This window comes from Acidovorax sp. DMC1, from assembly GCF_056314325.1.
In genome coordinates this window covers 507,532-562,784 of record NZ_JBQUYO010000001.1, presented here as the reverse complement: position 1 = coordinate 562,784, position 55,253 = coordinate 507,532, and the positions used below count along the sequence as shown (strand labels likewise).

Genomic DNA, 55,253 nt, shown 5'->3' with positions numbered 1-55,253 from the left:
ACGCGCCGCATCAACCAGCTGCTGGGCGACAGCAACCAGCAAAAGCTCACCGAGGCGCTGTCCAACATCGGCCAGGCCGCAGGCAGCGTCAACACCCTGACCCAGCGGCTGGATGCCACCGTGTCGCAGCGCCTGGACCCGGCCCTGGCCGCGCTGCCGCCCCTGGCCAGCGATGCACGTCAGACGCTGCAGTCGCTGCAGAAGGCGGGCGCCAGCGTGTCCGCCCTGGCGGTGGACCTGGGCAAGACCAACCAGCGGCTTAACGCCGAGGGCGGCGCCATTGAGCAGATCACCGCCGGCACCCAGTCCCTGGCGCGGGCGGCGGACCAGTTCAGCACCGCGACCCTGCCGCGGGTGAACCGCGCCGCCGACGACACGGCCCGCGCCGCCCGCCAGATGGGCCGCGCGGCCGGGGGCATCAGCGATAACCCGCAGCTGTTCATCTACGGCTCGGGCCGCATCCCGCCCGGGCCGGGTGAGCCCGGTTTTGGTGGTGGCCGATGAGGGGTGTCTCCGACCGCGCCGCCTGGGCAGCGTGGGCCTTATGAGGAATGAATGTGATGACTATCAAAAAAATAGCAACCAAGGCATATACATCTAGCGCTACCGCCCTGTGGGGGTGTGGGTTGGTCGCAGCGCTGGTGCTCACGGGCTGCTCGGCCCTGCCGGCTGCCCCCACCCGCCCCGTGCTGTATGACTTTGGGCCCGGCCCGCTGGCCACCGTGCCCACCGACCGGCGCGCGCCCCTGGCGCCGCTGGCGCTCGCCGACATGGATGCGCCCGGCCTGCCCGAGGGCGGCAACGCCGTGCTGTACCGCCTGGCCTATGCCGACGCCCAGCAGCTGCGCCCCTACAGCCAGGCCCGCTGGAGCCAGCCACCCGCACAACTGCTGCAGCAGCGCCTGCGCGAACAACTGGGCCTGCGCCGCGCCGTGCTCAAGGCCGACGACGGCGCCGCCCAGGCCCGCGAACCCGCGCAGGGCAACAAGCTGCCCCTGGTGCTGCGCACCGAGCTGGAGGAGTTCAGCCACCTGTTCACCAGCCCCAGCGACAGCGCGGGCGTGGTGCGCCTGCGCGCCACGGTGGTCGAACTGACCCCGTCGGGCGAATCCCTGCGCGGCCAGCGCGTGTTCATCGCGCAGCAGCCCGCCAAGTCGGCCGATGCGGCGGGCGGGGTGGCTGCGCTGGCAGCGGCGTCAAGCCAGCTGGCCGGGGAGCTGGCGGCTTGGGTGGAGCAGGTGGGGCAGTAACGCCCCAGATCTTTGTGGACCGCCCTGCCAGCGGGCGCCGGCCTTGGCCGTGGCGCCACGCAGCGCGGGTGGCCGTCAGGTGCCGGGCGGGGAAGGGGATGGGGGCGTGGCCTCATGGCGTTCAATGCCCGTCACCACCCGCGCATAGCGCGCAAAGCTCCAATACGCCCAGGCCCAGTCCAGCAGCACCACCAGCCGGTTGCGAAAGCCGATCAGGAAGTACACGTGCGCAAACAGCCAGAACAGCCACGCAAAGTAGCCTGAGAACCGCACTGGCCCGGCGGGCGAGGTGAGGTCCACCACGGCAGAGTTGCGGCCGATGGTGGCCAGGTTGCCGTAGTCGCGGTAGCGAAACGGCTGCGTGGGCTGGCCCGCCAGTCGGCGAAGGATGTTGGCTGCGGTGGCGCGGCCCATCTGCTTGGCGCCGGGCGACACGCCGGGCACGGGCGTGGGCTCGTGACCGGGGGCGTGGCTCTTGGCGGCTGCCAGGTCGCCGATCACGCTGATCTCGGGGTGGCCCGGCAGCGTCAGGTCGGGCGCCACGACCACGCGGCCCGCGCGGTCGGTGCTGGCGCCGGTGGCGTCTGCCAGGTGGCGGCCCAGGGGTGATGCAGCCACACCAGCGGCCCACACAATGCATTTGCTATTTATTTGGTAGCTATTTGCGCTGGATGCACTAGCGCTTGCGGGTGATTCGACCTTCAATCCATCGCTGTCGATGGCGGTGACGCGCGCGCCCAGGCGCACGTCCACGCCCAGCTTTTCCAGCTGCTCCTTGGCGCGCTGGCTCAGGGCCTCGGGCATGGCCTGCAGCACGCGCGCACCGCCTTCGAGCAGGATGATCTTCGCGCTGGCGGGGTCGATGTGGCGGAACTCGCCGGGCAGCGTGTGGCGCGCAATCTCTGCCAGCGTGCCCGCCATCTCCACGCCCGTGGGGCCCGCGCCCACGACGACAAAGTTGAGCCAGTCTGCGCGGCGAGCGGGGTCGGGCTCCTTCTCGGCCGCCTCGAACGCCAGCAGCACGCGGCGGCGGATCTCGAACGCATCGTCCAGCGTCTTGAGGCCGGGCGCATAGGCTGCCCAGTCGTCGCGGCCAAAGTAGCTGTGCGTGGCACCGGCGGCCACGATGAGGTGGTCGTACGGCAGCATGGCGCCGTCTGCAAGGTGCACGGTGCGCTGGCCCACGTCGATGCGGGTGACCTCGCCCAGCAAGGTGGTCACGTTGCGCTGCTGCCGGAACAGGTGCCGGATGGGCGCCGCAATGGCCGGGGCCGACAGTCCGGCGGTGGCCACCTGGTAGAGCAGGGGCTGGAAGAGGTGGTGGTTGGTCTTGTCCACCAGGGTCACATCCACCGCCGTGCCCCGCAGGGCGCGGGCGGCTTCGAGGCCGCCGAACCCGCAACCGATGATGACCACGCGCGGGCGAAGCGGGGGAGCAGAGGGAGTCGTCATGCCGCCATTATTGGGGAGCCGCGTGGTGGCCCAGCCTCGTGACTTGGGCCTGACCTGCGGCCCCCGGGGTGCGGGGCCCAACGCGTTACAGGAACCCCAGGTCCACCGGGTAGTCCGGCCGCCCTGCCGCTGCGCCAAAGTGCGTGATGTTGGGCAGCACACCCGCCATTTCGTTGTCGGCCACGCCGAACCACTTGGCCAGGGTGGCCGCGTACTGGTCCACCGAGGTGGATGGCAGCAGGCGGCCCTGGCCCACATGCCACTGGTCTTCAGGGGCGGCCGTGTTGGTGATGCTGACCGGCGGCGCGCTACCGTAGAAGGCCTTGCCTTTCACTGCACCGCCGACCACCAGGTGGTGGCTGCCCCAGCCATGGTCCGAGCCATCGCCGTTGGAGCTGAGCGTGCGGCCAAAGTCCGACGCGGTGAACGCCGTGACCTTGTCGGCCACGCCCAGTTCCACCGTGGCGTTGTAGAACGCGGTCATGGCCTCGCTCACGCGCTGCATCAGCACCGGCTGTTGCGAAATCAGGTTGTCGTGCAGGTCAAAGCCGCCCAGCGACACCAGGAACACCTGGCGCTTGCTGCCCAGGCTGGTGCGCGCGCCAATCAGGCGGGCCACCATCTTGAGCTGGTTGGCCAGCGAGTTGTTGTTGGGGAAGGTGGTGGACAGCGTCACGCCCGCGAGCCCGTTGGTGATTTGGCTTTCTGCCGTCACGGCGCGGGTGGTCACGCGGTTGTATTCGTTCTCCAGCGTTTGCGTGCGCGGTTGCTGGATGAGCGACGTCAGCGCGCTTTGCACGGCCGATGACCCGTACACCCGGTTCTTGACCCCATTGATGGCCACGGCGCCATTGGTGCTGACCTGGTACTGCAGGGCCGAGTCGCCCGACAGGAACACCGCGTTACCGGTGACCGAAATGCAGGTGAACAGCGAGTTGCCGTTGGAGGACAGTGCCAGGTCGCCGATGTTGCCGCCCCAGCCCACGGTGGAGCCCTCGGGCGATGACGACTGCCACACCGACTGCTGGTCGTTGTGCGAGAACAGCTTGGGCGGCACCGGGTAGGTGGCGCGGTCGGCACTGTTGTATTGCGCGCGGGTCAGTGGCACCACCAGCGGGCCCACATTGAGCTGCACGGCCGCCTTGCCGCTGTTGAACAGGCCGGCCAGCCCTGTCATGGCCGGGTGCAGCGCGTACTGGCGACCACCCGGCAGCGGCGTGGTGGGCGTCAGCAGCGTGGGGGTGAGGGCTGCCTTGGCCAGCGCGATGCCGCCGGCCGTCTGGCCTGCGCCACCGCCCCGGATGGTGTTGTAGCGGTTGTAGCTGTCATCGTCGTAGGTGACCACGGTGTTGGCGTAGTCGTTGCCGCCGTACAAGAACACGCAGACCAGCGCCTTGTAGTCGGTGGCATTGAAGGCCGCCGCCTCGCCCATGGCGGCCAGGTTGAGGGCAAAGGGCAGGGCCGTGCCTGCCAGGCCCAGCTGGGTGGAGCGGCGCAGGAACGCGCGGCGGGTGTGGAGTTCGGGTTGAAGCAGGTGCATGGCAGGGCTTACTTTTGAACGAGGTATTCGGCCGAAGCCATGACCAGGAAGACGGCGGCCGCCACGCGGTCGAGCTTGACGGAGTCGGTGCTGGCGTTGGTGACGGGCGTCGCCTTGAGTGCGTCCGCAATGAGCTTGACGGTGGCGGCAGACAGCTGGCCCGCGCACATCAGCAGGTTGATACGGGCGACCAGCGCATCGGCATCGGTCACGATGGCCAGCTCGTTGGTGTAGGTGGCCTTGATGTCGTAGCCGTTGTTGGAGGTGCTGGCGTTGTTGGGCAGCTCGGGGGCGTTCACGTAGATGCCGTTGCGGATCACGCCCTGCATGTAGTTGAGGTAGCCCCCCACGCTGCTTTCGTTGACCAGCTGGAACTCGGGGGCCACGGCGCCTGCGGCGGCCAATGCGGTGGATGGCGGAATGTAGCCCGGGCGGAAGAAGTTGAATACCGAGGGCGAACGCAGCGGGCTCTGGCCCAGGCGCGAGCCGGGGTCGCTCAGGTCGCCGATCTTCCAGCTGCCCTGTGCCGAGTTGATGCCGAAGGTGCGGCCCCACTGCACAAAGCGCAGCATGGGCTCGCGCAGCTTGCCAAAGCCGGACTGGGTGAGGCCTGCGGGCGAGCGTGCCTCGTCGTCCAGCAAGATGGCCTTGACCACAGCGCGCAGGTCACCCCGCACGCCGGCGCCGTTGTTGTTGAAGGCAGCCGCCACGCGCGCCACGTAGGCGGGAGACGGGTTGCTGGTGACCAGCCGCTGGATGAGCTGCTTGCCGATGAACGGACCCACGTTGGGGTGGTTGTACAAGGTGTCCAGCGCAGTCTTGAGGGCTGCAGCGCCGGGCGTGCTGGCGGGGATCGTCGTTCCGAGGAATGTCGCCGCCAGCGTGGAGTGGCGCGAGGCATTGAGTGCCATGGGCAGCCGCGCAAAGGTGGTGTTGGAGACCACCCGCGTGGTGCCTGGCACGGTGGTGGGCACGTTCTGCGTCTGGTCGTAGTCGTAGCCTGTGAACACGCGCGCCAGATTGGTCACGTCGTTCATGGTGTAGCTGTCAATGGGCTTGCCCGAGCCGTCCTTCTTGGGAGTCCCGTCGATGTTCAGTTCGACCAGCCCGATGGACATGAGCTGCATGACCTCGCGGGCATAGTTTTCGTCGGGCTGACGGCCCGTGGCGGGGTTTTCCTTCTGGTTGCCACGGGTGTTGAGGTAGTAACCCATGGCCGCGTTCAGCGTCACGTTCTCCAGCACGGAGCGGTAGTTGCCGAAGGCGTTGTTCACCAACTGGTCCCAGTACCAGGCCATGGCGTGGCAGCGCCAGGTGATGTCCACGCCGCTGAGCGAGACCACGCAGATCTCGGACAGCGCCAGCGCCACCCGTTTGCGCAGTCCGTCCGGCGACTTCATGAGCTGGTACCAGATCATGTAGTCGGCGGGGTAGGAGTTGTCGTAGTAGGCCGTGTCGTTGCTGATGTCTGCGTAGCCGCGCTGGTTCAGCCAGTCCCAGCCGCCCTGGCTGGGGCCCGCATTGAACTGGCTTTCAAGCCAGTCTGCATAGGTAGTGGCGCGCAGGGCGGCGATTTCGGCGGTCGATGCCGAGAACTGGGCCTGCAGCAGAAAGCGGGCGGCCTCGTTGTCCGACGTGGCTGAAGGGTGTGCGTAGTTGCCCAGGGAAGGGGTGGTGGGTGCGGGTGTGCCTGGGGTGCCGGGGGCGCCTGCACCTGGGGTGCTGTCGCCCCCGCCGCCGCCACAGGCGGCCAAGGCAGTGGACGCGAACAGCGCCGTCAGCAGGGGCACATGGGCCCGGCTGCTGGCGGCTGTTGATTCGGTGGGAAGGGGTTGGCCCTCAGGTGCCTCTGCAACCGCAGTTGTCAGAGTCTCCTCGTGTGGATGTGTCATGGTGGTCGTGGTCAAAAGTCTGCCGCTGGCAGCACAGCCGTGACTAAATCACACGCCGCGCCCGCCTGGAAACACAAGTGTTACCAAGCGAAACACGCCTCTGCAATGCCTGCCGCGCCCAGGGTCTGAATGATGGGCCATTGCAACACTTTGTACCTTGCGGGGGCGGTGTTGGCCCTTCGCCAGAGGGCCAGAGCCACTGCATCGGCGATGTCCGTCACGCCCGTAGTCCTGTGCTGACGCGTGCTGCGTGGCGCGGACTACGGCGTCGGCGCCAGATCATTTTTACAGTGAACTCCATCGCATCACGCAAAGGTTCCACGCACTTCGAGTGGATGGCTGAAGCGAAATTCGCACAAGGAGTCACACCATGAATGAAGACACCATCAAGGGCAACTGGAAGCAGTTCAAGGGCAAGATGATCGAACAGTGGGGCAAGCTCACCAACGACGATTTCGATGTCATTGACGGCAAGCGCGAACAGTTCCTGGGCAAGCTGCAAGAGCGCCAGGGCATCGCCCGCGACGCGGCTGAAAAGCAGCTCAAGGAATGGCAAGACCGCCACCCCGACTTCCGTTTTAACGACTGATAGCGCAAACAGCGCCAACGCGCTGCGGGGCCTTCGCCCCGCGCCCCGCCAGGCTACCCCTGGCGCACCGCCCCCACAAGATTCACATCCATTGCATTCAATTTCATCGAGGAGAAAACCATGACATTCCAACGCACCCTGATCGCCGCCTGCGCAGCTGGTCTGATGGCTACCACCGCTTTTGCCATGACCCCTGCGGAACACAAGGCCGCCAAGGAAAGCATCTCGGCAGACTACAAGATGAACAAGGAAAAGTGCGATGCCCTCAAGGCCAACGCCAAGGACATCTGCGTGAAGGAAGCCAAGGGCGCGGAAGACGTTGCCAAGGCGGAACTTGAAGCCCAGTACAAACCCAGCGCCAAGGCCAGCCAGAAGGTGGCTGAAGCCCGCGCCGATGCCGCCTATGCCGTCGCCAAGGAAAAGTGCGACGACCTGACTGGCAACGCCAAGGACGTGTGCGTGAAGGATGCCAAGGCCGAACATGTGAAGGCCAAGGAAAACGCCAAGGTGGCCGCCGCCCAGGCAAAGCCTGCAGACACGGCCGCCGAGAAGGCCGCCAACGTGGCCGAGGCCCGCAAGGATGCCACCGCTGAGAAGAACGAAGCCAACTACAAGGCCGCCAAGGAGCGCTGCGACGCCATGAGCGGCGACCTCAAGTCCAAGTGTGTGGACGACGCCAAGCGCATGTACGGCCAGAGCTGATCGGCCGGGCGCTGAGCGCCTGACCTGATCCCTTGCCCTATCAGGCTGTATCAGGCCCTGCCCGCTGCGCGCGGTGCAGGGCCTGGCTGCGTATGGGGATGCCATGACCTGCATCAACACCCGGCCGGGCCGGGGCTTCTAAGCTCGCAGCTTCGTTTGATCTGCCGCCTGCCCAAGGAGTCCCATGGCCCACCTCGAATGGTCTGATGCACTGAACCTCGACCTGCCCCTGATGGATGACACCCACCGGGAGTTTGTCGACCTGCTGGCCGCTGTGGACCAGGCCAGCGACGCGGAGCTGCTGCCCCGCTGGCGTACGCTGGTGGAGCACACCGAGCAGCATTTTGGCCAAGAAGACGACTGGATGGCTTCTACCCGCTTTGCCTCGGGCAACTGCCACAGCATGCAGCACAAGGTGGTGCTGCAGGTGATGCGGGAAGGCACGGCCCGTGCCGAGCAGGGCGACTTGAAGGTGCTGCACGTGATGGCCAGCGAACTGGCGCTGTGGTTTCCGCAACACGCGCAGAGCATGGATGCCTCGCTGGCCCTGCACCTGCGCCGCGTGGGCTTTGACCCCGCCACGGGCGTGGTGCACGCTCCCACAGCGCTGCCCGAGGCATTGATCCACGGATGCGGTGGCGCCACTTGCTCAGACTCCGGCGCGCCCGGTTCCGACGAGCCCGCTACCCAGCGTGATGCCGCACCTGCCTTGGCAGCCTGACTCCATAGATTGACGGACTGTCCGCTGCAGCGGGCACACCGAACGCTGCACCAGAGCATCAAGGTAAGCGTTCCGCCTGACGAAGTCATGGGGCAATCGGGCTAACACCCATGCAGCTGTGCAGCTTGTATGGCATGCTGCCCCATCTCAAGGCAAATGGGGGCGGCGCGGCCGCTTCGCGTCATGGCCGACACCACCCCTTCTGACGACCCCTGCGACGACACCGACCGCCTGCAAGCCCTGCAGCGCTACGGCATTCTTGACACCCCCATGGAGCCCGCTTACGACGAGCTGGCCGACCTGGCGGGTTACATCTGCGAAGCCCCCGTGGCCCTGATCAGCCTGCTGGACAACCAGCGCCAGTGGTTCAAGGCCGCGCGCGGGTTTGCACTGCGGGAGACCCCGCTGAACGAGTCCGTGTGCCGCTACGCCATCCGGCAGTCCGGCGTCTTCATCGTGCCCGACCTGGCGCAAGACCCGCGTTTTGCGCACTACGCCATCGTCACGCAAAAGAACCCGCTGCGCTTTTACGCCGGGGCGCCGCTGGTCACGCCGGACGGGTTTGTGCTGGGCACGCTGTGCGTGCTGGACCACCGGCCGCGCGAGCTGTCTGCCAAGGTGCAGGACCTGCTCAGTGCCCTGGCGCGCCAGGTGATCCGGCTGCTGGAGCTCAAGCGCGCCAACGACCGCCAGGGCCAGATGCTGGTGGAGCTGGAGGCGGCCCGCCACCAGATGGACGTGCTGGCCCATACCGATGTGCTGACCGGCCTGGCCAACCGCCGCTCGTTCACCGACCGCCTGCGCCAGGAATGGGCGCTGCTGCAGCGGGGCCATGAGCCGGCCTGCCTGCTGATGATGGACCTGGACCACTTCAAGCGCGTGAACGACGTGTACGGCCACCATGTGGGCGACCAGGCCCTGCAGCTGTTTGCCACGCTGTGCCGCGACGTCTTCCGTGCGGCCGATGTGCTGGGACGCTGGGGGGGCGAGGAGTTTCTGGCCCTGTTGCCCGCCACCGGGCTCGACCAGGCACAGGTGGTGGCCGAGCGTGTGCATGCGGCGCTGGCTGCCCACACGCTGCCCGGCATCGAGCCAGCGCTGGTGCTGTCGGTCAGCATGGGGCTCACGCTGTTCGACCCGCTGCGGCCGCTGGACATCACCCTGCGCCTGCTCGACTCTGCGCTCTACACCGCCAAACGCGAGGGGCGCAGCCGCACCGTGGTGGTGTAAACGCTCTGTTTTTGATAGCTGCTGGCGCATATTGCACAGGCGCTACCGGCCATTTTTATTAAAAATTGTGCCCGGGGACCTGCGCAAGGCCCCCTGGCACACCTTCAGCACTCCGGGCGGCGCGGCAACAGCAAGGCCGCTGTGCGCCATGCCAGGTCGCGCAGCGCCCGGCGCAGGGCGGGCGAATCTGCAGCGCCGCTTGCAGGCCCTCCGTGGCTGTGGTCCGCCTCGGCACGGTGGGGGCAAAAGGCTGCGTCCAGCACCTGCTGCTTGGCGCAGTGCAAGGCCAGCCGGTCCTGCGACCGCAGGGCCGCCATCAACTGGTCGCGGTGGCGCTGCACGCGGGCCGATTCGGCGGCGGTCAGCGCAGGGCCCCTTGCGGGGCCGGTGCTGGCGGGCGGCGTCAGTGCCTGGGCCTGCGCCAGGTACTGGGCCCAGCGGGTGGTCTGCGCGGCGGCGTTCATGCAGCCTCCGCGCGGGGGGCTGCGGGGCGCTGCATGGGCGGCATGGTGGGGCGTGGGGGCGTGCCGCCTTGCGACAGGCCGTACCAGTTGACCTTGCGCGTCAACACCATCACTGCGGCCAGCACCAGGAAGAGCGCAATCGCACCTACCACCAGCGCCGTCTGCTCCAGCTGCAGCAGCACATACAGCAGGCCATACAGCAGCGCAATGCCCGCCCCCAGTGGCACACCGCGCGTGAGCCCGCCCAGCATGTGGCTGGCGTAATAGGCCAGCAGCAGCACACACGCGCTGGCCGCCACCGCGTACGAAATGCCAAACGGCAGGTGCTCCGACAGGCTCACCAGCAGCAGGAAGAAGCTGCACAGCGCGCTGCCCACCAGCAGGTACTGCACCGGGTGCACGCGCAGTTTTTTCGTCGCCGGGCCGCCCCAAGACGAAAAAGCTGCCCCCTCGGGGGGCAGCGACCCGCGTAGCGGCGGAGCGTGGGGGTCATTGGCCATCAGCTCGAACAAGCCCACGGCCACGAAGGTGAGGGCGATGAACAGCACACCGTACTTGGTCGCGCGGTCCGACAGGGAATAGGGATTCACCGGGTCGATGAAGGCCACGCTGAAGCTGTCGGCGCAGTCGCCCGGCGTGGCCCCGCTGTGTGCATAGTCGCTGCCCTCATCCGCGCCCAGGCAGATGCGCTTGCCGTTGGCAATGTCGGCCTGCGCCGTGGTGGCCAGCGACGACAGGCGCCACTGGGCCGAAAAGCCGGTCTTCTTGACCTCGCGTTCTGATGGCAGAAAGCGCCCGGCAAACGACGGGTGGGGCCAGCTGCTGGTCATCAGCACCTCGGTGTTGCCGCCCAGCGGCACGATGGCCAGGCGCTCGGTGCCCACCAGTTCCAGGTCCAGCGTGGCCGTGAGTCCATCGGCCTTGCCACGCACGGATTCGGGCAGCACCGCATGCAGGCCCCGGCTGTAGGTGGGGTGGAAGGTGCCGGGCTTGAGCGCCAGCGCCTGGCTGCCCATGGTGAACTGCGCGGTGCGGATGCCGCGCGCATCGCCCACAGCCATCATCACGATGGGTGCGCCGCAGTGCATGCGCGAATTCTTCATGCTGCTCTGCGGCAGCAGGCTGGCCAGCGAACCCCATTGCGCCGTCACGTGGGCCTTGAGGTTGTAGGTGTTCACCTTGTGCAGCCCGCGTGCGCGTTCCTCCATCGCGGCGCCGGTGGTGAGCTTGAGCTGCTCGGGCATGGCGGTCAGGATGAACTCGCGGCGCCTTTCGACCATGCGGCGCTCCTCGCCCTTGCCGACTTCTTCATCCCAGCTTTCCACGCAGGCGCTGTGGATCATGGGGCCCATCAGCGTCTGCGGCCCGGCCAGGCTCTCGGCCACGCTTTGTGCGGTGATGCTGCGGTAGCGCAGCCGGTCGCGCACCACGTCTTCGATCAGGCCCAGGCCAAAGAGCAGCAACACGGTGATGGCGGTCAGCGCCGCCAGCTTGGTGAACAAGGGGTGTTTGAACAAAAGATCCTCCACAAGTGACTGTTGTGGAGGCAGTGTTGTGGCGCGCTGTGAGGGCGCTATGAAGTTTGTGAAGCCAGTGTGAAGTGGCGGGGGTGACGTGCGAAGTGCGAAGTGGGGCACTGGCAGAATCGACCGCCTGTGTCATCCACCTGGGGAGTGCCATGCGAAATACAGCGTCCCGTTTCATGCCTCCGGTGGCTGTCCGCCCGCCCTTGCGCTGGCCGGCGCGGTGCTTTCTGGCCGTGATGGCGGTGGCCTTCATGGCCGTGTTCTGGACGCATCCCGTGGCGGTGAGCGGCTCGCTCCTGGCGCTCGGCAGCCTGGTGGCCGTCCTGAGCCGGCGCGAGGCCCTGCGCCTGGCCCGCATGGCGCAAGGCCGCGCCGGGGAGTCGATTTGCCAGCTTGCCCGCTCCATCGACTGCCGGCGGGTGGACACCTGGGTGGTGCGCGCGGTGTACGAGGAACTACAGCGCAGCCTGTCTGCCGTGGTTGCCGTGCCTTTGAGATTGACCGATAACCTGCAGAGCGACCTGCGTCTGGACGCTGACGACCTGGATGACCTGGTCGTTGACATGGCCCAGCGGGCCCGCCGCAGCCTGGCCGACACATCGGCCAACCCCCTGTTCGGCAAAGTGACCACGGTGGGCGATCTGGTCGAATTCCTCCAGGCCCAGCCCCGCCTCCCGGCCAGCGCAGTCTAGGCTCTGCGGAACTCCAGCTCCACCCGCAGCCCCGGTGCCGTGTTGCGCGCCACCATCTGCCCGCCGTGCAGCGCCATCACGCGCTGCACAATCGCCAGCCCCAGGCCCGATCCGCTGCGCTCGCCGCCCGGCCGTGCGGTGGTGAAAAAGCGCTCGCCCAGGCGCGGCAGCGCGTAGTCGGGCACGCCGGGGCCGCTGTCTTGCACGGCCACGGTAGCGCCGTCCAGTTCCACCCGCACCGTGCTGCCTGCGGGCGCAAAGTCGATGGCGTTGTCCAGCAGATTGGTCAGCGCCAGCGTCACTAGCTCGGCCTCCCAGGGGCCGCTAGCGCCGTGCCCTTGCAGCGCCAGGGTGATGCCGCGCTGCCCGGCGCGGGCGCGGGTTTGGGCGATGGCGGCCTCGGCGCAGTCGTGCAGCGCCACGGGCGCGCGGCCTTCGGCGTGCTGTCGTTGCTCCAGCTTGGACAGCTCCAGCAGCCGGTCGATGATGCGCTGCAGGCGCTCGCTCTGCTGCACCACCTGGGTTGCGAACTCGGCGCGGTCGGCGGCGGGCAGCTCATCGTGCAGCAGCTCGCCCGCGCCGCGGATGGCGGCCACGGGGCTTTTGAGTTCGTGCGTGAGCGCGCGCACATAGCCCTCGATGTAGTCGCGCCCCTCCAGCCGCGCGCGCATGCGGTCCATGGCGCGGGCCAGGTCGCCCAGCTCGCCGGGCACCTCGGGCACGGCCAGGGCCGTGGGAGGTGGCAGGTTCGGGTCGTGGCGCTCGCCATCGGCAGGGCCCTGCACGCTCAGGGCGTAGTCGCGCAGGCGGCGCACGTTCCACACCATCCACAGCGTCACCGCCACGCCCACAGCGGCCGATAGCGCCAGTAGCAACAGCCCGCCCATGAACACCTTGCGCTCAGCCCGGTCGATGAAGCGCTGCACCGTGCGCGTGGGCTTGGCCACAGTGAGCACGCCCGCGATCTGGCTGTTCACGTAGATGGGCGCGGCCACATGCATCACGCCGCTGGTGTCGTCGTCCTCCACATCGCGGGTGGAGCGCGCGCCGTATTCGCCGCGCAGCGTGCGCGCCACATCGCGCCAGCGCGAATAGTCGGCGCCCACGGCGCGGTTTTCCGAGTCGAACAGCACGCGACCCGTGGTGTCGGTCACGTAGATGCGGTAGTCGAGCGACTGCTTGGAAAAGCCCCAGATCGCCGCGTCGATGGGCCGCGTGGCATAGCGGCGCACATGCTGCGCAAACGGGCTGGTGCTGCTGTTGTTGGCCTCTGCCGCCAGCCGCCCGGCGGCCAGGTCTTCACTGGCCAGCTCGGCCAGGATGTTGGCCGTGTCCACCATCATGTCCTCCATCACCTCGCGCACGCTGGGTTTGATCTCGGCCATGAACACGCGCAGCACAAAGAACGCGGCGATGCCGTTGATGAGGAAGAAGGCGAACAGCAGGCGGATGCCGAGGCGCATGGTGCGTTACTTCAAAAACAATAGCTTTCAGCGCTTGATAGATATGCGCCAGCGGCCAATTGGGCTTCAGATGTCCAGGCAGTAACCCATGCCCCGGTGGGTGCTGATGTACTCGCGCGCCGGGTCCACCTCGCGCAGCTTGGCGCGCAGGGTCTTGATGTGGGTGTCTACCGTGCGGTCGGTGCTTTCGCTGTCGTCGCCCCAGGCGGCGGCCAGCAGGGCGTCGCGCGAATGGATGCGGCCTGCGCCACGCAGCAGGTGGGACAGCAGACGGTATTCGCGCCGGGTCAGCGGCAGGGCCTGGCCGCGCAGGCTGATGCGCTGGCCGGCCTCGTCGTCGTGGAAAGACGCAGCGGCCGAGGTGGCGGGTGCTGAGGCCGGGTGGCCGTTGCCATTTCCGTTCACGTGGCCCGCGCGGCGCAGCAGCGCCTTCACGCGGGCGGCCAGTTCGCGCGGGCTGAAGGGTTTGGTCAGGTAGTCGTCCGCGCCCAGCTCCAGGCCCAGCACGCGGTCGATCTCTTCACCGTGGGCGCTGAGCATCAGCACGGGCAGGGCGGCGGTGGGCGGCGCATGGCGGACATCGCGCAGCAGGTCCAGACCGCTGCCGTCGGGCAGGCCCACGTCCAGCACCAGCAGGTCAAAACGGGTGCGCTGCAGCTGCTGGCGCGCGTCATGCACCAGCAGACTGTGAGTGACGGTCAGGCCATCGCGCTCCAGCGCATAGGCCACGGTGCGGGCGATGGCGGGGTCGTCTTCGAGCAGCAGCAGGCGGGCAGACATGGGCGGTCAGCGCGCGATCAACACCGGGAAAATCTTGCCCAGCCCGTCCGCCATCACCTCCACCGCCAGCGCAGCCAGGATCAGGCCCATGAGCCGGGTCATCACGTTGATGCCGGTTTTGCCCAGCACGCGCGCAATCGGGTCGGCCAGCGCAAAACACACGGCGGTGGCCAGCGCGATGACCACGCCGTAGCCCACCAGCGCCAGCGTCTGCCAGACGCCCTGCGCGCGGTCGGCGTAGATCACCACGGTGGACATGCTGGCCGGGCCGGTGAGCAACGGGATGGTGAGCGGCACCACGGCGATGCTGCTGCCCGCAGCGGCCTTTTCGGCGCCTTCTTCAAACTCGTTGGTGCTGGGCTTGGCCTCGGCGGGCTGGGCGTTGAGCATGTTCATCGCGCTGATGAGCAGCAGCATGCCGCCGCCCACCTGAAAGCTCTGCAGCGAGATGTTGAAGAAGTCGAGGATCTGCAGGCCCAGCAGAGCGCAGGCGGCAATCACGCAAAACACGCTGAAGCTGGCCACCTGGATGGTGCGGCGCCGCTGCGGGTACGAGAAGCCCTGCGTGTAGTGGATGAAGAACGGCACGATGGCCAGCGGGTTCACGATGGCCAGCAGGGTGATCAGGGGTTTGAGGTCCATCAGGGCGCTCCCAAGGGCAAGTGGGCGGGTGGTTCTTCGGGGGGCTCAGGCCAACGGCCGATGAGGGTGGCGCAGCCCGGGCTGTGCGCGAGTATGCGGTGTTTTCTGCGCCGTTTGGCGGTCGGGCATGCTGCGCTGCAGCGTGCCTGCGACAGCGTGGCGCCGGGCCTTCTCTTCTAGCGCCCGCCCGACACATCCATCAAGGTGGCGGTGGTATAGCTTGCTGCGGGCGACATCAGCCAGACGATGGCCTCGGCCACTTCGTCGGCCGTGCCGCCTCGCAACATGGGCACCTGGTGCGAGAGGTCGCGCACGCGGTCGGGCAGGCCGCCGCTGGCGTGGATGTCGGTCTCGATCAGGCCGGGGCGCACGGCGTTCACGCGGATGCCCTCGGCCGCCACCTCGCGCGCCAGGCCGATGGTGAAGGTGTCGATGGCGCCCTTGGCCGCCGCGTAGTCCACATACTGGTGTGCCGAGCCCAGGCGCGAGGCGGCGCTGGACACGTTGACGATGGCGCCACCGCTGCCGCCATGGCGCGTGCTCATGCGCCGCACGGCTTCGCGGGCGCAGACGATGCTGCCGATCACGTTGGTGTCGAACATGCGGCGCAGGCGCTCGGTGCTCATTGCGTCCACCCGGGCGGTCACGTCCACCACCCCGGCGTTGTTGACCAGGGCGCTGATGCGGCCCAGCTCGGTGTCCACCGCCTGGAACATGGCCAGGATGTCGGCCTCGCTCGCCACGTCGCCCTGCACCGCGATGGCGGTGCCGCCGTCTGCACGGATGGTATCGACCACGCCCTGCGCGGCGGCCTCGTTGGCGAGGTAGTTGACGACCACGGCCCAGCCATGTTTTGCGGCCAGCCGTGCGGTGGCGGCGCCAATGCCCCGGCTGGCGCCGGTGATTAGTGCGATCTTCTCCATGGGGTGGGGTCTCCTGCAAGAATGGCGCATTGGAACAGGTTCTGCGCCCCGCCGCGCAGCGTCCTGGCCGACATCGCGGGCCTATTGCGGCCCATTCACGCGCCATATTTACCAAAGCAAAGGAGCATTCAGCATGGGACAGTTTGTCGATCTGACGTCGAGTGACGGTTTTGTGGCCCCCGCCTGGGTCGCCAGGCCCGAGGGCACACCCCGTGGCGCTGTGGTGGTGCTGCAAGAAATTTTTGGCGTGAACTCGCACATCCGTTCGGTGGCCGACCGCTACGCAGCCAGCGGCTACCTGGCCGTGGCGCCATCCACCTTTCACCGCGTCAAGCAAGGGGTGGAGCTGGGCTACACCGGTGACGACATGCAGGCCGGCATGGGCCTGAAGGCCGCGGTCGAGGCCCTGCCTGCCCCGGGCGTGCTGCCCGACGTCCAGGCCGCCATCGACTACGCCGCGCAGCAAAGCGGCGGCAAGGTGGGCATCGTGGGCTACTGCTGGGGCGGCCTGCTGACCTGGCGCTCGGCCTGCCTGCTGCAGGGCCTGTCGGCTGCTGTGCCGTACTACGGCGGTGGCGTGACCACGCCGGAAGAAGTGGCCCGCACCCCCAAGGTGCCGGTGCTGGCCCACTTTGGCGAGCGCGACCACTGGATTCCACTGGACAGCGTGCAGGCCTTCAGCAAGGCCCACCCAGAGGTCGAAGTGCATGTGTACGCCGCCGACCACGGCTTCAACTGCGACCAGCGTGGCAGCTATGACGAGGCCGCCGCCAACACGGCGCGCGAGCGCACCTTGGCCTTCTTTGCCAAGCACCTGGGCTGAGACCGCCCCAGTGACAGAGACGGCGACACGGTAGCGAACGACCAACGGAGGGGGACATGGCGGATTTCAGGCGTTTTTGGTCCCAAGCGATAGTCCGTCATGCGCTGGCAGCTATGGGTTTGATAGCGCTATGCACCACCACCCACGCGGCCGACTACACCGGCCCCCTGTTCGACGCCCACCTGCACTACAACGAGGAAGCCTGGGACGGCCGCTCAGGCCCGCACCCACCCGCCGATGTGCTGGCGCGCATGAAGGCCAGCGGCGTGCGTGCCATCGTGGCCAACTCGCGGCCCAATGCCGGGTCGCTCACTCTGGCTGGCCTGCCGCAGACCCGCGAGGCCGGTGTGGCGGTGGTGCCGTTTGTGCGGCTGTACCGCAACCGCGCCGACTACACCGGCTGGTTTGCCGACGACACCATCTACGACATGGTGCAGACCGAGCTGGCCCGGGGCACGCCCGCCGGCCCGTACCGGGGCCTGGGCGAGTTCCATCTGTACGACAGCGCCAACGCCAACGGCCCCGTGGCCAAAAAGCTCATGGCCCTGGCCGAACAGCGGGACCTGGTGGTGCTGGCCCATGTGGACGACACCGCCATCGACCTGCTGATGGCCAACACCCCGTCCCAAGGCCAGAAGGCCCGGCTGATCTGGGCCCACACCGGCATTGGCGGCGCGCCTGTGGAGCGGGTGGACGCCCTGATGGCCCGCTACCCGGGCCTGGTGGGCGAACTCTCGTACCGCCCCGGCCTGGTGTGCGACGACAACCAGCTGTGCCCCGCCTGGCGCGCGCTGCTGCTCAAGTACCCCACGCGCTTCGTGGTCGGCTCGGACACCTGGGTCAACCAGCGCTGGCAGCACTACGAAAGCCTGATGCAGGGCTACCGCCAGTGGCTGGGCGGCCTGCCCGCCGATGTGGCGCGCAAGGTGGCGTGGGACAACGCGGCGGGGTTGTTTGGGGTGGCCAGGCCATAACGCACTAGAGCGCGCGCTCCTTGGTCTGGCTGACGCCCCGCGATACGGGTGCTGACCCAGCCGCTCAGGGGGATGTCACCTCGTCCTCGCCAGATACCGCTTGCGCCAGAACAGCAGCACCAGCGACACCGCGATGAACACCATCGACCCCATGGCCCACCAGAAGCCATCGGCCTTGTGCACCAGTGGAATGAACTCGAAGTTCATCCCGAAAATGCCCGCAATCAGGTTCAGCGGCAAAAACACGGCCGTGAGCGCCGTGAGGGTGCGCATGATATCGTTGGTGCGGTTGCTCTGCACCGAAAAGTGCATCTGCACGGCGGTTTCGGTGCTCTGCTCCAGGCGCCGCACGTGGTGCACCACGCGCTCGATGTGCTCCAGCACGTCGCGGCTGCGCACCTTGAGCAGGTCCAGCTCGCGCAGGCCCGCCGGGGTGTCGGGCAGGGCCCAGGTTTCCAGCGCGTCGATCCAGTCCTGCACGGCGGTGCGCTGGTCTTCGCAGATCTCGTCGAGCATGTGCAGCGACAGGCGCGCTTCGAGCAGCGAGGTCCAGTTCACGTACCGCGCGCGGGGCTTGAGCAGTTCGGTCTGCCAGTGGTCCAGCTGGCGGGTGAGTTCGCGGCGCAGGTCCAGGTAGCCGTCCACCATCTGGTTGACCACGCGCAGCATCAGGTCGGCGGGACTGGTGGGCAGGCGCGAGCCCGAGATGGGGCTGCTGCGGCCCTCGCCCATGCCGGGGCTGGCGTGGGCGTTGCCGTGAGCGTGGCTGGCATTGTTGGCGCTGCTGGTTCCGTTGCCGATTCCATGGCCATTGGCCGGAGTGGCCGCCAGCAGCCGCGTCGCGTAGGCATCGCGCACCGCGCAGTCGGTGGGGTGCACGGTCAGCAGCAGCTGGTCGAACACCGCAAACCCCACGGGGCTGGTGTCGATGCGCCGCAGCACGGGCGGGCCGCTGCGCTTGACCGGGGCGTTGGGGTTGTTGTCGGGCTCGGCGGCAACGGCCGGTGTGGCGGGGGCAGCAGGCCCGGGCTGCCCGGCCTGCGCCGCATCGCCCTGCACCGTGGCCAGGCGGCGGAACACCAGCAGGTCGTACTGCGAGGTGTAGTCGTAGTGCGAGGGCAGCTGGGCGTTGAGCAGATCGGACACATGCAGGTCCACCAACTGCAGCCCGATCAGCGCCTGCAGGCGGCCCTGGATCTCGGCGAGCCGCGCCTGAAAGGCCGGACGGGCGCAGGCGATCCAGAGGAAACCCTGCGCCGGCATCTGGGCGGGCAGGGCCGTCAGCTCCTGCACGCCGCTGCTGTGGATGTGAAAGATGCGCATGGACACCGTGGTTTCAGTCAAGAGCGCCGGTAGCGCTAGTGGAATATGCGCTGATAGCTATTATTTTTGTAGCTTGCGTGCCACGTCGCGCGCAAAGTAGGTCAGCACGCCGTCGGCGCCTGCGCGCTTGAAGGCCAGCAGGCTTTCCATCATCACGGCGTCGTGGTCCAGCCAGCCGTTGGCGGCAGCGGCCTTGATCATGGCGTACTCGCCGCTCACCTGGTAGGCAAAGGTGGGCACGTGGAACTCGTCCTTCACGCGGCGCACGATGTCCAGGTAGGGCATGCCGGGTTTCACCATCACCATGTCGGCGCCTTCGGCGATGTCGATGGCCACTTCGCGCAGGGCCTCGTCGCTGTTGCCGGGGTCCATCTGGTACACGTTCTTGTCGGCCTTGCCCAGGGCGCCGCGCGTGCCCACCGCGTCGCGGAAGGGGCCGTAGAAGGCGCTGGCGTATTTGGCGCTGTAGGCCATGATGCGGGTGTGGATGTGGCCCTGCACCTCCAGCGCCTCGCGGATCGCGCCGATGCGCCCGTCCATCATGTCGCTGGGCGCGACGATGTCCACGCCCGCCTCGGCATGCGTGAGCGCCTGGCCAGTGAGGATCTCCACCGTCTCGTCATTGATGATGTAGCCGGTCTCGTCCAGCACGCCGTCCTGGCCGTGGCTGGTGTAGGGGTCCAGCGCCACGTCGGTCATCACGCCCAGGTCGGGAAACTCCTTCTTCAGCGCCCGCACCACGCGCGGGATCAGGCCGTCGGGGTTCAGGGCTTCCTTGCCATCCGGTGTCTTGAGCGACGGGTCAATCGCCGGGAACAGCGCCAGCACCGGGATGCCCAGCTTCACGCAGTCCGCGGCCACGGGCAGCAGCAGGTCCAGGCTCAGGCGGTCCACGCCGGGCATGGAGGTCACGGCCTCGCTGCGGTTCGTGCCCTCGTGCACGAACACGGGGTAGATCAGGTCGTCCGCGGTGACTACGTTCTCGCGCACCAGGCGGCGGGTGAAGGCATCGCGGCGCAGGCGGCGGGGGCGGTTCTGGGGGAATGGGGCAGGGCTTTGGAGGTGCATCATCGGATTATGAAGCCCTCCCCAAGGCGCCGGGCACCTATCCGCACCCCGGTGGCGTGGGGTGGGGCCGCGGTCGTTGGCGCTCCGGGCACGCTGTGGAAAAGCCGCTTGTAACCGCCCATGCCCAGTGCTAGATTGGTGCCGGGCGGCTTGCCGCCCCCCGCTTTTCCTCCCTGAGCGGGACCTGGGCTGCAGCGATGCGGCACAGGCTTTCCCGGCCCGGCGGATCTGCCGGGCTTTTTTTTGGGGTTGGCCCGTCAGAGTGGCGTAGGCCCGTAAACTGCCCCCATGCTCTGGGTCAAAGCCTTTCACATCGTTTTCGTGGCCAGCTGGTTTGCGGGCCTGTTCTATTTGCCGCGCATCTTCGTCAATCTGGCGATGGTGGCGCCCGGCTCGGCCGCCGAGCGCGACCGCCTGCTGCTCATGGCGCGCAAGCTGATGCGCTTTACCACTCTGCTGGCCGTGCCCGCCATTGCACTGGGGCTGTGGCTGTGGCTGGGCTACGGTATTGGCCGGGGCCCGGGCAATGGCTGGATGCACGCCAAGCTGGCCGTGGTGGTGCTGGTCATCGGTTACCACCACGCGTGCAGCGTGCTGCTGCGCAAGCTGGCCGACGGCACCAGCCGCCGCAGCCATGTGTGGTTCCGCTGGTTCAACGAAGCACCCGTGCTGCTGCTGCTGGTGGCCGTGGTGCTGGTGGTGGTCAAGCCCTTCTGACGGAGACGCAGAGGGCGCATGCACAAAACCTCTGCCTGGCCGCTCGCGCTGACGTACACGGCGCTGATCGTCTTTGCCAGCCTGTTCCCGTTTGACGGGTGGCGCGAACAGGGCATTGACCCCCTGGTCTTTTTGTTTGCGCGGATCCCCCCGCCGTACTGGACGGGGTTTGACGTGGTGACCAACCTCGTGGGCTACGCGCCCCTGGGCTTCCTGCTGGTGCTGGGCCTGTTGCGCTCGGGCTGGCGGCATGTGCTGTGGGCGGTGGCGCTGGCCACGCTGGCGGGCACGCTGCTGTCGCTGTGCATGGAGTTTCTGCAGATCTACCTGCCCCGGCGCGTGCCCTCCAACCTGGACCTGGCCCTCAACGCGCTGGGCACGCTGGCCGGTGCGCTGAGCGCCGCACTGCTGGAGCGGCTGGGCGCGCTCGACCGCTGGAGCGACTTCAGGGCGCGCTGGTTTGTGTCCGATGCGTCGGGCGGCATGGTGCTGCTGGCGCTGTGGCCGCTGGCGCTGCTGTTTCCGGCCGCGGTGCCGTTTGGCCTCGGTCAGGTGCTGGAGCGGCTGGAGGCTGCACTCATCGACCTGCTGGCCGATACGCCGTTCCTGGAGTGGCTCCCCCTGCGCGAGACCGAGCTGGACCCGCTGTCGCCCAGCGGCGAGCTGCTCTGCGTCACCCTGGGGCTGCTGATTCCCTGCCTGCTGGGGTATTGCGTGATCCGCCAGATGGGGCGGCGCGCCCTGTTTGCGCTGGCGGTGGTGGGGGTGGGCATCGTGCTGACCGCTCTGTCGGCCGCACTCAGCTGGGGCCCCGTGCACGCCTGGGAGTGGATGGACCTGCCCGTGCGCGTGGGCGTGTGGGCGGCGCTGGCGTTGGCCCTGCTGATGCTGGCCCTGCCGCGCCGTGCCTGCGCTGCCGTGCTGCTGCTGGCGCTCACCTGGCATCTGGCACTGCTGAACCAGGCGCCCACCAGTGCCTACTTTGCCCAGACGCTGCAGATCTGGGAGCAGGGCCGTTTCATCCGCTTTTATGGTCTGGGACAGTGGCTGGGCTGGCTGTGGCCCTACCTGACGCTGCTGTATGTGGTGTTTCGGGTGTCCCGGCGTGGGGGCGGGGTCTGAGTCGCAGGGCGATGGCCTCCTGCTTTCTGTGTGGCCGGGCAGGGGCTTGGGGCGTGGCCTCGCCCGCTGGGAGAGGCAGGGGTCCTTAAAATGCAGGGATGAGCGACACCCCTTCCGCACCGGCCGCAGCGCCCGGTTACTACCAGCGCCACATCTTCTTCTGCCTCAACGAGCGCACCAACGGTGAAGACAGCTGCGCCCACCACAACGCACAGGCAGGTTTTGACCGCTGCAAGGCCCAGGTCAAGGCCGCCGGGCTGGCGGGTGCCGGCAAGGTGCGTGTGAACAAGGCCGGTTGCCTGGACCGCTGCGCGGGTGGCCCCGTGGCGGTGGTCTACCCCGAGGGCACCTGGTACACCTATGTGGACGCGGCGGACATCGACGAAATCGTCGAATCGCACCTCAAGAACGGCCAGGTGGTGGAACGTCTGGTCACACCAGCGGAACTTGGCCGCTGAGTGCGGCTCCATCCCTGTCTTGGAACGATTTTGGTAGCAGGCGCTAGTGGATCATGCCCCTGTTGCTATTGATTGAGTAGCAAATCCGTGAATGCCCAGACCGAACGCCTGACCCTGTCCGGCCCCGCAGGTGCCATCGAGGCCGTGCGCGACAGCGCCGCCCTGGCCGATGGCGCGGCGCCCCGTGGCGTCGCCATCATTGCCCACCCCCATCCGCTGTTTGGCGGCACCATGGACAACAAGGTGGTGCAGACCCTGGCGCGTGCGTTTGTGCAGTGTGGCTGGACGGCGGTGCGCTTCAACTTCCGCGGCGTGGGCGCCACGGCCGGCGTGTACGACGAGGGCCGGGGCGAGTTGCAAGACCTGCTGGCCGTGGTGGAGCAGGTGGCGCCCGCCGCCGAGGGGCAATCCCTGGCGCTGGCGGGGTTTTCTTTCGGTGCGTTTGTCACCAGCCACGCCCTGGAGGCCCTCTGGCCCACGCAACGCGTGGAAAAGGCCGTGCTGGTCGGCACGGCCGCCAGCCGCTTCACGGTGGCCCCGGTGCCGCCCGACGCCCACCTGCGCACGCTGGTCGTGCACGGCGAGCAGGACGACACCGTGCCGCTGTCGGCCGTGATGGACTGGGCCCGGCCCCAGATACTGCCTGTCACAGTCGTCCCCGCGGGCGGTCATTTCTTTCACGGACAATTGCCGCTTCTGAAGAACCTGGTGGTCCGCCACCTGCAATCGGGCGCCTGAGGGGCGCCGCCCGGACCGGCTCCGGCCGTCTGCCGTCCTCCCTCTCCCGCCTTTTCTCCCACCCTTTTTTCGAGCCTCTCCAGCCCCCTCCTGTCCCATGAAACGAATCCTGTCTGCGTTGCGATCCCTGGCCGTCTTTGCTGCGGTGGCCCCGGCTGCCTTTGGCGCTTTTGCCCAGGCGCCCCAGCCCCCCGAAATCGCCGCGCGCACCTACATGCTGGTGGATGTCACCGCCAACCAGGTGCTGGCCGCCAAGGACATCGACGCGCCGGTGGAGCAGGCCTCGCTCACCAAGCTCATGACGGGCTACCTGGTGTTTGACGCGCTGCGCTCCAAGAAGATCTCGCTGGACCAGAAGCTGCCCGTGAGCGTGCGCGCCTGGAAGATGCCCGGTTCGCGCATGTTCATCGACCCCAAGATGCAGGTGCCGGTTGAAGACCTCATCAAGGGCATGATCGTGCAGTCGGGCAACGACGCCACCATGGCCCTGGCCGAAGGCGTGGGCGGCACGGCCGAGAACTTCGTCAAGCTCATGAACGACCAGGCGCAGGCGCTGGGCATGAGGGGCACGAGCTACAAAAACCCCGAAGGCCTGACCGAACCCGGCCACACCACCACGGCACGCGACCTCTCCGTGCTGGCCATGCGGCTGATGAAGGACTTCCCGGAGTACATGCACTATTACTCCACCAAGCAGTACAGCTACCCCGGCACCCCGGCATCGAACGGCAGCAACCGCAATTCGCTGCTGTTCCGCGACCCCACGGTGGACGGCCTCAAGACCGGCCACACCGCCGCTGCAGGCTACTGTCTGGTGGCCACGTCCAAGCGTGAACTCCCCGGTGTGGGCCAGCGCCGCCTGCTGTCCATCGTGCTGGGTGCCGCGAGCGAAAACGCGCGTGCGAACGAAAGCCAGAAGCTGCTGAACTGGGGCTACACCGCGTTCGAGGCGGTCAAGCTGTTTGATGCGGGCAAGCCCGTGGCGACGCCTGCCGTCTGGAAGGGCACTGCAAGTACCCTCAAGATCGGTCGCGAAGAAGCCATCGTGGTGGCGGTGCCGTCCGGCAGCGCCGGCAAGATCACCACCCAGATCGCCCGCCCCGATCCGCTCGTGGCGCCCTACACCAAGGGCCAGGCCATCGGTACCCTCAAGGTCATGCTGGGCGACCAGTCCATCGGCGAAGTGCCCCTGGTGGCGCTGGAGGCCGTGGAGCAGGCCGGCATCCTGGGCCGTGCATGGGACGCCATCCGCCTCTGGATCAAGTAAGGCTGGATTGCCGAAATTAAGAGGGCACTTCTGAAACCATAGCTGGCTGCGCAGGTCCGGCAAGCGCCGGGCCTGGTTTTGGCCTCCATTTTTGCAGCCAACACCTGCCAGTTAACGGAATCGCAGCAGGCGCCCTGGGGCCCCGCAAGCCGCAGCAGGCTTGCCTTCGAGGGGGCATCCTGCTACATTAGAAGGCTTTTCGGAATTTCCGAAGGGATTCACGTTTTCGCTTTCACGAAGCAAATTCACGTTTAGGGACGTATTTCATGCCAACCATTAATCAACTGGTCCGTCAGGGGCGCGAGGTCGAAAAGACCAAGTCCAAGAGCCCTGCGATGGAAAACTCTCCACAGCGCCGTGGCGTGTGCACCCGTGTGTACACCACGACGCCTAAGAAGCCTAACTCCGCTCTGCGTAAGGTCGCCAAGGTGCGCCTGACCAACGGTTTTGAGGTGATCTCCTACATCGGCGGTGAAGGCCACAACCTGCAAGAACACAGCGTGGTGCTGGTTCGCGGCGGTCGTGTCAAGGACTTGCCCGGTGTGCGTTACCACATCGTGCGTGGTTCGCTGGACTTGCAAGGCGTGAAAGACCGCAAGCAAGCCCGCTCCAAGTACGGCGCGAAGAAGCCAAAGGCCAAGTAAGCCCTGGCCCTTTCGGTCTGAAGAATTTTCGGTGCTGTTTTTCCGCGTGGCGCGGAGTTGCAGCGTAGTGACCCCAAACGCAGGTGTTCTGCGCGGGTCGAGTAAGTGGGAGTCCAGAGATTGGCTCTCGCGGTGTCTGAAAAGATGCCAACTGAAGCAAAGATAGAGGTAAAAAATGCCACGTCGTCGCGAAGTCCCCAAACGTGAAATCCTGCCGGATCCCAAGTTCGGCAATGTAGAGCTGTCCAAATTCATGAACGTGATCATGGAAGGCGGCAAGAAGGCAGTTGCAGAGCGCATCATTTACGGCGCCCTGGAACTGATCGAGAAGAAGCACCCCGATAAGGACCCTCTGGAAGCCTTCACCGTTGCCATCAACAACGTGAAGCCCATGGTGGAAGTGAAGTCCCGCCGCGTCGGCGGTGCCAACTACCAAGTGCCTGTGGAAGTGCGTCCCGTCCGTCGTCTGGCCCTGTCCATGCGCTGGATCAAGGAAGCCGCCCGCAAGCGCGGTGAAAAGTCGATGGCCCAACGCTTGGCCAACGAACTGCTGGAAGCCACCGAAGGCCGTGGCGGCGCCATGAAGAAGCGTGACGAAGTGCACCGCATGGCCGAAGCCAACAAGGCATTCAGCCACTTCCGCTTCTAAAACGCGGATTTGCCCTGATATAGGCCCAAGGCTGCTGGCGTTTTGCCTGCAGCCTTGTGTTGATTTCAGGCAGTCACAAAATCGACGGGTTGCAGCGCCAGAATGCTGGGCCCGCCCCCGAAAACACGAACCATCCAAGGATCCACCATGGCTCGCAAGACCCCCCTCGAGCGTTACCGCAATATCGGTATCTCGGCCCACATTGACGCTGGCAAGACCACCACAACCGAGCGTATTCTTTTCTACACCGGCGTGAACCACAAGATTGGTGAAGTGCACGACGGCGCGGCCACCATGGACTGGATGGAGCAAGAGCAAGAGCGTGGCATCACGATCACCTCGGCGGCTACCACCTGCTTCTGGAAGGGCATGGACATGTCCTTCCCCGAGCACCGCATCAACATCATCGACACTCCCGGCCACGTGGACTTCACGATCGAAGTGGAGCGTTCCATGCGCGTGCTGGACGGCGCCTGCATGGTGTACTGCGCCGTGGGCGGCGTGCAGCCCCAGTCGGAAACCGTCTGGCGCCAGGCCAACAAGTACAAGGTGCCTCGTCTGGCCTTTGTGAACAAGATGGACCGTACCGGTGCCAACTTCTTCAAGGTCGTGGACCAGATGAAGCTCCGCCTGAAGGCCAACCCTGTGCCTATCGTGATCCCGATCGGTGCCGAAGACAACTTCAAGGGCGTGGTTGACCTGCGCAAGATGAAGGCAATCATCTGGGACGAAGCCTCCCAGGGCATGAAGTTCACCTTCGAAGACATTCCGGCTGATCTGGTCGAAGTGGCCAAGGAGTGGCGCGAGAAGATGGTCGAAGCGGCTGCTGAAGCCTCCGAAGACCTGATGAACAAGTACCTGGAAGAGGGCGATCTGTCGGAAGAAGAGATCACCCAAGGCCTGCGCACGCGCACCATCAACGGCGAAATCCAGCCCATGCTGTGCGGCACGGCGTTCAAGAACAAGGGTGTGCAGCGCATGCTGGACGCCGTGATCGAACTCATGCCTTCGCCCCTGGATGTGCCTCCCGTGCCCGGCTTCGACGAAGACGACAAGGAAGTCACCCGCAAGGCGGACGACAACGAGAAGTTCTCGGCCCTGGCATTCAAGCTGATGACCGACCCGTTCGTGGGTCAGCTGACGTTCGTGCGTGTGTACTCCGGCGTGCTCTCCAAGGGCGACACCGTGTACAACCCCGTGCGTGGCAAGAAGGAACGTATCGGCCGTATCGTGCAGATGCACGCCAACGAGCGCCAGGAAGTGGACGAAATCCGCGCCGGTGACATCGCTGCTTGCGTGGGCCTGAAGGACGTGACCACGGGTGAAACCCTGTGTGATCCCGCCGCCGTGGTGACGCTGGAGCGCATGGTGTTCCCCGAGCCTGTGATCCGTCAGGCTGTGGAACCCAAGTCCAAGGCCGACCAGGAAAAGATGGGCATCGCCCTGTCGCGCCTGGCTGCAGAAGATCCATCGTTCCGCGTGCAGACCGACGAAGAATCCGGCCAGACCATCATCGGTGGTATGGGCGAGCTGCACCTCGAAATCATCGTGGATCGTATGAAGCGTGAATTCGGCGTGGAAGCCAACGTGGGCAAGCCCCAGGTGGCCTACCGCGAAACCATCCGCAAGACGGTGGAAGAAGCCGAAGGCAAGTTCGTGCGCCAGTCCGGTGGTAAGGGCCAGTACGGTCACGTTGTGCTCAAGATCGAACCCAACGAAGCCGGCAAGGGCATCGAGTTTGTGGACGCGATCAAGGGCGGTGTGGTGCCTCGCGAATTCATCCCAGCGGTGGAAAAGGGTATCAACGAAGCCGTGACGCAAGGCGTGCTGGCTGGCTACCCCGTGGTGGACGTCAAGGTCACGCTGCACTTCGGTTCGTACCACGATGTGGACTCGAACGAACTGGCGTTCAAGATGGCTGCCATCTTCGGCTTCAAGGAAGGTTGCAAGAAGGCCGGTCCGGTCATTCTGGAACCCATGATGGCCGTGGAAGTGGAAACGCCTGAAGACTACGCCGGTAACGTGATGGGCGACCTGTCCAGCCGTCGCGGCATGGTGCAAGGCATGGACGACATGGTCGGTGGCGGCAAGGCCATCAAGGCTGAAGTGCCCCTGTCCGAAATGTTCGGCTACTCCACGACCCTGCGCTCCATGTCGCAAGGCCGCGCCACCTACACGATGGAATTCAAGCACTACAGCGAAGCACCTCGCAACGTGTCTGAAGCCATCATGGCAGCACGCGCCAAGTAAGTAAGCATTTCGCCCGGGCCGATCTGGTCCGGGCTTTGTTTTGTCTGCGATCCGGTGCCACTCTGTTCCCTGTGCGGAGTGAATCAGCAACCAGATGCAGACGTAAAACCACTACACAGGGATTGCTCTTTGGAGAATTAAAATGGCAAAAGGTAAGTTTGAACGCACCAAGCCCCACGTGAACGTGGGCACGATCGGTCACGTGGACCATGGCAAGACGACGCTGACGGCAGCTATCGCCACGGTGCTGTCCTCCAAGTTCGGCGGCGAAGCCAAGGCCTACGACCAGATCGACGCTGCGCCCGAAGAAAAGGCCCGCGGTATCACGATCAACACCGCCCACGTGGAATACGAAACGGCCAACCGCCACTACGCCCACGTGGACTGCCCCGGCCACGCCGACTATGTGAAGAACATGATCACCGGCGCTGCCCAGATGGACGGCGCTATCCTGGTTTGCTCCGCTGCTGACGGCCCCATGCCCCAGACCCGTGAGCACATCCTGCTGGCCCGCCAAGTGGGCGTGCCTTACATCATCGTGTTCCTGAACAAGTGCGACATGGTGGACGACGAAGAACTGCTGGAACTCGTCGAAATGGAAGTGCGCGAACTCCTGGACAAGTACGACTTCCCAGGCGACGACACCCCCATCATCCGTGGCTCCGCCAAGCTCGCCCTGGAAGGCGACAAGGGCAAGCTGGGTGAAGAAGCCATCATGAAGCTGGCCGAAGCCCTGGACACCTACATCCCCACGCCTGAGCGCGCTGTGGACGGCGCCTTCCTGATGCCTGTGGAAGACGTGTTCTCCATCTCCGGCCGCGGCACCGTGGTGACCGGCCGAGTGGAACGCGGCATCATCAAGGTCGGCGAAGAAATCGAAATCGTGGGTATCCGCGACACGCAAAAGACCACCTGCACCGGCGTGGAAATGTTCCGCAAGCTGCTGGACCAAGGCCAAGCTGGCGACAACGTCGGCCTGCTGCTGCGCGGTACCAAGCGCGAAGACGTGGAGCGCGGCCAAGTGCTGTGCAAGCCCGGCTCGATCAAGCCTCACACCCACTTCACGGCTGAGGTGTATGTGCTGAGCAAGGACGAAGGCGGCCGCCACACTCCTTTCTTCAACAACTACCGTCCCCAGTTCTACTTCCGCACGACCGACGTGACTGGCGCCATCGAGCTGCCAGCCGACAAGGAAATGGTCATGCCTGGTGACAACGTGTCGATCACTGTGAAGCTGATCAACCCCATCGCCATGGAAGAAGGTCTGCGCTTCGCTATCCGCGAAGGCGGCCGCACCGTGGGCGCTGGCGTCGTGGCCAAGATCATTGCTTAATTCATAAGCAGAAAAGGAACTTGCCATGTCCAAGCAAAAAATCCGCATCCGCCTGAAGGCGTTTGATTACAAGCTGATCGACCAGTCCGCTGCCGAGATCGTTGACACCGCCAAGCGCACCGGCGCCATCGTCAAGGGTCCCGTGCCCCTGCCGACGCGCATGAAGCGTTTCGACATCCTGCGTTCGCCCCACGTCAACAAGACCAGCCGCGACCAGCTCGAAATCCGCACGCACCAGCGTCTGATGGACATCGTGGACCCTACGGACAAGACCGTGGACGCCCTGATGAAGCTCGACCTGCCCGCTGGCGTGGACGTCGAAATCAAGCTGCAGTGATGTAGCCGTAGCTGCTGCAAGGCGGACTCCTCCGCCTTGCGGTGACTGACATAACGCGAACTTGCTTGAAAAAGCGGTTCGCGTTATACTTTAGGGCTTCGCCTAATTTGCGTGCGTTTTCGCGCGTCGGTGGGTGGAGTTTTAATAACCCTCTTTCATGCACGCGAGTGCAACGCCGTGGCCAATTGAAGTTGCGGCGGTGGAAGTTTTGGAGAAACAAATGAGTCTGAGCAACTCCCTCGGGTTGCTGGGTCGCAAAGTGGGCATGATGCGTCTGTTCACCGATGATGGGGACGCAGTGCCTGTCACGGTGGTGGATGTGTCCAACAACCGCGTTACCCAGGTCAAAACCCAAGAGAACGATGGCTACGTGGCCCTGCAGGTCACGTTCGGTTCGCGCAAAGCATCGCGCGTGACCAAGCCAGAAGCCGGCCACCTTGCCAAGGCAGGTGTGGAAGCCGGTGAAATCATCCAGGAATTCCGCGTGACCGCAGAAACCGCCGGCAAGTACGCCGCGGGTGCTGCAGTGCCTGTGGCTGATGTGTTTGCTGTCGGCCAAAAGGTGGACGTGCAAGGCACCTCCATCGGTAAGGGCTACGCCGGTACCATCAAGCGTCACAACATGAGCTCGCAGCGCGCGTCGCACGGTAACAGCCGTTCGCACAACGTGCCTGGCTCGATCGGTATGGCACAAGACCCCGGTCGCGTGTTCCCCGGCAAGCGCATGACGGGCCACCTCGGCGATGTCACCAAGACCACGCAAAACCTCGATGTCATCCGCATCGACGAAGCGCGTCAACTGCTCTTGATCAAGGGCGCGATTCCGGGCTCCAAGGGTGGGTTCGTGACCGTGCGTCCCGCCATCAAGGCCAAAGCCTCCAAAGGAGCGAACTAATGCAGCTCGAACTCCTGAATGACCAAGGCCAAGGCGCATCCAAGCTGGATGTTCCCGAAACCGTGTTCGGTCGTGAATACAACGAAGATCTGGTGCACCAGATCGTGGTGGCCTACCAGGCCAACGCACGCCAAGGCACTCGCGCCCAGAAGGACCGCGAGCAAGTCCGTCACTCGACCAAGAAGCCTTTCAAGCAAAAGGGTACGGGTAACGCACGTGCAGGTATGACTTCCTCGCCACTGTGGCGTGGGGGCGGTCGGATTTTCCCGAACATGCCTGACGAAAATTTCACGCAGAAGATCAACAAGAAGATGTACCGCGCCGGTATGTCTGCCATCTTGTCGCAGCTGGCCCGCGAAGGTCGTCTGGCTGTGGTCGACTCGCTGAAGCTTGACTCCCCCAAGACCAAGGTCCTGGCCGACAAGTTCAAGGCGATGAACCTGCAATCGGTGATGGTGATTGCCGACGAAGTGGACGAAAACCTGTACCTGGCCTCGCGCAATCTGGTGAACGTGCTCGTCGTTGAGCCCCGTTACGCCGATCCCGTGTCGCTGGTGCGTTTCAAGAAAGTGCTCGTCACCAAGGGTGCAATCGACAAACTCAAGGAGATGTTCGCATGAGCACACTCAAGTTTGACGAAGGTCGTCTGATGCAAGTTCTGGTCGCTCCCATCGTGTCCGAAAAGGCCACCATGGTTGCCGAGAAGTCCAATGCAGTGACGTTCAAGGTGCTGCAGAACGCTACCAAGCCCGAAATCAAGGCCGCTGTGGAATTGATGTTCAAGGTGGAAGTCAAGGGCGTTTCTGTGGTGAACACCAAAGGCAAGACCAAGCGTTTCGGCAAGACTGTCGGCCGCCGCGACAATGTTCGCAAGGCATACGTCACGCTGCAGCCAGGTCAAGAGCTGAACCTCTCTGGGGAGGCCGCGTAATCATGGCTGTCGTTAAGATGAAACCTACCTCGCCCGGCCAACGTGCCGTGGTGAAGGTCACGCGTGACCACCTGTACAAGGGTGAAGCTTACGCCCCCCTGCTGGAGCCACAATTCCAGAAGGCCGGCCGTAACAACAATGGTCACATCACCACCCGTCACAAGGGCGGTGGGCACAAGCACCACTACCGTGTGGTGGACTTCAAGCGCAACAAGGACGGCATTCCGGCCAAGGTTGAGCGCATCGAGTACGACCCCAACCGTACGGCCCACATCGCTCTGGTGTGCTATGCCGACGGCGAGCGTCGTTACATCATCGCTCCCCGCAACCTGGAAGTGGGCGCAACCCTGCTGTCGGGTTCGGAAGCCCCGATCCGCGCTGGCAACACGCTGCCTATCCGCAACATCCCCGTGGGTTCGACCATCCACTGCATCGAGCTCAAGCCCGGTGCTGGTGCTCAGATCGCCCGCTCGGCAGGTGCTTCGGCAACGTTGCTGGCCCGTGAAGGCGTGTACGCCCAGGTGCGTATGCGTTCCGGCGAAGTGCGCAAGATCCACATCGAATGCCGCGCCACCATTGGTGAAGTGGCCAACGAAGAACACAGCCTGCGCCAACTGGGCAAGGCCGGTGTGAAGCGCTGGATGGGTATTCGTCCTACGGTTCGCGGCGTGGCCATGAACCCGGTGGATCACCCTCACGGTGGTGGCGAAGGCCGCACCGGCGAAGGCCGCCATGCAGTCGATCCTTGGGGCAATCTGACCAAGGGTTATCGCACCCGTAACAACAAGCGCACACAGATCATGATCGTGTCGCGTCGCAAGAAGTAAGGGGTAACAGATGACTCGCTCTCTCAAAAAGGGTCCATTTGTTGACCATCACTTGCTGGCCAAGGTCGAAAAGGCCGTTGCCACCAAGGACAAGAAACCAGTCAAGACCTGGTCGCGTCGCTCCATGGTTCTGCCCGAGTTCATCGGTCTGACCATCGCCGTGCACAACGGCAAGCAACACGTGCCGGTCTATGTCACCGACCAGATGGTGGGCCACAAGCTGGGCGAATTCGCCCTGACGCGCACCTTCAAGGGTCACCCCGCTGACAAAAAAGCGAAGAAGTAAGGAACGACCATGTCTGAAACACGTGCAGTCCTCCGGGGCGTCCGTCTGTCGGTCGACAAGGGCCGTCTGGTCGCCGATCTGATCCGCGGCAAGAAAGTGGACCAGGCTCTGAACATCCTGAACTTCACGCAGAAAAAAGCTGCGGGAATCGTCAAGAAGGTTCTGGAGTCGGCCATCGCCAACGCCGAACACAACGATGGCGCTGACATCGACGAACTGAAGGTCAAGACCATCTACGTCGAACAAGGCACCACGCTCAAGCGCTTCACCGCGCGCGCCAAAGGCCGCGGCAACCGCATCAGCAAGCCCACGTGCCATGTGTACGTGACGGTTGGCAACTAAAGGCTCGGGAAGACTATGGGACAGAAAATCCATCCTACCGGCTTCCGCCTTGCGGTCAGCCGCAACTGGTCCAGCCGTTGGTACGCCAGCAACCGCGACTTCGCGGGCATGCTGGCCGAAGACATCAAGGTGCGTGAGTACCTGAAGGCCAAGCTCAAGAACGCGGCTGTGTCGCGCATCCTGATCGAGCGTCCTGCCAAGAACGCCCGTATCACCATTTACTCGGCACGTCCTGGTGTGGTGATCGGCAAGAAGGGCGAAGACATCGAGAACCTGAAGAAGGAACTCGCGTCGCGTCTGGGCGTGCCCGTCGCAGTGAACATCGAAGAAGTGCGCAAGCCTGAAATCGATGCCAAGCTGATCGCCGACAGCATCACGCAACAGCTCGAAAAGCGCATCATGTTCCGTCGCGCCATGAAGCGCGCCATGCAGAACGCCATGCGTCTGGGCGCCCAGGGCATCAAGATCATGTCGTCCGGTCGTCTGAACGGTATCGAAATCGCTCGCTGCGAGTGGTACCGTGAAGGCCGCGTGCCACTTCACACGCTGCGTGCGGACATCGACTACGGCACCTCTGAAGCCAAGACCACCTACGGTGTGATCGGCGTCAAGGTCTGGGTCTACAAGGGTGACACGCTGGGTCGTAACGACCTGCCAGCCGTGGAAACGCCTCGTCCAGACGAAGAGCGCCGCCCACGCGGTCCACGCCGTGATGGCCGCCCAGGTGGCGACCGTCCAGGCGCCGGCCGTGGCCCACGTCGTCCTGTCGGTGGCAACACCGCTCCGGCCGACGGCAGCGACAAGCCAGCGGAAGCTGGTGGCGCTGATAACAATGCCGTTAAGCGCGTACGCAAGGTCGCCGCGCCCGCTACAGCAGCGGACGGTAAAGGAGAATAAAGATGCTGCAACCTGCTCGCCGTAAATACCGCAAGGAGCAAAAGGGCCGTAACACTGGCGTCGCAACGCGGGGTGCCTCCGTTGCCTTCGGTGATTTCGGTCTGAAGTGCACCGATCGTGGCCGTCTGACGGCCCGCCAGATCGAAGCTGCACGCCGTGCGATTTCCCGTCACGTCAAGCGTGGCGGCCGTATCTGGATCCGCGTGTTCCCGGACAAGCCAATCTCTACCAAGCCCGCAGAAGTGCGTATGGGTAACGGTAAGGGCAACCCCGAGTACTACGTGGCTGAAATCCAGCCCGGCAAGATCGTGTTCGAAATCGTTGGTGTGCCCGAAGAACTGGCCCGCGAAGCGTTCCGCCTGGCTGCTGCCAAGCTGCCGCTGCGCACCACGTTCGTCAGCCGTCACCTCGGCGCGTAATTCAGGAGACCATGAAAATGACCAAAGCTACTGAATTGCGCCAAAAAGACGTTGCTGGCATCGAAGCCGAAATCAAGGCGCTGCAAAAGGCCCACTTCGGCCTGCGCATGCAAAAGGCTACGCAGCAACTGGGTAACACCAACACGCTGCGCACCACCCGCCGTGATATCGCACGTGCCAAGACCATCCTTGCTGAAAAGCAAGCCGCCAAGTAAGGAGCCCATATGACGGAACCTAAAAAATCCCTCAAGCGCACCTTGATTGGCAAGGTGGTCAGCGACAAGCGTCAAAAGACTGTGACCGTGCTGGTCGAGCGTCGTGTGAAGCACGAGCTCTACGGCAAGATCGTTGCGAAGTCGAGCAAGTACCACGCCCACGACGAAAAGGGCGAGTACAAGCTGGGCGACGTGATCGAAATCACCGAGAGCCGTCCGCTCTCCAAGACCAAGAACTGGGTGGCTACCCGCTTGGTGCAAAAGGCCGGTCTGCTGTAATCAGCTTTCCAAGCCTGCTCCAGGGGCGCAAACCCCTGGGCGGCAAAGCCCTTCAAAACGACCCACAATGTGGGTCGTTTTGCTTTGTGGGCTTCCTTTTTGATGCGAACGGTGCACAGGCCGTGTCCAGGAGGAGTTTTGCAAGGCATGGCGTTCTCGGGTTTCAACACCCCCATCCCAACATCCCAAGGAGAAAACAATGATCAAAGTCGGTGACACCCTGCCCGCAACCACGCTGATGGAATATTCCGAAGTCGAGGGCGAAGGCTGCAGCATCGGTCCGAACCCCGTAGCGGTGGACAAGGCCACGGCCGGCAAGACGATTGCGCTGTTTGCCCTGCCTGGTGCCTTCACGCCCACCTGCTCGGCCAAGCATGTGCCCGGCTATGTGGAGAGGGCTGCCGAGTTCAAGGCGGCCGGTGTGGACGAGATCTGGTGTGTGAGCGTGAACGACGCGTTCGTGATGGGTGCCTGGGCCCGCGACCAGAAGACCGATGGCAAAGTGCGCATGCTGGGCGACGGCAGCGCTGCCTTCGCACAAGCCACCGGCCTGACTCTGGACCTGACCTCCAAGGGCATGGGCCTGCGCAGCAACCGCTATTCGATGCTGGTGCGCGATGGCAAGGTGGTGACGCTCAACGTTGAAGCGCCAGGCAAGTTTGAAGTGAGCGACGCTGACACCCTGCTGGCCCAGGCCAAGGCGGCGTGACACGCCACTGATTGCTATTGAATCAATAGCTGCTAGCGCATGTACATCATGCGCTTGCGCCTCAAATGGTCAAAAAATGTCGACCTTGAGGTAATGCGCCCCGGGTATGGGGTTGTGATAGTAGGGCGGGATTTCTTCAAAGCCCAGATCGGTGTACAGCGCGCGGGCTGACTCCATATCGTCCAGAGTGTCGAGCAATACGCAGGCGTACCCGGCCTGCCGCGCCCGGTCCAGCATGGCTTCGGCCAGTTCGCGGCCCAGGCCAAAGCCACGGAACGCCTTGCGCACATACAGCCGCTTCATCTCGCTGGCGTTGGGGTAATCGGCGTTGTCCAGCGGGCGCAGGGCACAACAGCCTGCCAAGGCGCCTTCCACTTCGGCGATCAGCAGGGCGCCACGGGGTTCGGCGTAGTCGCCCGGCAGTTGTGCCAGTTCGGACTCAAAGTCCTGAAAGCACAAGTCAACACCGAGTGTGCTGGCGTACTCGCGAAAGATGTCTCGGACCGCGTCCCACTCGGCGGGCGAGGAGGGGGTTCTCAGGGAGATGGAGGGCTTGTCCAAAGCGCAAGGCATGCAAACAAAAGAGCCGCCAGTGTAGCGACTTCGTTCAGAGCGCCGGTGCCGCCAGCGACGACACCCACCACGCCACGCCAGCGCTCAGCGCCAACACCACCAAGGCTGCGATGCGGCTGAGGGCGTCATCCCGCGATGGTGCTGCCGCCTCGGGCAGCGTCTTGTCGCCGTCCAGCATGGGGCGAATGAGCTGCTGCTTGCGTACACGCACATAGAAGATGATGGCCAGCACATGCAGGCCCACCAGCGACAGCACCAGGAACTGCCCGATGTCCTTGTGGTAGTTCGTGGCCAACCCCACGACGGCGTTGGAGACATATTGGGTCAAGGGCCCGGCGAAGGCGATCTCATCGTCGCTCAGCAGGCCGGTGCCCACCTGGGCTGCCAGCACGGCCAGCAGCACGAACACGGCCAGCGCGCCCAGCGGGCTGTGTCCGATGCCGTCCTCCGGATGGGGCGCGCCACGCAGGTACTGCAACAGCCGCGCGGGCGAGTACAGAAAAGCCGAAAAACGCGACCAGCGACCCCCCACCAAGCCCCAGACCAGCCGGAACACCAGCAGCGCCAGCACCGTGTAGCCCAGGCGGAAATGCCAGACCATGGCGTTTCCCCCCACATTGGCCGTGATGACCAGTCCCACGATGCAGGCGGCCAGCGCCCAGTGAAAAATGCGGGTTGGAAGGTCCCAGATGCGTACGGTGTGCTGCGTCATGGTGGTCAGGGCTTTGCGCCAGAGTGATGGGGGCGGAGGTGCCAGCGGCATTGTGCGACAGGGCGGCCCGGGCTGTAACCACCCCGCCACAGCACAACGGCGCCCAAACCGGCATACTGCGCAGGCTTGGAAGGCATCATTCTGTTCCACCCACGAAAAAGGAAGTTCCGATGAAAGCATTTGCTGCGTTGACCCTGGCGGCTGCGGCCCTGACCCTGTCCGCCCCCGCCTCCGCCCAATTTGCCAAAGCCGAAGACGCCATCAAATACCGCCAGAGCGCGCTGTTCGTGATGGGCCAGCATTTCGGACGCCTGGGCGCCATGGCCAATGGCCGCGCGCCGTTCGATGCCAAGGTGGCGCAGGAGAACGCCGACATCGTGGCCCAGATGGCCAAGCTGCCTTGGGCCGGCTTTGGCCCCGGCACCGACAAGGGCGCGCCCACCAAGGCGCTGCCAGAAATCTGGACCGAGCAGGCCAAGTTCAAGGAGCATTCCGAGAAGTTGGAGGCCGAGACCGTGAAACTTGCCGCCGCAGCCAAGACGGGCAACCTGGACAACCTCAAGACCGCCTTTGGGGCCACCGCAGGCACCTGCAAGGCCTGCCACGACAGCTTCCGCGCGAAGTAAAACAGACGGTGGGGAGATGCCTTGCTATGTTTTACGTAGCATGCAGGGCATGATCTACTAGCGCAAAAGGCCAATTTCTCTCGAAATTGGCCTTTTTTATGCCCTGAACGGGCTGTGGTTCGTGTGAGGGCGGTGTGTCCGCCGCGCAGCTCAGGTTTCTGCCAGCAGCTTCTCGATCAGCTGGTGCAGCTCCGGGAAATTGGGGGCGCCCACATAGGTCTTCACGATCTCGCCCCGCTTGTTCACGATGAAGGTGGAGGGCGTCAGTTGCACATCGCCCCAGGCCTTGGCCACTTTGCCGGTGTTGTCGATGGCCACCTGGAAGGGCAGCTTGCGTGTCTCGGCAAAGTTCACCACGTAGCTGGGCGGGTCGTAGCTCATGGCCACGGCCAGGGTGTCAAAACCCTTGCTGTTGTACTTGTTGTAAGTCGCAATGATCTCGGGCATCTCGGCCACGCAGGTGGTGCAGCTCGTGGCCCAGAAGTTGACCAGGGTGACCTTGCCTTTCAGGTCGGCGGTGGATTTGCTGGAGCCGTCCAGCAGCACAAAGGTCGATGCGGGCGCTTCGGCGCGGCCCGTGTCCAGGTACACATAGGCGCCCACGGCAGCAAACGCTGCCACCGCCACACCTGCTGCCCATTGCTTGATCGCCATGACTTCACCACCCATCCCAAAAGAAACACGGGGCCTGTGCCCCACTCCACATTGTGCCGGAGCCGCCTGTGTGCCGTGTCAGCAGTCCCTGCAACCCCCTGGCTGGACTCAAATTGCGGGGAAAAGTTCGCCCCCAAACGCGGCGCAGAAGCAGCATGGGGGACTCTGCCGATAATGCCCCGATGAAATGGCCATTGACCGGGGCTGCCGCCCTGCTAATTGCGGGCTGCAGCCCCGCCCTGAACTGGCGGACCGTGCCGCTGCCCGAAGCGGATTTGACCATCACCCTGCCGTGCAAGCCCGACCAGGCCACCCGCACGGTGGAGCTGGCCGGTGCCCCGGTGGAGCTGTCCATGGTGGGCTGTGACGCCGATGGCGCCACATTTGCCGTGTCCCACGCCGCGTTGGCCGACCCCGCCCAGGTGGGCGCAGCGCTCACCCATTGGCGGGCTGCCATGCTGGCGCGCCTGGGGGCAGGGGCCGAAGCGGGCGTCAAAGACGTGCCCTACGCGCCGCGCGGCACCCTGCCCCTGCCGCAGTCGGTGCGTACTGTGGCGCAGGGGCAGCGGCCCGATGGCAGTGCGGTGGTGGCGCAGGCCGTGTGGTTTGCGCGTGCCGCAGGGCCGCAGGTGCGGCTGTACCACGCCGTCGTCTACACCACCAAGCCCCGGCCGGAGGTGGCCGACCAGTTCTTCGCCGGCCTGGCGCTGCCATGACGATGAGCGGCAGCGGCGGCGTATTGCCACGGCGGGCGGCCGTCATCGTCTTTCTGGCGTTTGCCTTTGCCTACTTCTTGTCGGCGCTGGTGCGCGCCGTCACGGCCACCCTGGCGCCCACGCTGGCCCAGGAGTTCTCGCTGCACGCGCGGGATCTGGGGCTGCTGGCGGGCGGGTACTTTCTGGGCTTTTCGGCCACGCAGCTCCCGCTGGGCACCTGGCTGGACCGGCACGGGCCCAAGAAGGTCGCGCTGGGCTTCTTGGGCGTGGCCGTGGTGGGCAGCTTGGTGTTTTCGGCGGCCACCGGGTTTTCGGGGCTGCTGGCCGGGCGCGTGTTGTGCGGCGCGGGCGTCAGTGCCTGCCTGATGGCGCCGCTCACCGGCTACCGCCGGTGGCTGGAGCCGGTGGCGCAGATGCGGGCGAATTCGTGGATGTTGATGACGGGCTCGCTCGGCATGGTGGCCTCCACGCTGCCAGTGCAATGGGCCTTGCCGCTGGTGGGCTGGCGCCCGCTGTTCTGGGGGCTGGCGGTATTGATCGCGCTGTCGATGGTCGTGATTGCCCTGTGGGTGCCGGGGTGGGGCCCGGCGGGGCAGGCGAAGGCCGCGTCCGGCGCCGCAGAGGCCGTGCCCCAGGGCTATGGCGTGGTGTGGCGGCACCCCTATTTCCAGCGCCTCGCGCCGCTGGGGTTCTTCTGCTATGGCGGCATGGTGGCCATGCAGACGCTGTGGGCCGGGCCGTGGATGCAGCGTGTGGCGGGCTACACCGCGCTGGAGTCGGCCACAGGCCTGTTCTGGATCAACGTTTCGATGCTGTGCACCTTCTGGACCTGGGGCATGGTCAACCCCTGGCTGCTGCGCAAGGGGTTTGGGGCCGACCGACTGATGGCCATGGGGCTGCCGCTGTGTTCGGTCGTACTGCTGGGCATCATCCTGGCCGGGCCCCAGGCCGGGGGAGGCGCCTGGGCGCTGTTCTGCGTGTCATGCACCTTCGTGTCTTTGTCGCAGCCCGCCGTGGCCATGGCGTTTCCGCAGGCGCTGGCAGGGCGCGCACTGTCGGCCTACAACCTCGTGATTTTTGTGGGCGTGTTTGTGGTGCAGTGGGGCATCGGGCTGGCGGTGGACGCGTTTGCCGCCGCGGGGCTGGCCACCGTGCCCGCGTTCCAGGCGGCCATGGCGGTGTACCTGGCATGCAACGCCGGCGCCTACGCGTGGTTCCTGCTTCGGGGGCGGCGCCATAATGTGCTGACAACCCCCACACCATGAACACTTGCGCAACTACCGATGCAACCACGGGCCGCCTCTGCATGACCGGCCCTTCGTTGATCCCCGCGTGGCGTGAGTCGTGACCATGAGCCCCACCAGCATCCTCATCATTGCTCACGCCCCGCTGGCCCATGCGCTGCGCGAATGCGCGCTGCACGTGTTTGCCGACTGCGGCAGCAGCGTGGCTGCGCTTGATGTGCAGCCCAACCAACCCCCCGAAGAATCGCTGGCCCAGGCGCGCATCATGCTGGACCAGCTGGGCACCGACACCACCCTGGTGCTGACCGATGTGTTCGGCGCCACACCCTGCAACGTGGCGCAACGCCTGGTCGATGGCGTGCGCTCGCGCTTGGTGACGGGCGTCAATTTGCCCATGCTGCTGCGCGCCGTGAGCTACCGGGCCGAGTCGCTCGACTCCGTGGTGAGCCGCGCCGTGGTGGGGGGCACCCAAGGGGTGATGCAGGTGGCCATTTCCGCGCCGCAGAACCAGAACCGCCGTAACCGACATGATCAAGACCCGTACGACCATCAGCAATAAACTGGGCCTGCATGCCCGCGCGTCGGCCAAGCTCACCAAGCTGGCCGGCAGCTTTCCGTGTGACGTTTTCATGAGCAAGGGAGAGCGCCGCATCAACGCCAAGAGCATCATGGGCGTGATGATGCTGGCCGCCGGGCTCGGCTCCGAAGTGGAGCTGGAAACCAACGGCGACCGCGAGCAAGAGGCGATGGACGCCCTGCTGGCGCTCATTGCCGACAAGTTTGGCGAGGGTGAATAAGCCTGCTCATTTCGCCTGTGTCCTGACCCCGCCGAACCTTTGATCGCACCACCATGACCTTCTCCGTCCACGGCCTCGCAGTTGCACGCGGCATTGCCATTGGCCGGGCCGTGCTGGTGGCGTCCAGCCGGGTGGATGTGGCGCACTACTTTGTCGAGCCCTCCCAGGTCGAAGGTGAGATCGAGCGCGTGCGCCAGGGCCGCAATGCGGTGGTCGAGGAGCTGCAGCGCCTGCAGACCGACATGCCCGCTGATGCGCCGCACGAGCTGACCGCGCTGCTGGACGTGCACCTGATGCTGCTGCAGGACGAGGCCCTCACCGGCGGCGTCAAGCACTGGATTACCGAGCGCCTGTACAACGCCGAGTGGGCGCTCACCACCCAGCTCGAAGTGATTGCGCGCCAGTTCGATGAGATGGAGGACGAGTACCTGCGCGAACGCAAGGCCGACCTGGAGCAGGTGGTCGAGCGCATCCTGCGCCATATGAAGGGCGTGGCCAGCCCCGTGGCGCCACCGGCCAGCAGCCCGCGCCGGCACAAGCAACTGGGCCTGCAGCAGGACCTGCTGTTGGACGACACGGTGGACGTGCCCCTGGTGCTGGTGGCGCACGACCTCTCACCCGCCGACATGCTGCAGTTCAAGCAAAGCGTGTTCGCCGGGTTTGTGACCGACGTGGGCGGTAAGACATCGCACACTGCCATCGTCGCGCGCAGCATGGACATCCCCGCCGTGGTGGGTGCGCGCGCCGCCAGCCAGCTGGTGCGGCAGGACGACTGGGTCATCATCGACGGCGATGCGGGCGTGGTCATCGTGGACCCTTCGCCCATCATCCTGGCCGAATACGGATTTCGCCAGCGCCAGGTCGAGCTGGAGCGCGAGCGCCTGGCGCGCCTGCGCCACACCCCCGCCATCACCATCGACGGCCACAAGATCGAGCTGCTGGCCAACATCGAACAGCCCGGCGACGCCGCCGCTGCCGTGCGCGCGGGCGCCGTCGGTGTGGGCCTGTTCCGCAGCGAATTTCTGTTCATGGGCAAAAGCGGCAACCTGCCCGGCGAGGACGAGCAGTACCGCGCCTACTGCGAGGCCATCGACGGCATGCAGGGCCTGCCGGTCACCATCCGCACCATCGATGTGGGCGCCGACAAACCGCTCGACAACAAGGCCCACAAGGACAACTACCTCAACCCCGCGCTGGGTCTGCGCGCCATCCGCTGGAGCCTGGCCGACCCTGCCATGTTCCGCACCCAACTGCGTGCCGTGCTGCGCGCCGCGGCGCATGGCAAGGTCAACCTGCTGTTCCCCATGCTCGCGCACACGCATGAGATCCAGCAGACGCTCGCTCAGGTCGATCTGGCCCGGGGTGAGCTGGACGCGCGTGGCGAGCCCTACGGCCCGGTGCAGCTGGGCGCGATGATCGAGGTGCCCGCCGCGGCGCTCATGGTGCGCACTTTCCTCAAATACTTCGATTTCTTGTCCATCGGCACCAACGACCTGATCCAGTACACGCTGGCCATCGACCGTGCCGACGAGGCCGTGGCGCACCTGTACGACCCGTTGCACCCCGCCGTGCTGCGCCTGGTGGGCGACGTGATCGCCGAGGGCGAGCGCCAGGGCAAAAGCGTGTGTGTGTGCGGCGAGACGGCGGGCGACGTGACCATGACGCGCCTGCTGCTGGGACTGGGCCTGCGCAGCTTCTCCATGCACCCGGCGCAGATCCTGGCCGTCAAGCAGGAGGTGCTGCGCGCCGACACGCGCAAGCTCGCCCCCTGGGCCCAGCAGGTACTGGACGGCGACGAGCCCGCCGTGCTGCTCAAAGGCTGACGCCCTGGGACGCAGTAGTTACTTTAAAATTGATAGCTGCTGGGGCATATGCCACTAGCGCTATCGACCTGTTTGCCTATTTTTGCTGCCGCAGGTGCGTTAATCCTGCACCCGTCAGCGCGCCCGCATTCCCATCACCGCTGCGCTGATGATCATGACGGTGGCCAGTGCAATGCTCCAGGTGAAGGTGCGGCCGCTCACCAAAATCAGCAGCGCCGTGGAGGCCAGCGGCGTGATGTAGCTCAGGATGCCGATGTGCCGTGCGTCCCCCAGCTTCAGCGCCTTGTCCCACATAAAGAACGACGCCCCCAGCGGCCCCAGCCCCAACACCGCCAGCAGCCCCCAGTCGCGCGGCTGCAGCGCCACGGCGGGCTCCAGCAGCCCATGGCATAGCAGCGACAGCACGCCAGACACCAGCCCGAAGAGGCCAATCGCCGTGGTGGGGAACGCTGCCACACGCTTGGTCATGAGCGAATAGGTGGCCCAGATGAAGGCGGCGGCCAGCGCGGGCAGGTAGCCCCAGGCCAGCGTGCCGCTCAACTCGCGTCCGCCTGCAATGGCGATGGCCGCGCCCCCAAACCCCAGCAGCGCCGCCAGTACATGCGGCAGTCGCAGTGCCACGCCCGGCAGCACCACGGGTGACAGCACCACGATGAACAGCGGCCACAGGTAGTTGACGAGGTTCGCCTCCACCGGCGGCGCGTGGCGCAGCGCGATGAACAGCAGAAAGTGGTACGCAAACAGGCCATACACGCCCAAGGCCAGCGTGCGCAGCGGAATGCGCCACTGCGACGGATCACGCAGCACAAAGGGCCATGCGGGCACGCTGCCGATGATGAGCGCAATGCCCGTGAGCAGGAAGGGCGGAATGTGGGTGAGGGACACCCCCAGCGAGGCGAGAGAAGCCCATAGCGCAATGGCGCCCAGGGCATAGAGGTTGGCTTGCATGGCGCCGAGCTTACGCGCGCCTGCTGTAGTGAATCGTCGCGCAACACCGGTGTGTCGTCGCGCGCCGAGGTTTTGATTCCATTTCTCAATCATCCGTGTCGTTGTTGCCTCGCCTAGCCGTGCTACAGCACTGTCTGCGGCTTCGCGCCTGGACACAAATGATTTGGAAATGGAATGAGAGGGTGCTGCCCGCAGTTGCCTGCCGTGATGTGTCGTTAAGCGTTGTGCTCGGCTCGGCGCAAGGCTGCAGTGAGGGCGGAAGGCGAGCGGTACCCAGTGCGCTGGGCCACCTCAGCCACCGCCATGCCGGTGCTGCGCAGCACCCGGGCCTGCGCCAGGCGCAAGCCGCGCAGCCAGGCCATGGCGCCTATGCCGTGGTCGTCCCGGCAGCGCGCGGCAAACTGGCTGGGGCTCAGGTGCACCTGCGCAGCCAGGTCGGCCACGGTCAGTTCCCGGTGCCACTGCTGGGCAGCCCACTGCTGCAGAGCGGCCCAGTCGATGGTGCGACCGCGCGTGGTCTCCAGATTCATCCCTGCTGGAGCTAGGCGTTTGGTGGGAAACGGTTGTCTTGCAGTCAGCCAAGCCTCTCGCAGCAAGGCGGGGCCATGGGTCAGCGCCAGCGGGTGGCCCTGCTGCAATGCGCTGACCAAGTAGTGCACTAAGGGTAGCGCCTGGGCGGGGGGGGACATCGCCGCAGGCATGCGCGTGAGTGCTGCCCAGGCAGGGTGGGCACTGTCGAGCACCAGGCACAGGCTGCCATCTGCGGACTCGAAATCGTGCCGGTCCCCCGGAGCGATGACGCAGCCCCCGCCGGTAGGTACCTGCACGCCGCGCCCTTCCACCTCCAGTTCCAGCGCGCCCGATAGCCCCAGTAGTATCTGGAAGTGGTCGTGGCTGTGGCGGCCGGGGGAGGCGCCGTAGCGGCGCAGGGAGAGCTGATCTGAGGTGTCCATTGGGGGCGTCCGACCGTGGATTTTGCTGCAACTGTCGGTCCGGCTCCAGAGGCACGCTGGCGGGAGCGGTTGCCGCCGAGGCTGCCATTTATTGCTTCGCTGTTTGAATTTATGTTGCTAGAGTGATTTGGAACATTGAGCAACAAGGAATTCATATGGTTTCAAATGCAGGTGTGGTACAGCCTGCAAGGCTTGCAGTGGGCAGTTCTGACGAGTTGTTGTCGTGTCTGCTGATCGTGGCCAAGGCGCATGGCGTGCCTTCCACGGCTGAGGCCGTGATGGCAGGGCTACCCGCAGAACAGCACCGACTGACCCCCAGCCTGTTCGCGCGTGCAGCTCGCCGCGCCCACATGAGCAGTCGCTTGGTGCGTGAGCCTCTGACTCGGGTCAAGGATGTGCTGCTGCCAGCGGTATTGCTGCTGAAGGGCGAGCGCGCCTGTGTGCTTCTTGGCTGGAGCGATGGGCGCGGCGAGGCAGTCGTCGTGTTCCCGGAGCTGGGTGATGCACCCGTCCAGGTGTCGCGTGGTGCATTGGAGGCGGACTACCTGGGGACCACGGTATATGTGCGTCCAGCCCAAAGGTTTGATGCACGAGCACCTGAAGTGAAAGCCGGTCGGCATGGGCACTGGTTCTGGTCCGTGCTGGCAGAAAACCATGGCCTGTACCGCGATGTACTGCTGGCCGCGTTACTGGCAAACCTGTTTGCACTCGGCATGCCCATTTTCACCATGAATGTGTATGACCGTGTTGTTCCCAATAACGCGATGGACACTCTGTGGGTGCTGGCACTCGGGCTATCCATCATGCTCGTCGGAGATTTGGTGTTGCGCACCTTGCGGGGTCGGTTTGTGGACTTGGCCAGCAGCCGTGCAGACGTGAAGCTTTCGGCCCATATCATGGAGAAAGTGCTTGGGACACGCATGGAGCAGAGGCCTGCATCGGCGGGATCGTTTGCGTCGAACCTGCGGTCCTTCGAGTCGGTGAGGGACTTCATCAGTTCGGCCTCAGTCGTAGCGTTCATCGATCTGCCGTTTGCGCTGATTTTTGTCGTGGTAATCGGTTGGATTTCCTGGCCCATGCTGATTCCACTGTTCATCGGGGCCTTGGTGATGCTGCTGTACGCACTGGCAGTGCAGGGGCGCATGCACGAGCTGTCCGAAACCACCTACCGCGCCGGGGCACAGCGCAATGCCACGCTGGTGGAGGCGCTGGTGGGTTTCGAGACCGTGAAGGCGCTGGGCGCCGAGGCGCCACTGCAGCGCAAGTGGGAGCGCAGCACGGCCTTGCTGGCGAGGGTCGGCGTGCAACTGCGCCTGCTTTCGGCGACGGCCAGCAACAGTTCGGCCTTCCTGCAGCAGCTCATCAATCTGGTGATCGTTATCCTGGGTGTGTACATGATTGGCGAGCGCCAGCTCACCATGGGTGGACTGATCGCCTGCACCATGCTGGCCTCGCGCGCCATGGCGCCGGTAGGGCAGGTGGCGGGGTTGCTGGTGCAATATCACACGGCTTCTACTGCGCTGACCTCTCTGAACGAAATGATGAAGCGGGATGTGGACAGGCCCGAAGGGGCTAATTTCATCAGTCGGGGGCGTCTCCAGGGGGGCATCGAGTTTCGCGATGTGAGCTTCACCTACCCGGGCCAGCAGGCGGCATCGCTGCGCAATGTGACGTTGAACATCAAGCCTGGGGAGCGCGTGGCCATCTTGGGCCGCATCGGCTCGGGCAAGACCACGCTGCAGAAACTGATCCTGGGGCTGTACCGGCCCACGTCGGGGGCGGTGCTCATTGATGGTATCGACCTGCGACAGCTGGACCCCGCAGAGCAGCGGCGGCAGATGGGTTACGTGCAGCAAGATGTGATGCTGTTCTACGGATCGCTGCGCGACAACATCACGCTGGGAGCGCCGCTGGCAGACGATGAATCGGTGGTGCGCGCGGCTGAGATCGGGGGCATCCTGCCCCTCATCAATGCCCACCCCCAGGGGTTCGACATGCTGGTGGGGGAGCGTGGGGAGTCGCTGTCCGGGGGGCAGCGCCAGGGGGTGTCGATTGCCAGGGCCGTGATCAACGATCCGGCCGTGTTGCTGCTCGACGAGCCCACCTCGTCCATGGACCATTCGAGCGAAGAAGATATCAAGCGCCGCTTGGCGGACTTTTCCAAGGGCCGTACCTTGGTGCTCATCAGCCACAGGACGTCGCTGCTGGAGCTGGTGGACCGCATCATCGTGATGGATGCTGGCCGTGTGGTGGCCGACGGACCCAAGGAGCAGGTGGTGCAGGCGCTGCGGCAGGGGCGCATCGGGAAGGCGGTGTGACATGGCCGAACTCAACGAGAAAGCCTTCCAGCAGATCGGGCGCGCCGTCAAGACGGGTGGGGCGGCCAGCGACTCCATCTTTGGCCGCATGGTCAAGCGGCTCACGCCGGCAGGGTCTGCCGAATCGCTGGACTGGGCGGACGATGCCGACTGGGCGCGCCTTCAGCAGGAGCCTCTGCGCGCCCGCGCACTGCTGCGCCTGGCGGTTCTCTTTTTGCTGTTGCTGGTGCTGTGGGCAGCGTATGCCGAACTGGATGAAGTGACACGCGGCGATGGCAAGGTGGTGCCTACCAGCCAGGTGCAGGTGATCCAGAGCGTGGACGGCGGCATTGTGGAAGAACTGCCGGTGCGCGAGGGGCAGCTCGTGGAAGCGGGCCAGTTGCTGCTGCGTGTGGACTCCACCCGGTTCCTCTCCACCATGCTTGAAAGCCGGGCCAGTCTCCTTGCGCTGCAGGCCAAGGCCCTGCGCTTACAGGCCCTTACCCAGGGGGGCAGTTTCATTCCGCCACCCGAGCTGCTGCGGGATGCCCCGGACATCGTGGCGCAGGAGATGCGCCTGTACCGGTCGCGGCGCGAGGAGATCAGCGCGCAAGTGTCCATCTCGCAAAACCAGCTGCTGCAGCGGCAGCAGGAACTCAACGAAGTGCGTGCGCGCAAGGAGCAGGCCGAGCGGGGGCTGGAGCTGATGCTTAAGGAACTGAATGCCACCAAGCCCATGGTGGCGACGGGCGCCGTCTCCGAAGTCGAGGTGCTGAGGCTCGACCGCGAGGTGGCCCGGCTGCGGGGTGACCGCGAGCAAGCGGATGCGCAGATTTCAAGGGTTCAGGCGGCCATCCAGGAGGCGTCCCGGCGCATCGAGGAGGTGCAGCTCACGGCGCGCAACCAGATGAGCGCGGAGCTGTCGGAGACCATGAGCAAACTCTCCAGCATGTCGGAAGGCGGCCGCGCGCTGGCCGACAAGGTCAAGCACGCCGACATTCGGTCGCCCGTACGCGGCACGGTCAAGCGCCTTCTGGTCAATACCGTGGGGGGGGTGGTGCAGCCTGGCAAGGAGGTCGTGGAAATTGTGCCTTCTGATGATGCGCTGATTCTGGAGGCGCAGGTCAGCCCCCGCGACATCGCCTTTTTGCATCCAGGTCAAGAGGCCATGGTCAAGTTCACTGCTTACGATTTCTCCATCTACGGGGGGTTGGTGGCTGATGTCGTGAACATCAGTGCTGATTCAGTTGTGGATGAAAAGGGCAACGCCAACTATCTGGTAAGAGTGCGTACACGCAAGGCCAGTCTGGGACCGAATTTGCCCATCATTCCTGGAATGGTGGCGCAGGTAGACATCCTCACAGGCAAGAAGACCGTCCTAGCTTATCTTCTCAAGCCTGTGCTGCGCGCCAAGGCCAATGCTCTGTCGGAGAGGTGAAGTCTATGCGCCACTTTCTGATAAGCGACAAGGCCCAGTCGTCAGACCGTTGGTTCACGGCGTTCGAATCGGGGACTTGTTTTGGTAAGTCCGGCAAGTTAATGCTGATTGATGCTTTGCGGCAGCCTGACAACGCCCCAGCCATCGCATGGTTGAGCACGGAGTATTCCGATTGGCCCGAGTTCCTGCGAACGGTGCTTGCAAACGCACCAGCGACGCGTGCAGTTGTGGTGTCTGGCATGCCCGATGATCGTGAGGGCTTACTCGCCATCAATGAAGGGGCTAGGGGGTACTGTCATCTTTTTTCCGTACCCGAAATGTTGAAAGAGGTAGCGGTAGTGGTTCAGCACGGAGGTTTGTGGGTAGGGCCGACATTGGTGGCGCGACTGGCTGCGGCTACCTGGAGCCTTACGGCCTCTCAAACCAGTCCACCGACTCAGGCGAATCTACAGGGTTTACTTTCTTCGCGCGAGCTTGAGGTGGCCCAGGCTGTTGCCCGCGGACTTTCGAACAAGGAGATCGCAGAAAAGCTCTTCATTTCTGAGCGGACAGTGAAGGCTCATCTTGGCGCTGCCTTTGAAAAGCTGGAGGTACGTGACCGCGTGCAACTGGTGCTTCGCCTCAACCAAGGCGCTCAAGGGGCGAGTGGTCATGTCTGACAAAAACATTCATCCCTTGAGTTCCTCCGATGCGGGGTTGGCTAGGGTTACGGAAGACTTGGTCGACTTGCTGATCGCACGGGGCGTCATTCGTTTCACGGATCTTCCATTGGCGGCTCAGAACAAGTTGCTGGAGCGTAAAGAGACCCGTGCTCGGCTCAGCAATAGCTTGGATCTATTGGGCGACGATTCAGGCAACGAAACGATCTGAGAACTCCGGGGCGTTGCCCCTCAAAAGTGGACTTAAGTCCAATGGTGCGTCCAAGACCCCGGCGGTAGCCTTCTGAATCATCAGTCAACTGCCGTTCTTCTGGGCGACAAGAACAGAAGTTTCGGGTTCAACGGAGCATATTTATGTCTCAAATCGCCACTGTCGTAGCTGTGTCGGGCGCAGCATTTGCGGTCGATGCCAATGGCAATCGCCGAGCCCTTAAAGCGGGTGATGTTCTGCAGCAGGGGGAGGTCGTGCAGACCCCTGCGGGCTCCAAGGTCGAGCTACTCATGGACGACGGCAAGTTATTGGCTGTGGCTCCTGAGCAAAGCGTCAAACTGGACGAGAGCGTGACGCAGACGGCAGAGCGTCCCACAGCACAAGATGCAAGTGTTGCTCAAGGCACCATTGATACGGTGATCCAAGCGCTGGAGCGTGGCGGCGACCTCAACGAACAACTGGAGGCTACGGCAGCAGGTCTGGGCGGAGGCGGTGGAGGCGAGGGGGAGGGCAGCAGCTTTGTGCAATTGCTGCGCATCTTTGAGGGGGTGGATCCCCTGTCCTACCTCTACAGCTTCGCTCCAAAAACGGCGCCGGACATCGATGTCAACCCTTTGGCAGTGCTTGCACTGGATGCAGCCAGTCCAGTGCCCCCGCCGACCCCTGCACCGGCCCCCGCACCTTTGCCGCCGGCTCCCCCACCCGCTCCCACCCCCCCGGTCCCGGCGCCACCACCACCCGCTCCACCGCCACCTGGACCTCCTCCTGTGTCTCCTCCGCCTCCGCCACCCGGACCAGAACCGGTGCGGGTGAGCCTGAGCATCACCCTCGAGGAAGAATCCGTCTCTTCTGGCAGGGAAAGCCGAAGTGTGAACGGGGTGATTGGTAACGACGAGGACGAGGGCCTCTATAGCTACCAGCAAGGAACGTTTGATCTGGGTGGTGGCAGCATCTTCTCTATCAGCGTTCCGGGCTTTGCGCCGGTGCCTGTGACAACAGTGGGCGCAACCATTTACTTCAACGCTCAGGGAGAACCCATACCCCTGGGCGATCCCACACCTCCTGCGGTCCTGTTGGTCATTACTTCCAGCGGCAGCTACACCCTGACGGTAGTCGGCCCGCTGCAGCACGCCCCTGGTGGCGGTGAAAACTTTCTGGTCTTGCCCACGGTGACCATCAATGGCGTCACCGGAGAGGGGGGCGCGTTCACGGCCGAAGTCGGCATGTCCGTGCAGGATGACATCCCGGTGATTGAGTCCAGCACCGAAGGCATCCCGACGCTCATGACTTCGGATCGTGGCGTGAATGAGGCTACCAACACCGGCTCCGAGGGTACTGAAAACAACTCTCAAGGACCGGATACAGACACCGACAGCAATACCTTCAACGGCACGGCGTTTGTGGTGTCCTTCGGCGCCGATGGTCCCAAGCTGCATCCTGGCGGGGGGAGTGAAGGGGAGGGCGAGAAGACGCCTGATGGCTATGCGTTTGCTTTCCAGATCGGCAATGGAGGCGCGACGGGACTCTATGCCACTGGTACCAATACCGAGATCATGCTGAGTGCCACCGGCAACCCTGGCGAGGTGGTCGGTCGCGATGGCAGTGGCAACGTGATCCTCACGCTGCAGATGGATCCGCACACTGGCGCCGTGGTCATGACCCAGACGGGCGCCATCCGCCACGCCGCGCCTGATGGAGAGGAAGGTGGACTGGACGAGCTGCAAGCGATTGGCAAGGGCGTGCTTTCCGTGGTGCTGGCCGCCACGGACAACGACGACGACACCGTGATGGCAGCGCTGGACCTGGGCGGGCGGTTGCTCTTTGGTGACGACGTGCCGGTCTATCGCTACGGCAATGATGGGGAAGAATGGCCCGAAGAGGGCGGTGGAAACCAATACTTGCAAACAGGGCTGGAGCCTCGCCTGTCACTGGACGCCGAGGAAGAGTCCGTGCGTGTCGATGGCACCAAGATCGGCAACGACGAGAATGACCTGCCCCTGACTTCCACCGCCAACGGCGGGCTCACCCAGATCAATGGCGCCATCAACTGGGGTGCGGACGGTTTTGGTCAGCTCACCGGCGTGCGCGTGGGCAGTGGTGAAGCTGCCAGTGTGGTGCCCATTGGGCAGACCGTCTGGTTTGGTGCTGATGGTTCTGTGATTCCTGCGGGGCCCGGTGGAACGCAACCTGACGGTGCCGCTGCCAGCCTGCTGGTCGACGCCTCGGGCAGCTACACCCTGACCGTGCTGGCCACCATGAACCATGCGGCCGGTGGCACCGTGGTGCAAGGGGAGGATTGGCTCAATCTGGAAACCGTGCGCCTGATGGGCGAAGACGGTGACGGCGACCCCATCTCCGTAGCGCTGGAAACCCGGGTGCAGGACGACGTGCCAGTGCACGTGAAGGTGCTGGGCGTCCCGGTGCCTCTGGTCGCGCTGCTCGAAGAGGAGTCTGCATCGAATGGTAGCGGTGGAGTGATCGGCAATAACGAATCGCTGGATTGGCTGGGTCTGCTCCCATTGGGCTCGCTGAATGCATCCACGGGCCACGAATCCATGACGGGCGTCGTGCGCTGGGGCGCTGATCAGTTCGGCGGCGTGGAGGCCGTGCGCATTGCTGGACAGGAATACGCAGTGGGCAATGCCGTTGCCACGGTGTACCTGGATCGCAATGGCCAGCCCATTGCTGAAGGTGATACAAGCACCCCGCGCTCGGTGATGCTGGAAATCAATGGCGATAGTGGTGGATACCGCCTCACAGTCATCGGTCCGCTGGACCACGAAGTAGGAGGTGGCGAGAACCTGATGCTGCTGCCCACCGTCACCTTCGTGGGGGTGGATGGGGACGGTGACCAAATTGGCGTGGACCTCATCGCCAAGATCCAGGACGACGTGCCAGAGGCGGTCCGGGTGGATGGGCGGGCCGTCAAGCTCAGCGTGGTGGTCGAGGAAGAGTCCGTGCCTGTGTCGGGTAGCGGCACGTTGGGCAACAACGAAACCGAGAACCCCGACCTCAGCTATGTGAAGTCGGACGCCACCGGCTTCCAGGGCGCCGTGAAGTGGGGTGCTGACCAGTTTGGCGGTATCACGGGCATCAAGGTGCAGAGCGGGTTCTTCTCCGAAAACAGCTACAGCCCGGTGGGCGGCGTGGTGACGGTGTACTTCGACCAGAACGGCAAGGCTCTGGCGGCGGGCGCCACCGGTGGTGCAGCGGTGCTGACGGTGAATGCAGAAACGGGAGCCTACCAGTTCGAGGTGCTGTCGGCACTCAAGCATTCCTCGCAGGGCGAGGATCTGCTGAACCTGCCGAGAATCATGTTCATGGGCCAGGATGGTGATGGCGACATCATAGGCGTGGAACTCAACGCCTCGGTCAAGGACGATGTACCTATCGTGACGGTGTCCGAAGCCGTGCCTGTGGCGGCACATGGTTTCACGGTTGAGTACAAAGGCGGCGAGGCGGGCTACAACAACAGCTTCGGCTACTACTTCAAGAATCCCGACGGCACGATCGACACCTCCAAAGGCGGCATGGTGCTCTGGGACAACGTCAAGACCGAGGGCAATGCGGCGGTGTCGTTGCCCACAGGGGTCACGGCGGACCAGATCGGCTTCTTCATCATCCCCAACGGTGACGGCCGCAACGGTGCCCTGGGAGATACGCAGGCCGTGTCCTTCCAGCAGGTCAACGGAAAGTGGACGGCCTTTGTCGGGGGCGTCGCCCTGTCAGGCGATGGCGCGCCGGTCTACTTCTCGGACCAGCGGCTCAATAGCGATGGCCAGTCGCATGTGCAGCAGACGCCCTCCGGGACATCGGCCGGCCAGGGCAGCCGGGGCAACTTCAACTGGGAAGATCTCAAGATCACCTCCACCAGTTCGGATAAAGACTACGACGACGTCAACCTGAACCTGAACTGGAACGTGCCGCTGCTGGTGAAGGATGCCGAGGCCGATGCGGGCACCAGCTCCGACACGGATGGCAAGGCGCTTTCGGGTAGCTTCCAGTTCAATTTCGGAGCGGATGGCGCCGCTGCCACCGGCAGCAAGACATTCGGCCTGAGTGTGGGCGCCCAGGGGCAGGCCTCTACCCTCAAGGACACCGCAACGGGCTCCACGGTGCTGGTGAAGATGGAGGGTGGGGCGGCCGTGGGCTACATCCTCATCGGTGGTGTCCAGACCAATGTGTTCAAGGTCACGGTGGCTGGCGATGCAGTCAACAACGGCCAGGTTACGGTGGAGCAGTTCCGTGCGGTGGTGCATCCCACGAACGACCCGCATGAGATTGTCAACATCGGCAGCGGCGTGATCCAGCTGACGGCGCAGGCCAAGGATGGCGACGGCGATAGGTCCAACGTGGCGACCTACGACATCGGCCGGCAGATCAACTTCCAGGACACCGGGCCGGTGGCCGCCGACGATGCCCGCAACCTCACGGCCACGGCCGGGGCCACGGGCACGACGAGCCATGCCATCGGCAATGTGCTCAGCAACGACGCCTACGAAGCCAAGGCCGACGGCGGGACTGCCAGCGTGGTGTTTACCCGCACAGGGGGAGACCGTTCGTACGACACGACCGACCTCACAGGCCCATCGCTGGATGCCATGGGGACCATGGGCGGGCTCAAGATCGCCACCGACGGTACGGGGTCCTACACGCTCGACAACCTCAAGGCCATGGCCTTGGGCGCCGGGGCGACGGTGACCGACCAGTTCAACTACCAGATGAAGGACGCAGACGGCGACACCGATGTGGCCAACGTGCGGGTGACGGTACAAGGTGTCAACGATGCGCCCGAGTTCGTGACCGGCAACGATCAGACGACCCAGATATGGATCGACAAGGACGGCGATGGCAACAAGGATGACGGCGAGGTGTCGCGCTACTCCGGGCCGAATGCAGACCAGATCGCCGTCACCGTGCACGAGGACGCCTTGGCGCAGGGCAACCGCGAGAATCCGGGCCAGAGCACCAACGGCGCTGCCGGCTTCGGTGTGGCGGACCCGGACATCGGAGACACGGTTGCCATCCGGTTCGACACCACACCGGGTTCGCTGCCGGTGTTGACTTCTGGCGGTGTCCCGGTCAACTGGGTGGCCAATCCGTCTGGCACCGAGCTGGTGGGCTGGGTGGGTGGCACCCAGGTCATCAAGGTGACGCTGGGTGGCACCTACGACAGTGGCTACACCAGCACGGTGGAACTGTTGGGCCCTGTGGACCATGCGCGACCTGCACCTGGCACGAATACCGACAGCGATGTGAAGGACCTCGACTTCACCGTCATCGCCAATGACCGGCCCGCCAACCCAGCCACGGGCCTGACCGACAGCATGGCACTCAAGGTCACGCTGGAAGACGATGCGCCCAAGGCCACGCTGGTGGACGGTGCACCGGTGGTGCTGAGCGCACTGCTGGAGGAAGAATCGGCCCTGCGCGGAGGTTCCAAGATCGGCAACGACGAGCGCGATGCCACGGACCTGGTCAACGGCTCACAGCTGGAGGCTTCCACGGGTGTCAAGGTGATGACGGGCGCCGTGCAATGGGGTGCTGACGGCTTTGGCAAGGTCACGGCGGTGCAGTTTGGCGGAACCACCGTGCTGGTCGATCCGTCTGCGGGCGGCACGGTGTACTTCAATGCTGCGGGGGTGCCCCAAGGCACTGCAAGCGGCGCAGTCGCAGTGCTGGAGGTCAAGGCCAACGGCGAGTACACACTCACGGTAACCGGTGCCCTGACACACTCCGCCCAGGGCGAGGACACGCTGAACCTGGGCGTGGTGAATATCGTCGGTGAGGACCGCGATGGCGACTCCATCGGCGTGGGGCTGGCGGCCAGCGTCAAGGACGACATCCCTGTCATCGCCACGGTGGATCCCGAACCCGTGCCGGGCATCACCGTGCAGCTGGTGGGCAGCGACGCCGGGTACAACAACACCTGGGGCTACTACATCAAGAATGGCAGCGGCGAGCCCACCACCGGCATGGTGGTCTGGGACAACGTGAAGAACCAGCCGGTGACCAGCGTCACCCTGCCGCCCGGCGTGTTGCCCGGCCAGGTGGGTTTCTTCATGATCCCGAATGGCGACAGCCTCAATGGATCGCTGGGCAACAGCACCCCGGTGAGTTTCTCCAAGGACGGCAGCGGGCAGTGGGTAGCCAGTGCGGGCGGGACGCCGCTGGCGGGGCAGGGGGCGGCTGCGCTGTTCGACAACAGCGCGCTGAACCTGGACGGACTCTCC

57 protein-coding genes and 1 pseudogene (2 of these 58 only partly in view) are annotated in these 55,253 nt (G+C 64.8%); 42 read left to right on the top strand and 16 right to left on the bottom strand.

Annotated elements, in window-relative coordinates; genetic code table 11:
- Positions 1 to 504, top strand: the 3' portion of a protein-coding gene (locus tag ACT531_RS02635; protein WP_476016367.1) for an MlaD family protein. Its footprint begins 465 nt before the window's first position; only the last 504 of its 969 coding nucleotides appear in the window; its start codon lies beyond the left edge, outside the window; it ends in the stop codon at positions 502 to 504.
- Between the two features lie 56 nt (positions 505 to 560).
- On the top strand, positions 561 to 1,250 hold the full coding sequence (locus ACT531_RS02630) for an ABC-type transport auxiliary lipoprotein family protein (RefSeq protein ID WP_476016366.1): 690 nt from the start codon (positions 561 to 563) through the stop codon (positions 1,248 to 1,250).
- Positions 1,251 to 1,325: 75 nt separating this feature from the next.
- On the opposite strand, the gene ACT531_RS02625 is transcribed toward ACT531_RS02630, so the two are convergent.
- The 3 genes from ACT531_RS02625 to ACT531_RS02615 all read right to left on the bottom strand — a co-directional run bounded on the left by ACT531_RS02625 (position 1,326) and on the right by ACT531_RS02615 (position 6,134).
- On the bottom strand, positions 1,326 to 2,702 hold the full coding sequence (locus ACT531_RS02625) for an NAD(P)/FAD-dependent oxidoreductase (protein ID WP_476016365.1): 1,377 nt from the start codon (positions 2,700 to 2,702) through the stop codon (positions 1,326 to 1,328).
- 85 nt (positions 2,703 to 2,787) lie between these two features.
- On the bottom strand, positions 2,788 to 4,242 hold the full coding sequence (locus tag ACT531_RS02620) for a DUF1501 domain-containing protein (protein ID WP_015012163.1): 1,455 nt from the start codon (positions 4,240 to 4,242) through the stop codon (positions 2,788 to 2,790).
- Positions 4,243 to 4,250: 8 nt separating this feature from the next.
- Positions 4,251 to 6,134, bottom strand: coding sequence for a DUF1800 domain-containing protein (locus ACT531_RS02615; protein ID WP_476016364.1), 1,884 nt, complete (start codon positions 6,132 to 6,134; stop codon positions 4,251 to 4,253).
- Positions 6,135 to 6,504: 370 nt separating this feature from the next.
- Here ACT531_RS02615 and ACT531_RS02610 point away from each other — a divergent pair, with 370 nt between their 5' ends.
- The 4 genes from ACT531_RS02610 to ACT531_RS02595 all read left to right on the top strand — a co-directional run bounded on the left by ACT531_RS02610 (position 6,505) and on the right by ACT531_RS02595 (position 9,376).
- Positions 6,505 to 6,723 carry a CsbD family protein gene (locus ACT531_RS02610; protein WP_015012165.1) on the top strand — a complete coding sequence of 73 codons (219 nt, stop codon included), beginning with the start codon at positions 6,505 to 6,507 and terminating at the stop codon, positions 6,721 to 6,723.
- Between the two features lie 120 nt (positions 6,724 to 6,843).
- On the top strand, positions 6,844 to 7,425 hold the full coding sequence (locus tag ACT531_RS02605; protein ID WP_309827271.1) for a hypothetical protein: 582 nt from the start codon (positions 6,844 to 6,846) through the stop codon (positions 7,423 to 7,425).
- A 184-nt stretch (positions 7,426 to 7,609) separates the two neighbouring features.
- Positions 7,610 to 8,146, top strand: a complete 537-nt coding sequence (locus ACT531_RS02600) for a hemerythrin domain-containing protein (protein ID WP_060985337.1) — start codon at positions 7,610 to 7,612, stop codon at positions 8,144 to 8,146.
- Between the two features lie 183 nt (positions 8,147 to 8,329).
- Positions 8,330 to 9,376, top strand: a complete 1,047-nt coding sequence (locus tag ACT531_RS02595) for a GGDEF domain-containing protein (protein WP_476016363.1) — start codon at positions 8,330 to 8,332, stop codon at positions 9,374 to 9,376.
- A gap of 104 nt (positions 9,377 to 9,480) precedes the next feature.
- Here ACT531_RS02595 and ACT531_RS02590 read toward each other — a convergent pair whose 3' ends face one another.
- Together ACT531_RS02590 and ACT531_RS02585 are read right to left on the bottom strand one after the other, a co-directional pair.
- Entirely contained in the window at positions 9,481 to 9,840 is a 360-nt protein-coding gene (locus ACT531_RS02590; protein WP_476016362.1) for a hypothetical protein, read from the bottom strand.
- Complete coding sequence (locus tag ACT531_RS02585) at positions 9,837 to 11,357, bottom strand: cell envelope integrity protein CreD (RefSeq protein ID WP_476016361.1); 1,521 nt, start codon at positions 11,355 to 11,357, stop codon at positions 9,837 to 9,839. Before ACT531_RS02585 ends, ACT531_RS02590 begins: the two co-directional genes overlap by 4 nt.
- A 161-nt stretch (positions 11,358 to 11,518) precedes the next feature.
- Here ACT531_RS02585 and ACT531_RS02580 point away from each other — a divergent pair, with 161 nt between their 5' ends.
- On the top strand, positions 11,519 to 12,058 hold the full coding sequence (locus ACT531_RS02580; RefSeq protein WP_476016360.1) for a hypothetical protein: 540 nt from the start codon (positions 11,519 to 11,521) through the stop codon (positions 12,056 to 12,058).
- Here the strand turns inward: ACT531_RS02580 and creC are convergent.
- The 4 genes from creC to ACT531_RS02560 all read right to left on the bottom strand — a co-directional run bounded on the left by creC (position 12,055) and on the right by ACT531_RS02560 (position 15,866).
- A complete protein-coding gene (creC, locus tag ACT531_RS02575; RefSeq protein ID WP_476016359.1) occupies positions 12,055 to 13,521 on the bottom strand; it encodes a two-component system sensor histidine kinase CreC in 1,467 nt (488 codons plus the stop codon). The genes ACT531_RS02580 and creC overlap by 4 nt on opposite strands.
- A 66-nt stretch (positions 13,522 to 13,587) precedes the next feature.
- Positions 13,588 to 14,301 (bottom strand): winged helix-turn-helix domain-containing protein, encoded by a 714-nt coding sequence (locus tag ACT531_RS02570; RefSeq protein ID WP_476016358.1) that lies wholly within the window; start codon positions 14,299 to 14,301, stop codon positions 13,588 to 13,590.
- 6 nt (positions 14,302 to 14,307) lie between these two features.
- On the bottom strand, positions 14,308 to 14,943 hold the full coding sequence (locus tag ACT531_RS02565) for a MarC family protein (protein WP_015012174.1): 636 nt from the start codon (positions 14,941 to 14,943) through the stop codon (positions 14,308 to 14,310).
- A gap of 176 nt (positions 14,944 to 15,119) precedes the next feature.
- The gene (locus tag ACT531_RS02560) at positions 15,120 to 15,866 is read right to left on the bottom strand and encodes an SDR family oxidoreductase (protein ID WP_108497344.1); all 747 of its coding nucleotides are present in this window, start codon (positions 15,864 to 15,866) and stop codon (positions 15,120 to 15,122) included.
- Positions 15,867 to 15,999: 133 nt separating this feature from the next.
- Between ACT531_RS02560 and ACT531_RS02555 the strand changes: the two genes are divergently transcribed.
- Positions 16,000 to 16,689: a dienelactone hydrolase family protein gene (locus ACT531_RS02555; RefSeq protein WP_476016357.1), complete on the top strand. Its 690-nt coding sequence runs from the start codon at positions 16,000 to 16,002 to the stop codon at positions 16,687 to 16,689.
- Between the two features lie 113 nt (positions 16,690 to 16,802).
- On the top strand, positions 16,803 to 17,663 hold the full coding sequence (locus tag ACT531_RS02550) for an amidohydrolase family protein (RefSeq protein ID WP_476016356.1): 861 nt from the start codon (positions 16,803 to 16,805) through the stop codon (positions 17,661 to 17,663).
- A 75-nt stretch (positions 17,664 to 17,738) separates the two neighbouring features.
- On the opposite strand, the gene ACT531_RS02545 is transcribed toward ACT531_RS02550, so the two are convergent.
- Together ACT531_RS02545 and hemB are read right to left on the bottom strand one after the other, a co-directional pair.
- Positions 17,739 to 18,986, bottom strand: coding sequence for a magnesium transporter CorA family protein (locus tag ACT531_RS02545; protein ID WP_476016355.1), 1,248 nt, complete (start codon positions 18,984 to 18,986; stop codon positions 17,739 to 17,741).
- 60 nt (positions 18,987 to 19,046) lie between these two features.
- Positions 19,047 to 20,054, bottom strand: coding sequence for a porphobilinogen synthase (hemB, locus tag ACT531_RS02540; protein WP_056057768.1), 1,008 nt, complete (start codon positions 20,052 to 20,054; stop codon positions 19,047 to 19,049).
- A 288-nt stretch (positions 20,055 to 20,342) separates the two neighbouring features.
- On the opposite strand from hemB, the gene ACT531_RS02535 reads away from it, so the two are divergent.
- From ACT531_RS02535 to ACT531_RS02435, 21 genes are all read left to right on the top strand, one after another.
- On the top strand, positions 20,343 to 20,771 hold the full coding sequence (locus ACT531_RS02535) for a CopD family protein (RefSeq protein ID WP_015012180.1): 429 nt from the start codon (positions 20,343 to 20,345) through the stop codon (positions 20,769 to 20,771).
- Between the two features lie 18 nt (positions 20,772 to 20,789).
- Positions 20,790 to 21,893 carry a VanZ family protein gene (locus tag ACT531_RS02530; RefSeq protein ID WP_476016354.1) on the top strand — a complete coding sequence of 368 codons (1,104 nt, stop codon included), beginning with the start codon at positions 20,790 to 20,792 and terminating at the stop codon, positions 21,891 to 21,893.
- Positions 21,894 to 21,991: 98 nt separating this feature from the next.
- Positions 21,992 to 22,351 (top strand): (2Fe-2S) ferredoxin domain-containing protein, encoded by a 360-nt coding sequence (locus ACT531_RS02525; protein WP_015012182.1) that lies wholly within the window; start codon positions 21,992 to 21,994, stop codon positions 22,349 to 22,351.
- An 87-nt stretch (positions 22,352 to 22,438) separates the two neighbouring features.
- Complete coding sequence (locus tag ACT531_RS02520; RefSeq protein ID WP_476016353.1) at positions 22,439 to 23,089, top strand: alpha/beta hydrolase; 651 nt, start codon at positions 22,439 to 22,441, stop codon at positions 23,087 to 23,089.
- A 97-nt stretch (positions 23,090 to 23,186) separates the two neighbouring features.
- Positions 23,187 to 24,356, top strand: a complete 1,170-nt coding sequence (locus tag ACT531_RS02515; protein ID WP_476016352.1) for a D-alanyl-D-alanine carboxypeptidase family protein — start codon at positions 23,187 to 23,189, stop codon at positions 24,354 to 24,356.
- Positions 24,357 to 24,622: 266 nt separating this feature from the next.
- Positions 24,623 to 25,000 (top strand): 30S ribosomal protein S12, encoded by a 378-nt coding sequence (gene rpsL, locus ACT531_RS02510; protein ID WP_015012185.1) that lies wholly within the window; start codon positions 24,623 to 24,625, stop codon positions 24,998 to 25,000.
- A 175-nt stretch (positions 25,001 to 25,175) separates the two neighbouring features.
- Entirely contained in the window at positions 25,176 to 25,649 is a 474-nt protein-coding gene (gene rpsG, locus ACT531_RS02505; protein WP_005798541.1) for a 30S ribosomal protein S7, read from the top strand.
- A gap of 147 nt (positions 25,650 to 25,796) precedes the next feature.
- The gene (gene fusA / locus ACT531_RS02500) at positions 25,797 to 27,899 is read left to right on the top strand and encodes an elongation factor G (protein ID WP_015012186.1); all 2,103 of its coding nucleotides are present in this window, start codon (positions 25,797 to 25,799) and stop codon (positions 27,897 to 27,899) included.
- 142 nt (positions 27,900 to 28,041) lie between these two features.
- Positions 28,042 to 29,232: an elongation factor Tu gene (gene tuf / locus ACT531_RS02495; protein ID WP_015012187.1), complete on the top strand. Its 1,191-nt coding sequence runs from the start codon at positions 28,042 to 28,044 to the stop codon at positions 29,230 to 29,232.
- 25 nt (positions 29,233 to 29,257) lie between these two features.
- Positions 29,258 to 29,569: a 30S ribosomal protein S10 gene (gene rpsJ, locus ACT531_RS02490; protein WP_005796953.1), complete on the top strand. Its 312-nt coding sequence runs from the start codon at positions 29,258 to 29,260 to the stop codon at positions 29,567 to 29,569.
- A gap of 220 nt (positions 29,570 to 29,789) precedes the next feature.
- Positions 29,790 to 30,464: a 50S ribosomal protein L3 gene (gene rplC / locus ACT531_RS02485; protein WP_015012188.1), complete on the top strand. Its 675-nt coding sequence runs from the start codon at positions 29,790 to 29,792 to the stop codon at positions 30,462 to 30,464.
- Positions 30,464 to 31,084, top strand: a complete 621-nt coding sequence (gene rplD / locus ACT531_RS02480) for a 50S ribosomal protein L4 (protein ID WP_008906425.1) — start codon at positions 30,464 to 30,466, stop codon at positions 31,082 to 31,084. The genes rplC and rplD overlap by 1 nt, the downstream gene beginning before the upstream one ends.
- Positions 31,081 to 31,395, top strand: coding sequence for a 50S ribosomal protein L23 (gene rplW, locus ACT531_RS02475; protein ID WP_007847815.1), 315 nt, complete (start codon positions 31,081 to 31,083; stop codon positions 31,393 to 31,395). Before rplD ends, rplW begins: the two co-directional genes overlap by 4 nt.
- Positions 31,396 to 31,397: 2 nt before the next feature.
- Positions 31,398 to 32,222, top strand: coding sequence for a 50S ribosomal protein L2 (rplB, locus tag ACT531_RS02470; RefSeq protein ID WP_008906426.1), 825 nt, complete (start codon positions 31,398 to 31,400; stop codon positions 32,220 to 32,222).
- A 10-nt stretch (positions 32,223 to 32,232) separates the two neighbouring features.
- Positions 32,233 to 32,508, top strand: a complete 276-nt coding sequence (gene rpsS, locus ACT531_RS02465) for a 30S ribosomal protein S19 (protein WP_010467177.1) — start codon at positions 32,233 to 32,235, stop codon at positions 32,506 to 32,508.
- Between the two features lie 9 nt (positions 32,509 to 32,517).
- On the top strand, positions 32,518 to 32,850 hold the full coding sequence (gene rplV, locus ACT531_RS02460; protein WP_007847806.1) for a 50S ribosomal protein L22: 333 nt from the start codon (positions 32,518 to 32,520) through the stop codon (positions 32,848 to 32,850).
- A 15-nt stretch (positions 32,851 to 32,865) separates the two neighbouring features.
- Positions 32,866 to 33,747 carry a 30S ribosomal protein S3 gene (gene rpsC / locus ACT531_RS02455; RefSeq protein WP_015012189.1) on the top strand — a complete coding sequence of 294 codons (882 nt, stop codon included), beginning with the start codon at positions 32,866 to 32,868 and terminating at the stop codon, positions 33,745 to 33,747.
- 2 nt (positions 33,748 to 33,749) lie between these two features.
- Entirely contained in the window at positions 33,750 to 34,166 is a 417-nt protein-coding gene (gene rplP, locus ACT531_RS02450; protein WP_015012190.1) for a 50S ribosomal protein L16, read from the top strand.
- Positions 34,167 to 34,183: 17 nt separating this feature from the next.
- Entirely contained in the window at positions 34,184 to 34,381 is a 198-nt protein-coding gene (gene rpmC / locus ACT531_RS02445; protein ID WP_015012191.1) for a 50S ribosomal protein L29, read from the top strand.
- A 9-nt stretch (positions 34,382 to 34,390) separates the two neighbouring features.
- Positions 34,391 to 34,660, top strand: a complete 270-nt coding sequence (gene rpsQ, locus ACT531_RS02440) for a 30S ribosomal protein S17 (RefSeq protein ID WP_015012192.1) — start codon at positions 34,391 to 34,393, stop codon at positions 34,658 to 34,660.
- A gap of 199 nt (positions 34,661 to 34,859) precedes the next feature.
- Entirely contained in the window at positions 34,860 to 35,369 is a 510-nt protein-coding gene (locus ACT531_RS02435; RefSeq protein WP_476016351.1) for a redoxin family protein, read from the top strand.
- A gap of 69 nt (positions 35,370 to 35,438) precedes the next feature.
- On the opposite strand, the gene ACT531_RS02430 is transcribed toward ACT531_RS02435, so the two are convergent.
- Together ACT531_RS02430 and ACT531_RS02425 are read right to left on the bottom strand one after the other, a co-directional pair.
- The gene (locus ACT531_RS02430) at positions 35,439 to 35,942 is read right to left on the bottom strand and encodes a GNAT family N-acetyltransferase (RefSeq protein WP_015012194.1); all 504 of its coding nucleotides are present in this window, start codon (positions 35,940 to 35,942) and stop codon (positions 35,439 to 35,441) included.
- 34 nt (positions 35,943 to 35,976) lie between these two features.
- Positions 35,977 to 36,654: a cytochrome b/b6 domain-containing protein gene (locus tag ACT531_RS02425; protein ID WP_476016350.1), complete on the bottom strand. Its 678-nt coding sequence runs from the start codon at positions 36,652 to 36,654 to the stop codon at positions 35,977 to 35,979.
- 170 nt (positions 36,655 to 36,824) lie between these two features.
- On the opposite strand from ACT531_RS02425, the gene ACT531_RS02420 reads away from it, so the two are divergent.
- A complete protein-coding gene (locus ACT531_RS02420) occupies positions 36,825 to 37,280 on the top strand; it encodes a c-type cytochrome (RefSeq protein WP_110961975.1) in 456 nt (151 codons plus the stop codon).
- Positions 37,281 to 37,430: 150 nt separating this feature from the next.
- Here the strand turns inward: ACT531_RS02420 and ACT531_RS02415 are convergent, their stop codons facing one another.
- Positions 37,431 to 37,934, bottom strand: a complete 504-nt coding sequence (locus ACT531_RS02415) for a TlpA disulfide reductase family protein (RefSeq protein ID WP_015012197.1) — start codon at positions 37,932 to 37,934, stop codon at positions 37,431 to 37,433.
- Between the two features lie 182 nt (positions 37,935 to 38,116).
- On the opposite strand from ACT531_RS02415, the gene ACT531_RS02410 reads away from it, so the two are divergent.
- From ACT531_RS02410 to ptsP, 5 genes are all read left to right on the top strand, one after another.
- Positions 38,117 to 38,650 (top strand): hypothetical protein, encoded by a 534-nt coding sequence (locus ACT531_RS02410; RefSeq protein WP_476016349.1) that lies wholly within the window; start codon positions 38,117 to 38,119, stop codon positions 38,648 to 38,650.
- A 2-nt stretch (positions 38,651 to 38,652) separates the two neighbouring features.
- The gene (locus ACT531_RS02405) at positions 38,653 to 39,915 is read left to right on the top strand and encodes an MFS transporter (RefSeq protein WP_476016618.1); all 1,263 of its coding nucleotides are present in this window, start codon (positions 38,653 to 38,655) and stop codon (positions 39,913 to 39,915) included.
- A gap of 85 nt (positions 39,916 to 40,000) precedes the next feature.
- Complete coding sequence (locus ACT531_RS02400; protein ID WP_060987370.1) at positions 40,001 to 40,453, top strand: PTS sugar transporter subunit IIA; 453 nt, start codon at positions 40,001 to 40,003, stop codon at positions 40,451 to 40,453.
- Positions 40,422 to 40,691, top strand: coding sequence for an HPr family phosphocarrier protein (locus ACT531_RS02395; protein ID WP_056058887.1), 270 nt, complete (start codon positions 40,422 to 40,424; stop codon positions 40,689 to 40,691). The genes ACT531_RS02400 and ACT531_RS02395 overlap by 32 nt, the downstream gene beginning before the upstream one ends.
- A 53-nt stretch (positions 40,692 to 40,744) precedes the next feature.
- Positions 40,745 to 42,514, top strand: coding sequence for a phosphoenolpyruvate--protein phosphotransferase (gene ptsP / locus ACT531_RS02390; RefSeq protein WP_110961978.1), 1,770 nt, complete (start codon positions 40,745 to 40,747; stop codon positions 42,512 to 42,514).
- A 114-nt stretch (positions 42,515 to 42,628) separates the two neighbouring features.
- On the opposite strand, the gene ACT531_RS02385 is transcribed toward ptsP, so the two are convergent.
- Complete coding sequence (locus ACT531_RS02385; protein WP_476016348.1) at positions 42,629 to 43,462, bottom strand: DMT family transporter; 834 nt, start codon at positions 43,460 to 43,462, stop codon at positions 42,629 to 42,631.
- Positions 43,463 to 43,677: 215 nt separating this feature from the next.
- A complete protein-coding gene (locus ACT531_RS02380; protein WP_476016347.1) occupies positions 43,678 to 44,415 on the bottom strand; it encodes an AraC family transcriptional regulator in 738 nt (245 codons plus the stop codon).
- A 155-nt stretch (positions 44,416 to 44,570) separates the two neighbouring features.
- Here ACT531_RS02380 and ACT531_RS02375 point away from each other — a divergent pair, with 155 nt between their 5' ends.
- From ACT531_RS02375 to ACT531_RS02350, 6 genes and pseudogenes are all read left to right on the top strand, one after another.
- A complete protein-coding gene (locus ACT531_RS02375; RefSeq protein WP_476016346.1) occupies positions 44,571 to 46,733 on the top strand; it encodes a type I secretion system permease/ATPase in 2,163 nt (720 codons plus the stop codon).
- 1 nt (position 46,734) lies between these two features.
- A complete protein-coding gene (locus tag ACT531_RS02370; RefSeq protein WP_476016345.1) occupies positions 46,735 to 48,150 on the top strand; it encodes an HlyD family type I secretion periplasmic adaptor subunit in 1,416 nt (471 codons plus the stop codon).
- 5 nt (positions 48,151 to 48,155) lie between these two features.
- A complete protein-coding gene (locus ACT531_RS02365; protein ID WP_476016344.1) occupies positions 48,156 to 48,809 on the top strand; it encodes a helix-turn-helix transcriptional regulator in 654 nt (217 codons plus the stop codon).
- Positions 48,802 to 49,020 (top strand): hypothetical protein, encoded by a 219-nt coding sequence (locus ACT531_RS02360; protein ID WP_476016343.1) that lies wholly within the window; start codon positions 48,802 to 48,804, stop codon positions 49,018 to 49,020. Before ACT531_RS02365 ends, ACT531_RS02360 begins: the two co-directional genes overlap by 8 nt.
- Positions 49,021 to 49,163: 143 nt before the next feature.
- A pseudogene (locus ACT531_RS02355) lies at positions 49,164 to 49,580 on the top strand (retention module-containing protein); the annotation flags it as partial.
- A gap of 513 nt (positions 49,581 to 50,093) precedes the next feature.
- Positions 50,094 to 55,253, top strand: partial view of a DUF5801 repeats-in-toxin domain-containing protein gene (locus ACT531_RS02350; RefSeq protein ID WP_476016617.1) — the 5' portion only. Its footprint extends 3,837 nt past the window's final position; 5,160 of the gene's 8,997 nt are visible here — the first part of the coding sequence; the start codon lies at positions 50,094 to 50,096; its stop codon lies off the right edge, out of view.

Coding starts and splice junctions, on each gene's coding strand:
- ACT531_RS02370 (WP_476016345.1), top strand. CDS start 46,735: ATGGCCGAACTCAACGAGAAAGCCTTCCAGCAGATCGGGCGCGCCGTC.
- ACT531_RS02565 (WP_015012174.1), bottom strand. CDS start 14,943: ATGGACCTCAAACCCCTGATCACCCTGCTGGCCATCGTGAACCCGCTG.
- ACT531_RS02425 (WP_476016350.1), bottom strand. CDS start 36,654: ATGACGCAGCACACCGTACGCATCTGGGACCTTCCAACCCGCATTTTT.
- ACT531_RS02405 (WP_476016618.1), top strand. CDS start 38,653: ATGAGCGGCAGCGGCGGCGTATTGCCACGGCGGGCGGCCGTCATCGTC.
- ACT531_RS02590 (WP_476016362.1), bottom strand. CDS start 9,840: ATGAACGCCGCCGCGCAGACCACCCGCTGGGCCCAGTACCTGGCGCAG.
- rpsL (WP_015012185.1), top strand. CDS start 24,623: ATGCCAACCATTAATCAACTGGTCCGTCAGGGGCGCGAGGTCGAAAAG.
- ACT531_RS02435 (WP_476016351.1), top strand. CDS start 34,860: ATGATCAAAGTCGGTGACACCCTGCCCGCAACCACGCTGATGGAATAT.
- rplB (WP_008906426.1), top strand. CDS start 31,398: ATGGCTGTCGTTAAGATGAAACCTACCTCGCCCGGCCAACGTGCCGTG.
- ptsP (WP_110961978.1), top strand. CDS start 40,745: ATGACCTTCTCCGTCCACGGCCTCGCAGTTGCACGCGGCATTGCCATT.
- ACT531_RS02600 (WP_060985337.1), top strand. CDS start 7,610: ATGGCCCACCTCGAATGGTCTGATGCACTGAACCTCGACCTGCCCCTG.
- ACT531_RS02615 (WP_476016364.1), bottom strand. CDS start 6,134: ATGACACATCCACACGAGGAGACTCTGACAACTGCGGTTGCAGAGGCA.
- ACT531_RS02610 (WP_015012165.1), top strand. CDS start 6,505: ATGAATGAAGACACCATCAAGGGCAACTGGAAGCAGTTCAAGGGCAAG.
- rplD (WP_008906425.1), top strand. CDS start 30,464: ATGCAGCTCGAACTCCTGAATGACCAAGGCCAAGGCGCATCCAAGCTG.
- ACT531_RS02430 (WP_015012194.1), bottom strand. CDS start 35,942: ATGCCTTGCGCTTTGGACAAGCCCTCCATCTCCCTGAGAACCCCCTCC.
- ACT531_RS02560 (WP_108497344.1), bottom strand. CDS start 15,866: ATGGAGAAGATCGCACTAATCACCGGCGCCAGCCGGGGCATTGGCGCC.
- hemB (WP_056057768.1), bottom strand. CDS start 20,054: ATGCACCTCCAAAGCCCTGCCCCATTCCCCCAGAACCGCCCCCGCCGC.
- ACT531_RS02375 (WP_476016346.1), top strand. CDS start 44,571: ATGGTTTCAAATGCAGGTGTGGTACAGCCTGCAAGGCTTGCAGTGGGC.
- ACT531_RS02380 (WP_476016347.1), bottom strand. CDS start 44,415: ATGGACACCTCAGATCAGCTCTCCCTGCGCCGCTACGGCGCCTCCCCC.
- rplW (WP_007847815.1), top strand. CDS start 31,081: ATGAGCACACTCAAGTTTGACGAAGGTCGTCTGATGCAAGTTCTGGTC.
- ACT531_RS02545 (WP_476016355.1), bottom strand. CDS start 18,986: ATGCGCATCTTTCACATCCACAGCAGCGGCGTGCAGGAGCTGACGGCC.
- ACT531_RS02550 (WP_476016356.1), top strand. CDS start 16,803: ATGGGTTTGATAGCGCTATGCACCACCACCCACGCGGCCGACTACACC.
- ACT531_RS02535 (WP_015012180.1), top strand. CDS start 20,343: ATGCTCTGGGTCAAAGCCTTTCACATCGTTTTCGTGGCCAGCTGGTTT.
- ACT531_RS02385 (WP_476016348.1), bottom strand. CDS start 43,462: ATGCAAGCCAACCTCTATGCCCTGGGCGCCATTGCGCTATGGGCTTCT.
- ACT531_RS02620 (WP_015012163.1), bottom strand. CDS start 4,242: ATGCACCTGCTTCAACCCGAACTCCACACCCGCCGCGCGTTCCTGCGC.
- rplC (WP_015012188.1), top strand. CDS start 29,790: ATGAGTCTGAGCAACTCCCTCGGGTTGCTGGGTCGCAAAGTGGGCATG.
- ACT531_RS02420 (WP_110961975.1), top strand. CDS start 36,825: ATGAAAGCATTTGCTGCGTTGACCCTGGCGGCTGCGGCCCTGACCCTG.
- rpsQ (WP_015012192.1), top strand. CDS start 34,391: ATGACGGAACCTAAAAAATCCCTCAAGCGCACCTTGATTGGCAAGGTG.
- ACT531_RS02415 (WP_015012197.1), bottom strand. CDS start 37,934: ATGGCGATCAAGCAATGGGCAGCAGGTGTGGCGGTGGCAGCGTTTGCT.
- ACT531_RS02630 (WP_476016366.1), top strand. CDS start 561: ATGACTATCAAAAAAATAGCAACCAAGGCATATACATCTAGCGCTACC.
- rplP (WP_015012190.1), top strand. CDS start 33,750: ATGCTGCAACCTGCTCGCCGTAAATACCGCAAGGAGCAAAAGGGCCGT.
- ACT531_RS02555 (WP_476016357.1), top strand. CDS start 16,000: ATGGGACAGTTTGTCGATCTGACGTCGAGTGACGGTTTTGTGGCCCCC.
- rplV (WP_007847806.1), top strand. CDS start 32,518: ATGTCTGAAACACGTGCAGTCCTCCGGGGCGTCCGTCTGTCGGTCGAC.
- creC (WP_476016359.1), bottom strand. CDS start 13,521: ATGCGCCTCGGCATCCGCCTGCTGTTCGCCTTCTTCCTCATCAACGGC.
- ACT531_RS02515 (WP_476016352.1), top strand. CDS start 23,187: ATGAAACGAATCCTGTCTGCGTTGCGATCCCTGGCCGTCTTTGCTGCG.
- fusA (WP_015012186.1), top strand. CDS start 25,797: ATGGCTCGCAAGACCCCCCTCGAGCGTTACCGCAATATCGGTATCTCG.
- ACT531_RS02605 (WP_309827271.1), top strand. CDS start 6,844: ATGACATTCCAACGCACCCTGATCGCCGCCTGCGCAGCTGGTCTGATG.
- ACT531_RS02410 (WP_476016349.1), top strand. CDS start 38,117: ATGAAATGGCCATTGACCGGGGCTGCCGCCCTGCTAATTGCGGGCTGC.
- ACT531_RS02365 (WP_476016344.1), top strand. CDS start 48,156: ATGCGCCACTTTCTGATAAGCGACAAGGCCCAGTCGTCAGACCGTTGG.
- ACT531_RS02360 (WP_476016343.1), top strand. CDS start 48,802: ATGTCTGACAAAAACATTCATCCCTTGAGTTCCTCCGATGCGGGGTTG.
- tuf (WP_015012187.1), top strand. CDS start 28,042: ATGGCAAAAGGTAAGTTTGAACGCACCAAGCCCCACGTGAACGTGGGC.
- rpsJ (WP_005796953.1), top strand. CDS start 29,258: ATGTCCAAGCAAAAAATCCGCATCCGCCTGAAGGCGTTTGATTACAAG.
- ACT531_RS02625 (WP_476016365.1), bottom strand. CDS start 2,702: ATGACGACTCCCTCTGCTCCCCCGCTTCGCCCGCGCGTGGTCATCATC.
- ACT531_RS02395 (WP_056058887.1), top strand. CDS start 40,422: ATGATCAAGACCCGTACGACCATCAGCAATAAACTGGGCCTGCATGCC.
- ACT531_RS02400 (WP_060987370.1), top strand. CDS start 40,001: ATGAGCCCCACCAGCATCCTCATCATTGCTCACGCCCCGCTGGCCCAT.
- rpsC (WP_015012189.1), top strand. CDS start 32,866: ATGGGACAGAAAATCCATCCTACCGGCTTCCGCCTTGCGGTCAGCCGC.
- ACT531_RS02595 (WP_476016363.1), top strand. CDS start 8,330: ATGGCCGACACCACCCCTTCTGACGACCCCTGCGACGACACCGACCGC.
- rpmC (WP_015012191.1), top strand. CDS start 34,184: ATGACCAAAGCTACTGAATTGCGCCAAAAAGACGTTGCTGGCATCGAA.
- rpsS (WP_010467177.1), top strand. CDS start 32,233: ATGACTCGCTCTCTCAAAAAGGGTCCATTTGTTGACCATCACTTGCTG.
- ACT531_RS02580 (WP_476016360.1), top strand. CDS start 11,519: ATGCGAAATACAGCGTCCCGTTTCATGCCTCCGGTGGCTGTCCGCCCG.
- ACT531_RS02525 (WP_015012182.1), top strand. CDS start 21,992: ATGAGCGACACCCCTTCCGCACCGGCCGCAGCGCCCGGTTACTACCAG.
- ACT531_RS02530 (WP_476016354.1), top strand. CDS start 20,790: ATGCACAAAACCTCTGCCTGGCCGCTCGCGCTGACGTACACGGCGCTG.
- rpsG (WP_005798541.1), top strand. CDS start 25,176: ATGCCACGTCGTCGCGAAGTCCCCAAACGTGAAATCCTGCCGGATCCC.
- ACT531_RS02570 (WP_476016358.1), bottom strand. CDS start 14,301: ATGTCTGCCCGCCTGCTGCTGCTCGAAGACGACCCCGCCATCGCCCGC.